This is a genomic window from Enterobacter ludwigii (assembly GCF_001750725.1).
Taxonomy (GTDB): Bacteria; Pseudomonadota; Gammaproteobacteria; order Enterobacterales; family Enterobacteriaceae; genus Enterobacter; species Enterobacter ludwigii.
The window spans coordinates 4,759,211-4,816,881 of record NZ_CP017279.1 but is presented as its reverse complement, the minus strand read 5'-3'; the positions used below and the strand labels follow the sequence as shown (position 1 = coordinate 4,816,881).

The following is a 57,671-nucleotide window of genomic DNA, read 5'->3' as shown; positions in this document are numbered from 1 at the left end:
CGGTCAGCGTATCACTCTCTTTCTGAAGCGCCTTCAGATCGGCTTCCATTTGTGCGATACGACGGGAGACTTTTTCGGAACGACTGCCGAAGTTCATCCGGCGGAGCTTATCCAGCTGAGCCTGCAGATGGTCTATTTCACGCTCCCGGTCCTCCAGCTTTTCCTGAAGGGCGTGGATCAGCGCTTCCTGTTCGGCAAGCCGCTGTTTCAGCAGAAGGATGTCGTCAGAAGAGGTGTCGTTCATAAGCCCTCATTTTACCAGGCTTATTCTGCAACAACCAGGATAAAGAGATTTACAACATGGTCAGGGATGTCAGCAACCGTTTAGGTTGTCGCCAGTCGATACCTTCCATCAGCATCGCCAGCTGTGCCGGGGTCAGGAACACTTTGCCATCACGGGCAGAGGGCCAGGCGAAGCGACCTCGCTCCAGCCGTTTGGTCAGCAGGCACAACCCGTCGCCGGTGGACCACAGTAGTTTTACCTGACTGCCGCTGCGCCCCCGGAAGATGAAGACATGGCCGGACATAGGGTCATCTTTCAGCGTCGTCTGCACCTTTGCGGCGAGACCATTGAAGCCGTTGCGCATGTCGGTGATACCAGCAACCAGCCATATTTTGGTGCCTGTTGGTAACGGGATCACCGTTTGAGCTCCTGTATCAGCAGGGTCAGGAGCTTTTCGCTGACAGTGCCATTGAGGCGGAGCGTTCCGTGCCGGAACGTTACCTCACAGCTGATACTGAGGGTTTCCGGGTTCTCTGCGAGTGGCACTGACTGTACGGCAGCGGCATCGAGAGTCACAGGAAGTAGCTGAGGGCTCTCTGAAGAAGGTAACAGCAGCTTTCCCTCGCGCCATTGTTGGCGCCATTTGAACAACAGATTAGCGTTAATGCCATTTTCAAGGGCAAGTTTTGAGATGGATATTCCGGGTTCGCAAGAGGCAGCAACGAGTTGCTGTTTAAACTCAGGAGAATAATTAGGGCAGCCTTTACGTCTGCCGGGAGTCATATTTTTCTGCATATCTGACACTTTGGTTCCCACTACTTATTTGGTGGACACCACTTTGTCGGATGCTTCAGATTATGACCAGACGGTTCACGCTGTACGCTTACTTTCATATTAGCGCTCCCTCAGATTGCCTACTCAAAGCGGACACTTTATTTGTAGGAGAGCAGAGTTACCTCTGGCAAGCTTGCTGTATGTATTGCGGGCATCTGTTTAAACTGGACGATGTCCGCTCATCGCTCAAAGCAGACCTTATGACCTCGATTTCTGGCAGATCCGAGCCAAGAGCAAAAATTGATATCCTCAATCGGCCTCATGCTTAAGGGGAACATCTCCCCCCTTTTTATGTAACCAGTTTACTGAAGATGTTCTTTCAGCCAGGTACACGCGCCTTCAATGTCATACGCTTTTTCCCCAAATCCTTTCGCAAGCAGAAACTCTGGTAAATATTCATCATATTTATCTAAGTACTTTTCTGGAACATTTACAGCAAGATCAAACGCTGAGGGCAAGCCTGACAGCAGCAGGCCTTTAAGGGCCTGTTGAACAGAAGTGATACTTGAGCCGTCAATTTCTATAACTCCAGCCAATGAATTAGCTTTAAAGCCACAACGTATGAGCAAGGCTGTAATCGTATTGACAACCTTATCTCCCATCCATGGGAGGATGTAACAGTATTGGCCGCTCGTAAGAAAATACTCATTTTGCAGGTTATAACTCTGGAAGTTACGACTGCCTTCCGCAAATAGGCTTCTGGCGGCAGAATCGGCATAATCTACTCTCTTGCTACCTATTGCTATGCGGTAATCACCTTCCCTATAGATAGCGAGCATTTCCTGACGAACGGCATCATGAACAGACATTCCCCCCCCACTAAATTGTGGTGGCTGACCGCCTTTGGTCGCCTCTACATAGATAACTTTTTTCTCTGTCTCGATCTCTGTCACTCTCCAGCGCCGCCCACCGAAGATGATGTGTTGATCTGGTAGCAGTGGGGAGTCCACAGGCACTGTTCCAAGGGTTCTGTTTCCGGTGACAATGCGGAACTCTTCTGGTGTGTTGAACACGGCATAAAACGTGTAATGGTTAGTCAGTTTCTCCCCCTCTGCCCCAACAACCATTTCTCCACTAGCGAGTTGAGTGAGCAGGCCACATGCCCCCATATGTTTAAGCAGGCTTTTGAAATCGCCTATATCCACATTACGGAACGGGCCTGTTTGACATAGCTGTGACCAGAGTTGATCGGCACGAACTCCGCCCCATTGCGCGGTAATTGCAAGAATCTGGTGTAGCAGCGTGGAGTAATGCATCTGCTGGGAATCGGCAGGCTCAAACCATTGTTTAGAGATCATCAATCTGATCATTGCCATCGACTGGACCAAATGCAGCCGTAGGTGGTCAACGATACTGCTAGTCACAGTGAGCTCATTTTCTGTAATTAGCATTCTTAGAACTGATGGGGAGTCGCGTCGCCCAGAACGTCCCATACGCTGACGCAGACTGGAAACAGTATGCGGAGGCGTAACTTGGATAACCGACTTAACCTTACCGATATCAATTCCCAACTCAAGCGTCATTGTACAAACAGCTGTTGTGGGCAAATTTCCTTTCTGAAGACGAGTTTCAAGCGCTTCCCGCAATTCCTTGGCAAGGGAACCATGGTGGGGAAAGAATTCATTGGGAACAATATGTTCCTCACACATGTCGCTCAGCGTTGCCGCAATGCTTTCAGTGCGCTTTCGGCTGTTTGCAAAGACCAAATGAGAATCGCCACGGCAAAGTCTAAAAATGTCAGCGCAAACGTCATGTTCAGCAGAACTCTGAAGTTCTTCCTCATTTTGGATCACTCGCTCCAGGTATCCTTTGACCTGTACCTGAAGAGTGGCCGTGCTATTACTATCTGTAACAGTTACGCAGGGGAGTCGTTTGTCCGGGCGCAACATTTCGGGCACTTTCTCCAGTTCCCCCAGCGTGGCACTCAATGCAACGCGGGGAATTGGATTTACCTGGCGACCTAGCACATGGTCAATTCTATTGAGCAGAGAAAGCAGCTGTACACCACGCTCTGAGCCAATAAAAGCATGAAACTCATCAATAACGATGTATGCGATTGAAGAAAACGCCTGTTTGAGCCAGCCCATTGAATTTATGAGCAAAGACTCAAGTGACTCAGGTGTAATCAGTAAAATGCCCACAGGGTTAGTCCGAGCCTTCTTCTTTATGCTTTGTGGTACATCCCCGTGCCAGGGAGTCACTGGCATTTCCAATGCATCTCCAAGGCTCTCAAGACGACGGTACTGATCGTTAATCAATGCCTTCAACGGGCTGATATAGACGATGCTAAATCCATTAGTGAGATCTGCAACTGCCGAACAGGCAGGAAGAAAAAAAGCCTCTGTTTTACCCGCTGCTGTGCCTGCACTGATTAGCACGTCTCGATCACGGGCTAAAATTGCCGGGATAGAACTCTCCTGCAAGGGCCTTAATGTTGACCACCCCTGCTTGTAAATCCACTTACGGACGCGGGGATCGAGACTATCATAGGCACTGCTCATAATTTGAAGTTCGCCAGTCCGTCATCGTCATCGCTTTCCTCTATAATGGCGTCATCCATTTCGCTGGGCCTGTCCTCTTCAATCGCCACACCCTCGATTAATGTTTGCCAGTTCATCGTTCTGTTTTGATCCAGCACGGCCAGCATGTCCAGGAAACCTTTTATGGTATTACGGGGGGTACGGAAGTAAGCGTCTCCAATGGTTTTACTACAGTGATGCAGAAATCCAGTCAGTGCCTCATCTGGAACCAGATAATTCTCTGGATCTCCGCCTGCATAAACATGACGAAGATTTCTCAGTAAAATATACAGTTCCTCAGGGGTGAGGCTGGCAAGATGCAAAGTGGGAGACGAGTAGTCAATCACTCCTGCTTTTTGCGCGAACCGATTTTCCGCCAGACGTGATTGGAGCGCCTCATAGCTGTAAAGACCTTTGCGTGGATCGAAAAGGAGCTCTGGCGTCCCCCCGAGGATAAAACCAATATTCTCGGCTGAACCTTGCAGGCAGTCATTCAGGATCCGCAAAATCTGTTCGTAGTTCGCTGTTCTTGCTTGCGTATTATTCAGTTTAAAGAGGTTCACCATTTCGTCGAGGCTGACCAAAAGACCGGCATAGCCTGCCTGGCGGACAAAAAGGCTCATCAGTTTCAAAGAGTCATAGAATGAAGCGTCTGAGATAATAGTCCGAACGTCGAGATCGTTACGGGCATCAGTTTTAGTGGTGTACTCTCCCCGCAACCAGCGAATAGCATTGGATTTTAGTGTTTCGTTATCCTGCTCATGCCCGCGCCAGAATGAATCAATGACCTTAGCAAAGTCATATCCGCCGACCATATCTGATAGTGCTGCCAAGCGTTTATGAATAACTGATGAAACCTCGGAGCCGTCCTTGTCAGCTTCCTTCCTTGCCTCCGTAACGAATCTTTCAACAACGCTAAGTAACGCATTACCATCCGGCTTGTTTCTGGTGGACATGTTTTTCATAAGCTCTGAGTAGAGATTACGAGCCTGACCTCCCGATGAGTGAATGCGTCTGTCAGGAGAAAGGTCTGCACTGACTGACACCAGCTTCTTCTCTAGCGCAATAGAGCGCACAACACTCAGAAAGAACGTTTTACCAGAACCATATTCACCGATGATAAGTCTGAAGCTTGCACCACCGTCAGCAATCCTCTCAATATCCTGGTGGAGAGCAGTGATTTCATTCACGCGGCCAACCTGGATATGCTGAATGCCTATCCTTGGCGTTACGCCTGACTTAAGTGACTGAATAATAGCGTCACGTTCTTTCACTCTTATACGTGTTACAGACATTCACTATCCCTCTAATTCTTTGGCAATTTCCAGGTCAACCCAGATATCATCATCGGCATCGTCCAGCACCGGAGCATCAACCACCGCATAGGACCAGTCATTGATCACCTCAAGCGCACCGCCGAGCATCAAATTCAAATTTCCGCACAATTCTGTCGCCTCTTTTCGGGACCACTGTTCTTTCTCCAGCAAACTGCGATAAAGCTGGCTATGTGCGGAGTCAAGCCCCCCCGCCTCCGTTGATGAGGCTGGAGCGCTTTCTGGCTCTTCCGGTTCTTCTTCGGTGAAAATTGTGTTCAGCAATTTACGAACATCATCCGTGGCAGATTCGTGGCGGGCAAGTACATTAGCATCCAGTGTGAACCCTGCTGCTGTCTGATCAGTTGGTACATACGAGACGAGATCATGTTCAGTTGCGGAATGCTGATGGATATTGCTCGAGACAGATGAGGGATCCAGCCCCAAACTTGAATAAATCTTCTCAAGCTGTTTGATTTCGGCAGGCGCTATCGTCCCATCCGAACAGGCAACACTAACGATAACCTTACCCACAGCAGCTTTTTCCGCGGCCCCCATCAACTCAATCCTGCTTTTCATTCCTGTCATATTGGCTGGGGTATGAAGTTGCCACGTTAAATACGCATGTAGAGAGCGTTTTTCATCATCGGTGAAGCCAGGATTGTTGTTGATGGCATTCTCAAGCACTTTCTGTTCAGCTTGATCAAGAGAATCGTCAATCAAGGCGACCATCGCCCCTAATCTAAGCGTCATTACAGCTGAGATAAATTCAGGAGAAGGTGAGAAGCGTCCACCTTCGGCGGCAGGGAATAGAACAAGTGTCCCATCAACATCCGCCTTCACATGGTGATAATACGGGTCAGGTGCCAGACCGTAACCCATCTTCAGAGCAAAGGCCTGCATCAAATCGGCCTCTTTTTTATTGATCTTATTGGGGCAACTGGCATTCATATGTGCCCAAAAGTCAGCAACTGAGACTAACCCCTCCTTGACGAGGATCGCCTCATCAGCCCAGCGTTTGAATGAGCTTAATATTTTTTCTGCGCTTTCATTAACGATCTCTGAAGGGAGCAACATAATTGCAGCCGTATCATTGACTGACGTACCTTTCCTACCAAGGTAGCGACTATAAGCATCAAGTTCATCCGTACATATGTCGGCAAGAGCCATAATTTTCTGGACAGGGCTCTTCAACGCACTTGGATCAGGCAGGTCGGGAACAGGGAGTCGAACACCTCGCAAACTAGGACTTGCTGGTGTGTAATCTAACCTTAGGCGCGTTTTATTCGCCTTAACGACCATCCCTTCACCATATTTGAGGGTGTAACGCCGTTTGAAAAGCGCAGCAAACTCTTTAGCACAGCGGCGAGCCGGGGTACGCAGCGAATACTCGGTGTGGTTTATTACCCAGTTCAACGCCAGTTCAGCTGATACAGGAACTCCTTCATGTACAGTTTTTGCCAGAGCCAGCTTAAATTGCATGCTGTTGCTGAAACCTGAATTGCTATCGAGCTCAGTGGCTAAGCCCATGTTCGGGCGCAGAATAGACATGGCTTCGAGTAACTGGGCCGAATATCCACGGAATGAGCGGTTCTCAATGAATACGGATCTTAACCGAGCGACTTCTTTGAACAGATTACGGAACTCAGCATCAGGGAATTTTGGGTCAGTGGAATCTATGAGCGCTTTTCTTTCCAGGCCGTAGAGGTAGATAAAAACATAGCCGATAGGACACGATGGATCAGACCTATCGCTGGCGAGCCAACTGACATACGCACCGCGTGCTTCTGGGGAAAGAGAGGAAAAACTGGGCCAGTATCCTAATGAACTGTCCTCGTAAAGATAAGAAGTAGGTTTTATCTTACATGTGTCATCAATTAATGATGCCTCATTTCCATCGTCATAATAGCCGCCTGATTCCTGACCGGAGGGCTTCATACGTTGCCCCACGTAAATGTGGCCACCGCTAATTGCTACACCAGCTACAGTTATCATCTCACCCGGAAGTACCCATCGAGCTAGTGCACCTGCCGACTTTGAGGTGTTCCGGTAATGATTGGTTGTCACCCGAAGTTCAACACCTCGGCCACCGCTCAATGTAAAAGTTGCAAGGTTATCGTCATCACTATCATCGTTTCGCACAACCGCCTCTTTTTTCTTGATGTCAGCGAGCCATTCTTTTGGTGGTGCTTTCACAGGGCTTGAAGCATAAGACTTTGGAGATTTACGTTTTTTCTTTCTAAAAAACAACAAGTAAATGACAAAAATTGCCGCCAAAAACTTCAATAACTCCATGATATATAACCTTAAAATCATTCTCCATTCACATTTGAAATGTGGTAGGGAATGCATGGCAAGTGGATTAATCTTAAAATAATACGTCTAAATCGCTAGGGTTAAAAGCAAATCGCAATTAAAATTAACCAATTGATTTAAATAACAAAAATCATTGAATAATTTACTTAACCAGAAGTGAATTTTTAAGGAGTAAAAAGCCTGCTGGGCCATTCGCCTAAGAATGATGTTGTACTAATGCTAGGTTAACATACGAGCAAATATACTGCGGATGCAGAACTGACCGCTGTATGATGACATTTACCTAGTCGTTGAGAATTTCGGTAACTATTGGAAAGCCGTTAGAGACTGTACATTCTCGGATTTTAAGAGTAGCTGGTTTAGTTTTGTGTAATAGCTGCGTCAGGTCAAACCTGATCTATGAGCAGATATAGCGAGGGGCCCCACGCTGATTTTTATCAACTAATTAAGCTATGAGCTGAGTTGTGCCGAAGTTAAGATATACTCATCACCTACGTTGATGAGCTGAAGAGCATCTCTGACGCCATTAATGCAGTTTATCCGGAGAGCGGATAAGTTCTGTATCATTCACATGGTGCGTAATAGCCTGCGGCTCGTATCTTAGAAGGACTACAAAGCATTAACCCATGACCTGGGCTACCAGCGGCAGAGGCTGTTTTACACGACGAATACCATTGCCAGATTGGACAGTGTGATCCGGCATACCATTAAAAAGTGCAAGGTACTCCCGACAGATTACTCATTAAAAAGTTGTATCGCTATCAACCCTGTCAGTATCGCTAAAAAGACGATGATGTTCAGGGGAGCTCGTATCGTCTTTTTATCAGCTCTATGCTCTTCTGCACAGCCACATCTGAGAAAAGGCAGTCACATTGAATCACGTACGCACTCTCAAGGTACCGGACTATCGATTTTGCGATACCCCGATACGTTTTTGTACTGCCTTCGCGAACGCCGCCTTCACTCTTTTGTCTTTGACTGACCATTCAGCCAACAACTTGCTCTGGCTTGCCTCCACCATTGCCGCGTCCCGTGAGTCGTTTTTATCCTGTGCGGAAGGCCATCCATGCTCCTCAATATAGGGCCTTAACGCTTTAATAATTGCATTGATGGCATCGGTTTTAGTTTCCCAGCCCTCAGGTTGCGCTTCCAGGTGTTTTATCACTTCGTCTTTAACGCCATCAAAACGTGTCGCTTTGACCTTTCCGCCATAAGCAGAATTGAGTTTATGCCGTTCCTTGATTCTTTTACCTGCTGCGGATTCACTGCGTTTCAGACCGCGATCCAACAACGCGATAGCCTTCAGCATTAATTGCACCGCATGATCTGGATCAGATTCGAGAGCCGATGTTCCCTGCTCCCAGTATTGTTCAGCCTCAGACATATCGTTCCTGATCCCCTTTATCATCCATTCTGAAAGACTGAAAATTTTCAGATAACGCCGCCATTTTTTCTCTCCGTGCTCATCAGCAAGTCGCCGCGCTAAATCTTCATCCTTCGTTTGTCTCCCTGTTTGTAGCACGATAACAATTTCAGTATCTTTATTCAGCCATTGCCTGGCGATATGTTTCTGTCTGACCCCGAGATGAAAACGTAACGCTTTCCTCTTTTTACGAAATACGATGAGTAACTCATCAGGGGTAAAATCCCTGTCTAAATCAGCCATGAAGTCCCTCTTTTCGAATGACAATTTCTATACTCCAGTAAATATCCTTGCCTGACACCTGGAACGACTCATTCTTGCCCTTAGCCAGACGCTTCCGGCACCATTCTCGAAAAAAAATATTCTGTCACCAACAAAAAACGGAAAAAAACCTAAAAAAAACCTCCTATCTCATTGTTATAAAATGCCTTTTTTGCTACAGCCACCAGGCGGGTGCCATTACCTGTTCCGGCACCATACAATTGCGTCCATATCGAAAGAACAGGGGGAATTAACAGATATGTCTGTACAAGGTATCAGGATACTGCGCATACGCGCCGTTGTTAACAAAACGGGCATCGCCCGCTCAACCATCTATGACTGGATCAACCCGAAGTCGCCGCGCCACGACCCGACCTTTCCGAAACAGCGCAGGCTGGGTATGCAGTCCGTCGGCTGGCTTGAGTCAGAGCTGGATGCATGGCTGCTGGAACGCCAGCAGGCATCATAAGCGATGAGATAGTATTGGTAAAAATTAAAGAAGGATACGCAGGTTATATAACAACATCTCTGATTTAAATATGTGCTCGCTGTGACATATTTTTGCCAGTTGCAAGAAAACTGAATGCGATTATTTATTGGGTAAGATTATTACTTTAAATAAATTTTGACGCTTGGCTATTTTATTATATTCACAACTAACCCGTTACTGAAAACAGTAACCAAGGAGAATATTACATGCAGAATATACTGCCACACACTGTCATTACGAAAATGCCGGAGCCTTATATTCCCGTACAAAACAGAACCCCGGAGGGTTACCCTGTCTGCGCGTTCCCGCCGGTGATGCGGGATGTCATTGATGCTCTTTATAACGAGACGGGTATCCCGGCGGAACTGATAGCGGGGGCCGTACTGGCAGCCTCTTCCCTCGCCTGTCAGGCTCATATTGAGGTGGTACCACCACACTCATCGGATCCGATGCACTGTGCACTGTATTTACTGACGTTGGCGGTCTCCGGTGAAGGTAAGACCAGTATCAGCAAAAAAGTGATGAAGCCTTTTTACCGGTTCGCTGAGCAAATGAAGCAGCAGCACGACGGTCTGATGAAGGCACACCTGCGTGCTGACAATATCTGGAAAATACACCAGAAAGCATTGACCAGTAATCTGTACACTGCCATCAAAAGCGGTTCTGAGGGGACGGAGGAAGAACGGCTGTTAGATGAACATGCAGAAACGCGGCAGCAGCCTCCGACCCGCCTGGCGATGCTTTATGACGACACCACCGCAAAGGCGCTCCTGGAAGGTTTGAGCCGGTATTCTGAAGCCGGGGTGCTCTCAGATGAGGCAATTACCTTTTTTAAAGGGTATCTGAAAAACAACCTCGGTTTACTGAATAAAGCCTGGGACGGGGAGACCTATGAATACCACCGCCCGGGCGGTGAGGAGTACGATATCAACGCCTGCCTGACCCTGGCATTAATGGTTCAGCCCCCGGTCTTTGAAAATTACCGCCGTAACCACGGTGAACTCAGCAAGGGAAGTGGTTTTCTGTCGCGGTTTCTTTATATCAATACCATCAGCACGCTGGGACGTCGCCGCACAAATACGGACCACGCTCATTCTGATGAAGCATTAAATGTGTTCCACAGTAAAATTAACCAGTTACTTGATAAGCAAAAGGCGCGTTTTTATAGTCACGATAAGCAGAAACAAACGCTCAGATTATCTGATGATGCGACCACTTACTGGGCAGATAAACAGTCAGAGCTCAGCCGTAAAACAGCCCCCGGACAGCAGATGGAGCATATCAGTGAAATTGCAGCCAAAGCGGGGGCGAATGCCCTCAGGGTTGCGGCCATTCTGACATATATGTATTCACCTGAGAGTTTATGTATTTCGCGGGGGGTCATCCAGGCCGCCTTCAAAATTGTGGAATGGCATCTTGAAGAAGCGGAAAGGCTGTTTTTCCCTTCTTCTGAACGGAATGCATTTATGGAGGACGTTTACGAGATGTTCAGGTGGCTTAAGGAGAAATTTCTCGATAATGAGGGATATCCACTCAGGAAAAATGAGGTAAACCGGAACGGCCCGAACCGGCTGCGTGACGCCAGTAAATCACAATCTGTTCTTGAGCAGTTAATCGCACTGGGTCTGATTTGTTTTATTCGTCCCGGCCGTCATTCTGCGGTGTATATTGCCATGCCCTCCCTGGAATGTCGCCACTCATGGTGTATTCCACCGGCATTCCTGGAGAACGGACATAATCCGATTATTGCATCGCCAGAGAATGTCACTGGCAGGTATGGTTTTGAATACTTTGACTTTAACAGGCTGGAATATTAATCGGGACACCTCACTACAGAGACCCGAATGGCCAGAGCGTAAACCGGTTAAATGTCTTCGAAAAACAGCCACAGAGGCAAAAACCCCGCGCCAGTCGCGACTGGTCGCAATCCGCGCGGGGTTTTCTCAGAATACAGTGCTAAAAAACAGATAATGACGACTGGTGGAAAGCTCTGTGGATATGAACCATTAACAGCCATCAAAACATGTAATTTAACACAATGTGTTTTGCTAGTGTATTTCTTACTCATTTGAGACAAATACATTAACATTTAATTAGTGTTGATTAATAAATATATTTAATGACATATAAAAATAGCATCATTGTTATTAACAACAAAAGCAAAGACATTATCACATTAAATAAGAGTTTAATTATGGCCGTATGTAAAAGAAATAACTGCATGGCACAGATCGGCCATTCACCCGCCGAACGGATATTACGGCTATGCCCGGTACATTATCAGGGCAGACAGTTAAATGCAGCCAGACGAACGGAAAGAGCAGCATTAATATGCCAGTATCCCGCCTGTGGTATCAGTATATCTGAAACCCGCAATCATTTTTATTGTTGTAAGGAACATCGGGATAAAGCCCGGAGGTTAATCGATGACGATGCTATTATAAGACTGGTTAAGCACTCTTACTGGCTCAATGTGGAAGCTATGCTAAAAAATAATTCCCTTGGACTGGGGAGTATCACCGGTCCGACGGATATTGCAGACCTCATTCGGTTATATCAGCGCAAAGCTGTCCACCAAAAAACATATAATATGCTGAACGGGCAAAGAGTTGCTGATACGACAAAACGGTTAATCCCCTGGCTGGATCTTGAGCTATGCCACATTTACCCTAACTCTAAGGGCGGTGCAAATATCGCCAGAAACATTATCATCGCACCTGCTGCTATAAACCGGATGATGAAGGATTTTATCCCCTGCTGTCAGTCAGGAGTGCTGAGTGGCATAAAAGCAATGGAAACACCTCAACCGGTTAAATCGACCTTACTGAAAGCGTTAACGGATAAATACGGTTCAGATGCTGTACAGGAAGCATTGTACGGAGTTAAGCATCTTGCCTTTGCTGATTTAAGTCTGTCACGCAGGCTATTTGACACTGATATTTACGCATTCCCTCCACTAACCCGTCTGTTAAAAGAGGAAGCCTTACGCCTGAATTTGATGTCACTATGGGAAACGCTGGTTTGTACCGAAGTCAGCGTCTGGCTTAATGCCGGGCCTGCGAATGAATTATTTGCCGTTGCCGCGTTTCATGCGTTGCTGAACGGCGACGCCGACCACCTGCTGGAGCAATGTTATCGTTTAGTCGATGAAATCAGGGTGAAGCACAAGCGGGGGTCTCAACAAATCTACGACGAATTTCAGCATATACTCAGCCAGTACATGGCAAAATATTTTCACATTGACACCAGCGACCACAGAGCCTGTAATCTCTTCTATAACCGCTTTTTTAGTGTTCCTCCTGTCACAGAGGACGGTGTCTGCGCCATACCGCCTCAGTGATGCATTTCCTCAGCCTGTGTTCAATAAAATCTCAGATATATATCACCCTTCCGAAGTGAAACCGGACCATCGATAAACTCGGGCGAGGTTTACGGTAAATATATTTACTGAACCACGATCAATTTTGTCGATCGGTTCGATCGAATTTCATCGTTATCCCCTTCTTTTTTGCAGCTATAAAATCCCAACGGGATGCTTATGACTGTCTGTATTCTACTAAAAAACATGCAGATACCCTTTCCGGGTAGCGTTTTACGAAAACCAGAGGTGCACAAAAATGAACAGAAAAATGATTCACCCTTTACTACTGACCTGTGCGCTGGTACCGGCAGTGGCAATGGCCTTCGGTAATCAAACCACCTGGACCCGGGGCTGGGGCCAGGGAGTATCAGAGTTTGTTATCAATGGGGAAAGTCAATCGCAACTGTCTCTGACCTGTGAGGATTACGGCTCGCAACCGGCCACGGTCATATTCACTGACGCCAGCGGGCATCAGGTCAGTATGGATGAAGATAAAAGCCTTCAGGTCAGTATCGACGGTGGAGCCCCCATCGACATCAGCGAATCTGGCAGTCGAGTGGGCGGTAATAACCTTGCGCTGGCCTGGGCTCAGCTACGTAATGGCAAACAGGTCTCAGTAACCGGAGACGGTGTTAAGGATGCCACATTCACGCTGGCTGGGGCAGCAAAGGTATTGCCGGTATTCGGGACTCACGGCTGCGTGGGTAAAGACGCACTCTAGCCTGCATCTGAATTTAATACCTGTTGATTACGTTATTTTTAAAAGGAACAGTTTATGAAATTTAAACACATGCTGGTGCCCGCACTGTTTGCACTGTCAGCCCTGGCGCTGGCAGAGCCAACGCCATCCATCAAAGTGGAGACCAGTAATCAGATTCACCCTGCCGGAACACGCTACGTCACTGTCGTGGTCACTGCACTGGATAACACCGTGAAAGTCGAAAATATTGACGTGAACCGGGGAAACTGTCGCATTGCCAACCAGAAATATCTGTACTCCAGCAATAAAGAAACTATTTTGCCTGCCACCCTGCGTTACGGGCAGTCCGTCAGCGTGAGTTTTTATAATAACTGCGTGGCTTCAGAAGTCGTCGTCACTACTGATAAGGGGGGATGGCGTTACACTTACCACTGAGTCCCCCGCCCCTGATTAACGTTTCCCAACCTAAAAAATGCCACATGACCAACGGGCTGCCGCTGCGCAGTCCAGAGTAAATCCTATGACTTTTCTGAAAATACTGGTGACCGCCCTGAGCCAGGCGCTGACCTGGTGCGGCGGACATCATGCCCGGCAGTATATTGAAATCCGCTTTCGTCAGGCAGGCTACGATGACAGCAGCATTGATACAGCCCGGGAAGCGGTCACGTTGCTGGTCACTGCACTTATCACCGCCCTGATGGCGCAGATATTGAAGATTCTGGATACGCTGTAGTCCCGCCCGACCTATCCGTTCATTGAGAACAACACATCCAGCCCCAGCCTCCTCACGGAGCAGGGGCTTTTGCTTTTATGCCATCAGAGTAATCAGATGAGGAATCAAGCATGCGATTAGCCAGCCGTTTTGGTCGGGTGAACCAGGTTCGCCGTGACCGTCCATTAACCCGCGAAGAACTGATGCAGCATGTCCCCAGCGTCTTCGGGGAAGACAAGCACGACTCCAGAAGCGAAAAGTACACCTATATACCCACAATCACCCTGCTGGAGAACCTTAAACGCGAAGGGTTCCAGCCATTCTTTGCCTGTCAGTCACGAGTGCGCGACCAGAGCCGACGGGAACATACAAAGCATATGCTGCGCCTGCGTCGTGCCGGTCAGATAAACGGCCAGCAGGTGCCGGAAATCATCATTCTGAATTCTCACGATGGCGCATCGAGTTTTCAGTTGCTGCCGGGGATATTCCGAAGTGTCTGCACCAATTCACTCGTCTGCGGGCAGTCGTTTGGCGAGATTCGTGTGCCACACAGGGGGGATGTTGTCGGGAAGGTGATTGAGGGGGCCTATGAGGTTCTCAGCGTCTTTGAGCGGGTGGAAGAGAAACGTGACGCCATGCAGTCCGTGCAACTCCCGTCACCCGCACAACATGTACTGGCTAAAGCGGCGCTCACATATCGTTTTGGGGAGGAGTACCAGCCAGTGACTGAATCGCAAATTCTTGCCCCCCGCCGCTGGCAGGACGAGAGCGATGACCTGTGGACCACTTACCAGCGCATTCAGGAAAACTTGCTGAAAGGCGGGCTAAGTGGCCGTACCGCGAAGGGGAAACGTACCCACACCCGCACAGTAAACGGCATTGATGGCGACGTTAAGTTAAACCGTGCGCTCTGGGTGATGGCGGAGAACATGCTGGATTTGTTGGGCCGGTAATCACCCGCGCCCCGCCACTGAAATCAATCCCCGGCCCGAGACCTCCATTCGACATCTCCATGCATAAGGAAAAATTAACATGACCGACATTATTAATATTAACGACAACCATCAGCGACCTCTGCAGGCTGGCGATAACGGTTCTGCACCTACTCTGACAGCCACGCCCGTACCGGACGAACAGCGTGTAGAATTCTGGCCGCAGCACTTTGGTAACATCCCGCAGTGGATAACCCTTGAACCGCAGGTCTTTGCGTGGATGGACCGGTTCTGCGCTGACTACAGCGGCGGTATCTGGAGTTTTTATTCTCTCAGCAACGGCGGGGCCTTCATGGTTCCGGAAACGGACAACGATGCCTTCTGGTCGCTGTTCAACACCATGAATGGCAACGCCGCAGACATGAGCGCCGAAGCCGCCGGGATTGCAGTCTGTCTTGTCGCTTACAGTCATCACGCTTGCCGCACGGAATGCGACGCCATGACGGAACATTACTGGCGTCTGCGTGACTATGCGCTGAACCACGCAGAATGCAGCGCCATCATGCGCATTATCGACTGAGCGTCCCGCCATGCCGTATGAACTGTCTCACCTGAATGCCCTGTGGGATGCGCAGGGGAAAACAACGGTCAGGGATGAGGACGGTGACGTTGTGACCGACGAGCCCTTCCTGCATTTCCCGACGGGTACCCCTCTCTTCCATATCTGGTCATGGTTTGAGTCCCTGCACGACGGGTTCGTCGTTGCCGTGAAACTGTACAACACATCCCCTCCCGACACGTCAACAGACAGGAAAAGCAAATGAATATCACCACTTGTCCTCCCGGCAGCGGGGAAATATCTCCCACTACACAGCGCACTATCAGACGTGCACTGACCCTGCTGGAACGCCAGTTACGCGAGCCCGGCGTTGCATTTACCTCCAGCCAGGCGGTCCGCGACTGGCTTCGTCTGCAGCTCGCCACGCTGGAGCGCGAAGTATTCATGGTGATCTTCCTCGATAACCAGCATCGTCTTATTGCTCATGAAACGCTCTTCACCGGCACCATCAACCATACACAGGTACATCCCCGTGAAGTGATAAAGGCAGCACTGAAATACAACGCGGCTGCCATTGTGCTTTCACACAATCATCCGTCAGGTTATGCGGAACCCGGCCATGCTGACCGACTTATCACTGACCATCTGAAACAGGCACTTAAACTCGTGGATATCTGCCTGCTGGACCACCTGGTCGTGGGAGGCATGGATATTGTCTCGTTTGCTGAGCGTGGCTGGCTTTAGGGAGAGAGTAACGATGAAAATCATCAGCAAACGTCAGGCAATGGCGATATACCGCCAGCATTCTGAATCCCGGCTGTTTCGCTTCTGTACCGGGAAATATAAGTGGTCCGGCAGTATCTGCCATTACCACGGCAGGGAAGTGCAGGATATCCGCGGTGTGCTGGCCGTGTTTGCTGAACGCCGACAGGACCGCAACGGTCCGTATGTGATCCTGCGCAGCGTTACCCTGAACTGACTCACCGTTAAGGAGTACTTACATGAAGAAAGCAACCCGTATAATCAACCATAACATCGCGGAACCCTGGTGGGGCCTCAGACGCAACATCACGCCGTGTTTGGGTGCCCGGCTGGTACAGGAGGGTAACCGCCTGCATTACCTTGCTGACCGCGCCAGCATTGCCGGGACATTTAATGACACAGATTTACGCCATCTGGACCAGGCATTTCCGGTACTGATGAAGCAGATGGAGCTTATGCTGGCCAGCAGCGAACTCACGCCCCACATTCAGCGCTGCATCACGCTCCACGCAAAAGGGCTGATATGTGAGGCTGATACGCTCGGCTCCTGTGGCTATTTGTATATCGTAATTTATCCGACATCTGCAATAACCGCATAAATCCCAAACGCTTTTCCTTAATCAAACCAGCCAACAAAGAGCGCAAACCATGCAAATACAATCCCTGCCCCCTCAAAGGGCGGCATCGTCACGTCTGTCATCAGTCGAAATCTGGCAAAAATTACTGGAGTATCTGCTGGAGCAACACTACGGCCTTACCCTCAACGACACGCCGTTTGGCAACGACAGTGTGATCCAGAAACACATTGATGCGGGAATCTCACTGTGTGACGCTGTAAATTTTATCGTGGAAAAGTACGACCTGGTGCGTACTGACCGTCACGGCTTCAGCGTGAAAGAGCAGTCTCCGTTTATCGGCAGCCTTGATATGCTCCGAGCCCGGAAGGCTACCGGGCTGATGACCCGCAAGGGATATAAAACCGTTACTGACATCACAGGTGGCAGATTCAGCGGAGGGAAATAATGACGTTAGCCCTGATCGTTGACGCCAACACCGTCAGCGATCAGCCCCTCAGGTACCAGTACAAAGACTGGCGCTTTTATCAGATCTCCATTAGTTGAAACAGATGTTCGCTCAGACAGCGCGTATGGCGGTAACACCTTAACGGAGATATCCGTCTGAGATAGAATAGGGTGTGGCAGGACGCCGCCAGAACATCAGGGGCCGTATCGTCTGTCAGGATGGGGCTTAATTCCGGGGCGTTCAGTAAAATGAACCATTTCTCCGGTAGCATGCCTTCCGCATTTCCTTTCGGAAAATAACCGCCCAGATACAGTAACACGGCCAGCAGGCGAAACTGTCGGGTGAGTACCGTTTCAGTGTCCCGGTAATGTGCGGCTATCCACAGGCATTCCCGCCGCATAAACCGTCGGGTCCGTCGGGTGAGGTCACCGCCTTTATCATACCAGTGTTCGACGATATCCCTTGCGGAGCGAATGGAGTCATCACCCGTTGTCGCAGTTTGCCACGACCGCGCCAGAAGCGTTGCGATATCCATGGATTAACGCCGCACCTGCGAAACGGCTGCGGGAGTATTGCGGACACCAGGCAGATAAATATTGCGGACCAGCTTCAGGAGGAAAAAGACATCGCTCAGGTTGCTCACGCCGGATACCAGATGGCGAAAGGCTATCCGCGCACGAAAACGCGCCCGGATCGCCAGCCGGTCATTCACCCTGCGCCGGTACAGGCCCAGAAAATGGCGGCTTTCCACCAGCGCATGCCCGACTAGCGCTCGTCTGACAGACCGGTACTGCGTCTGTGTACTGAGTGCCAGAATATCTGCAATCACGTCGCAATAGCTGAACGCGCGGATATCGTAATAATCCGGGCTGTGGGTAATTGACGCCGGGTTATTCACCCACAGGTAATCCTGTCTGTCAGAGAAATAAAATCGGCCATCTGCGGCGGCAAGCTGTATCGTCCAGAGAATGTCCTTGTGGCTTTTCCCTTCCTGGAATCGCAGGTCATGCTCACGAATATACGCTGAACGGATTATCTGCAGCCACAGATAATGCGGCCATTCCCTCTGGCTGACGCAATGGCGTATCCACTGCTGACCCGTCAGCGTCTGGCCGTAAGGCTGTCTGCGGTGAACGGGATGCCGCAGATGTCCGACGCTGTCTGTATGCCGGGCATTGAAAAAGACGACATCGGCCTGTGCTTCGCGTGCTGTGCGCAGCCGCTCCTGCAGAAAATCTGCCGCAACCCGGTCATCCGCATCCAGGAACACCACCCATTCGCCACGGTGAATCGCCAGTGCAGCATTACGGGCAGCATACACCCCCTGATTTTCCTGACGAATGAGAATAAGCCGTTCATCTGTAATGGCGCTGAGTACCGTCCATGTTTCGTCGGTAGAGCCATCATCCACAGCAATGATTTCAGTACTGAGCGTTGTTTCGCCAAGCAGTGTCTGGACCAGAACCCCGATGCTGTCAGCCGCATTGAAGGCAGGAATGATGACGCTGATATCGATGTTGATTTTCATTGAACAAATGGAATGTAAGCAGAGGGAAACTTCAGAGCTGTCACCCCATCAGGGGCAATAACCTGCCGGGTAAGAAACATTATCAGGCAGAGCGTTCAGGTGATTTTCGTGCTGGTGTGGACACCACCCGTTTTTCTCTGATTTCCTGGTTAACCACCATCAGACAGTCATCGCAGAATTCTTTATCAAGCCCGAAAAGCCGGTCCAGAACGCCTCTTTTCTTGTTACATCTGGCACATTTTTTCATTCCATCACCTGCTATCGCATTCCGGTGCCGTGCCCGCAGGACAAAAGAAGGCCGCCCGCCAGAAGACAGAAAATAAATTAATAAACAATACGTTAAATGAGTTTTTGGAAATTTATCACAGGCACTACCGGGCCGGATAATTCATTTTGCAGATCAATTTTTATAAATCGATCGGTTTAATCGATCATCTTTTTCACTCTGCGTTACACGCCATCCGTATTTCAGCTAACCGGCACGCCGGCAAGCTCCACCGAATCGCCAGGGAATGCGCTTCGAGCCTGACGGCTGGGGCTAATGGTGTCGTAACGTAAGATGGCATTGCAGGTTTTTGTCACGTAGATGCTTTGCGTATGCGTTAACGGTAAATCCGGAATATCACGAAACTTTTTTACGAAGCCATCTTGTTAAGCCACTGTCCAGAATGAGCCCGGCTAACTTATCGGGGCCGATTAACGTAATGCAGTCGGCTTTGATACTTTCGGATAAAGGCCCGCTGTGCCAGATAAAAAACATTCTTTTATAAGCAGTAGTTTCCCTGAAACGTTTTTCATACTCACTTAGGGCACCTGCATTCGCATGCGATTTTATCTGTACAAACGCTTTCTCACCGGTGGTAGGCAATTCAAGCTCAAGATCCAGCGTTTTTTGTGTTTTCCCGACAATGCTGGTGCGTCGCCACCCACTGGTTGAAAAAATAAGGTCAATCAGTAGTTCAAAATCCTGCCAAGTCAGCAATTGGCACAGATTTTTTATCGCGGTCAGATATGCCTCCTCAGCCTTTTTCGCCGCTGAAACGGCAGATAGATCTACGTCATTTATTTTACGAACAACATAATCATGTGCGCTTACGTTACATATCGTTCCCCGGTACCCCTGAACCTTTAAGAGGTCACCGCTCAGGTGATCCGTCGTTAGCTGCGCACCACCAATACTGGTGTTTTTCCACCCTTCAACCGTCTTTCGGAGTCGACTTCCATCCTCCAGGACCTCTACCTGGCCTGTGGGGCGACACCAGTAAAGAAACCCGCCCCAAAAGGTGATGAATACTGTCTCTGCTCCTGCCGTGTAGAAAGTTCTAATCTGCCTTACGTCACTGGTCGCGACGGCTTGCCGCCTATCACGGATGTTAAGCCAAATATCATGAACATCTTCCCATCGTTCCTCAACACAGAGACTGTTCGGGGTTTGATGATAACCAAACCGAAGTGTGCCATCCGACAGGCACTGCCGCTCCCATTCACCAGCCTCACCAAGCTTGATAAACTGAACTACTGTCGGGATGATTTTTTCCATAATGTTCCGGTGTGGTTAGGGTATCTACTGATATAAAACAGGAGATGTTCAGTTATTTCAACGCACAATGCGTCGTGAGAGGGTCTATGCAGACTACAACACTCTATGTTATCGGAAATGGCTTCGATCTCAGGCATTGCATCCCCTCAAGCCTGTGGCATTTTAAGGAATTCCTCCGGGCCACGGATTCGGATATCTACCGGGACGTTGAAGAATATCTACCCGTGGATGGTGACTGGTGTGATCTTGAAACTGCATTAGCAGGTCTTGATGCCGACGTGCTTATCAACAATCTTGGCCATTTCATGAGCTCTTACGGCAATGAGGTCTGGAGTGATGCTGGTCATCATGATTTTCAGTATGAGGTGGAGCAGGTAATAAAACGCCTTTCTAAGGGTCTGCGTTACCAATTCGGACTGTGGATCCGTCAGTTGCCGATACCCTCGTGTAAAAATGCACCTAACCGCTTGACTAAGCTGGATCCACAGGCAATTTTCCTGAGCTTTAATTACACCAATACACTTAGTCGTGTCTATGGAGTCGAACCGGAGCGTGTTCTTCACATCCACGGTTCTGCGGAGACGAGGGACGATGATTTGATTCTGGGGCATGCCTGGGAGCCGGGATCCCGCCCTTCTCTCAACGAAAGAGCCGATATTGCAGAGATTGATACCCGGCTCATGGAAGCGAACAGCATCATTGATGACTATTTCTTCGCGACTTTTAAGCCTTCACAGAAGCTTATTGCTAAACACCAGTTTATTTTTGAGGAGTTGAGCGAGGTTAAGCAGGTGGTGATTTTAGGCCATTCTCTGTCTGAAGTTGATGCGGCTTATTTCCAGGCTCTTTTTCTGCAGAAATCCGTTGCAGCGGCACAATGGGTGATAGCGTGTCGCAGTGAAGAGGAGTGGGATGAGAAATCCCGTAATCTTGAACTAATGGAGATCAGACCAGCTTCTGTCAGAAAAGCGCTATGGGATAAGCTGTAATTGTGTCCAGTATCAGATAGGTTCGATGGTATACCCATCTGCAGCCCGGGTCAGAGAGTGGCGGTCTCCTTTCAGAGACAACTGAACGGCAGCTTAGAGCGAAAAGCGGACGCTGGTGTTATTTAAATAAATTCGACTTCTGTGCTTGTGCACTAATCCAGGGAAGAGAAATATTGCGTCGGTGATTTACCCAGCGCTTTTCTGAACATCGTAATAAACGCACTTACCGAATCATACCCTAGAGTTCCGGCTACGCGCTGCACGGGCTGACCTTCAGACAGATGGCTTAGTGCAATCATCAAATGCAGCTGCTGACGCCAGCGGCCAAAGCTCATTCCTGTCGCCTCTTTTATCAGCCTGGCCAGAGATCGCTCGCTGATGGTCAGATGAGCAGCCCATTGCTTTAACGTTCGCCGGTCATCTGGCTCATTAAAGAGTGCCTCAGCCATAATCCGGATTTTAGGATGATCTGATACAGGAAGATGGAGTGCTTCGACCGGCACATCCGGAATATGCTCCAGCAGCACCGCTGCAAGCCTGGCGGTTTTACTGTCAGGAGAATAAGTATGTTCCTGCTCTGCAAGATACAGAACAAGCTCGCGGACCAGAGGTGTAACCGCTATGGTACAGCAAATTTCCGGCATCGCTGCTGCGCCGGGCTCGATGAATAAAAAGCACGTATCTGCATTCTTCGTGATCCGGCAACGGTGCGGGATCTCTCCCGGAACCCAGACGGCATGCCCCGGTGGAACAAGCCACAGCGCATCGTCAACCTCACAGCGCACTGCACCGCGCATAGAGAGAATAAGTTGCCCCTTGCGATGAGCGTGCGGACGCTGCCCGGCATACTCGCCTGACGATGATACATGCAGGGCGATAGCGGCCTGACTGAAATCATCGGCATTAAACTCTTCCGGTGAGGTCACCGGTTTTTTATTAACTGGCATGATTTAGCTATATGTTGTCAGATTATCTATATTCTGTAACTCATGCGTCCTTTAAAGTCTTTCTTTTTTTCAGAGAAAGCAAAACTTATGTCCCACACGACGAACAAGTGGTCTTCAATCATACTTGTGATCGGCATTCTTTTTATTGCCATTAACCTGCGTGTTCCTTTTACCGCTATCGCACCCGTTTTAGAGTCCATTCGCCATGATTTTGGGCTGAGTATCACAGCCGTTGGGTTGCTTAACTCGCTGCCTTTACTGGCCTTTGCCGCCTTTTCTCCACTGAGCGCATCGATTTCCCGCAAGTATGGCCTGGAACGCACCCTTTTTGGTGCCCTGGTCGTGATTTCAGCGGGGATTGTGCTTCGCTCAACAGACAGCGTCTGGGCGCTTTATGGCGGAACAGTATTAATTGGTATCGGGATTGCCCTGGGCAATGTCCTGCTGCCTGGCCTGATTAAACGTGACTTTTCCGGAAACGTGGCTTCCGTGACGGGAGCATATTCCATCACCATGGGCACCGCTGGCGCCATCGGCTCTACCATTGTCATTCCTCTGACGCAGAGCTGGGGCTGGAACATCGCGTTAGCCATGTTGGTTATTGCACCGCTCTTTGCGATGCTTTTATGGTTGCCGCAGTTGAAGAAAAAGCATCAATTGCCAGTAGCAGGTGAGAAAAAAGCAGCGACCGTTGCGGTCTGGCGCTCGTCTCTGGCGTGGCAGGTCACCATGTTTATGGGCTTGAATGCGATGCCCTTTTATGTTGCGGTCGGCTGGCTGCCAGTCATTCTGACAGGCAGTGGGCTATCCTCAGCTCAGGCTGGTGAGGTACATGGCATCCTTCAGCTCACCACCGCTATTCCCGGCTTAATTCTGGCAGCCACGCTGCGTCGTCTTAACGATCAGAAATTAGCCGCTGCTGGTGTCAGCCTTTTAACCGCAGTATCCTTTATTGGCATCCTTTATTTGCCAAATCTGGCGATGCTGTGGGCTGCACTCCTCGGCTTCGGCTCGGGTGCCAGCATGATGCTGGGTCTGACCTTCATCGGGTTGCGCACTACAAACGCGGGTGATGCTGCCGCGCTGTCAGGCATGGCGCAGAGTATCGGTTATCTGATGGCGGCGATGGGACCGCTATTGCTGGGTAAAGTACAGGAGTTGTCCGGAGGCTGGACCGTACCATTACTGATGACCACAGCAATCTCAGTTGCAGGAGCCTGCACCGGAATGGCTGCCGGACGAGATGTACACCTGGAACCTGTACAGCAGCCGGGCTGAATGGGCTTACACTGGAGGGTACCAGCTGAACTTCTAAAGCGGATGCTTTCCATTGAGGTTCTGAAGCGTCTTAATAGTACCGGAGCCATCTGTACTATCCCGATGAGCGGACTTTTCGGTGAAAAGGCCGTTCAGGGCGAGCGTAACATTCAGCGGCCGCCCTGAAACTCAGGGCGGCCGCGGTCAGTAATAATATAATAAGAAAGCCTCAGGATTGTTTGGCAACGATGAATCGCTTTTCATCACCCATAAAGGCTTTTTCACTGGCGGGTGAAAGGATAGCACCGAAATTCATGTGCGCGGAGTTTCAATGATGGAGGAACATTCCACTCAGTGCGAATATCTTCATCGATCAGAGGATTATAATGCTGCAGGTTGGCACCAATTCCTTTTTCAACCAGCGCCAGCCAGACCGCATACTGAGCGATAGCTGTGCTGTGCCGGGAAATTGTCCGCATAGGCCGCAAACTGCTCCTGTTGTGACTTGACAACATACTGATCCTCGAAAAAAGTATTGAGCCGGCAGCCGCTGCAAACCCGTCTATTTTATCTGAGGTGCCGGAGAAACGTTCTAAAGGAACTTGAAAGCAGGAATCTTGTTACGCGCACTGTCTTTCGAGAAGTACCGCCCAAAGTCGAAAATGCACTCGCGGAACTGGGAACGTCCCTCATGCAGCGAATGAACTCAACCGGTGGGTAGAACAAAACTGTCACTTTCTGATTAAAGACACTGATCCTTCCCTGTGACATGCCATTGTTCATTGATGAGTGCTACGGGCTAACAGGAGCATATAAGAATGCAGGGTGCGGGCGCCGAAAAGCGGCGTCCCCTGCTGGCTCAGAGGCGACATCGCCTGCTGGCCATGAGGGAACAGAAAGGCATGTTAACAACCAGCCCCTGCATTTTACTGTATCAGTACAAGCAGTACTCGCGTATTAGTCTTTGCCCGGACCATGGTCAAACCGGGTTCCTTTGCCAATGGCATAAAACTGTCCCCCGGCGACATAATGTATGGTTCGTAATTCGTCAGGTGCTTCATCAAATATCCAGTGCCCATTGCGAAAAACCCGATCGTCACTCCACGCGCCGGCAATTTCTCCCATAAACAGATTATGTTCCAGCTCATATGCCGCGTTAGGTATCACATTACATACAAGCCAGCCAGCACAGCCCTCTACCAGCGGAACATCGAATTCTTTCAGGTAGAACATCGGTATTTTATGATTCTTGTCAGGCCTGTCACGGTAGCTGTGTTCACCTGCGTACAAAACGGTTTCCATCTGGCTGACTACAGGTATCTGTACGGCAAACAGACCACTTTCTTCCACCAATCGACGGGTGTAAGCCTGCGGACTGATATACGCCATGACTTTATTGATTCCTACCAGACTCACCCATGCGGCGGCCATCACATTGGCATTACCATTATGCTTAGCGGAAATCATTGTAGTAGGGCCGACCTGCAATAATCGGTATGCTTTATTCAGTTCAACTGGCTGTAAAGACACAGGATTTCTCCTTCCCATTGATAAAAAATGTGCCGTTAACGGCAACGGCACATTTGAGGGCGTGTTAAAACACTGATGGTCGCCCGAAGGTAATCAGGCTAATACCGTTTTATATTGTTCGACCTGAGCTGCGATTTCTTCGTCAGTTATCGTCGCGCTTCCGCCTGTAATAAACGGCTTGATGTAGTTCATACCCAGATACCCGGAGATGGTTTCAAAAGACAGCAGGTACTCGCCTACCGTATGTCCGGCAGCGCCATCAGGCTGATAGGCAGACTCTGCACCACCAAGCGAAACGGCCAGCATGAGTTGCTTGTCGCGCAGCGCCTGTGTTTCTCCACCATGTGACCAGCCGTACGTCAGTACATCGTCAAGCCACTGTTTAAGAAGTGGCGGCGTGCTGTACCACTGCATAGGAAACTGCAGCACGATACGATCCGTCTTTTCCAGTGCAGCCTGTTCAGCGGCCACGTCGATTTTGCCATCCGGATACTGGTCATACAGATAACGCACTTCAACGTCGGTCAGTGATGCTGCACCTTTTGCCAGGGCTGAGTTTACCCGTGACTGATTAATGTTGGGGTGGGTAACAAATACAGTTGTTTTCATGTCGATCTCTTATTTTTCAGAAGAATGTTTCGTCAATTTCAAGCCGGGATAAAGCTTCATTGATATCATTTAATTCAGCGTCACTGAGCTGAACGTTTGCGGCGTGAAAATTCTCTTCGAGCCGGTGTAATTTCGTTGTTCCCGGGATCGGTACGATGTAAGGCTTCTGAGCCAGCTCCCAGGCAAGAACAATCTGTGCTGAAGTTGCGTTGTTTCTTTCCGCGATTTGAGCAATCAAATCCAGTAGCGCCTGGTTATTTACCATTACTTCAGGTTTGAAGCGCCCCATCATGCCCCGGTAATCGCCTTCCCCGTAAGTTGTATCAGCGGTAACCTGACCACTCAGGAATCCATTACCCAGCGGGCTGTAGGCCATAAAGCCAATATCAAGTTCATCGCAGACTTTGAACAAATCCTGCTCAGGTTTACGCCACATCATTGAATACTGGTCTTCGACTGCGGTGACCGGGCAGATCGCATGAGCCCGGCGAATATAAGATACGGGCGCATTGGATAAGCCCCAGTACTTAATTTTCCCCTCCCCGATCAGCTCTTTCATTAATCCCGCCACCACTTCCGGCTCAACTTTTGGGTCGACACGATGCTGATAAAACAGGTCGATATGGTCGGTTTGCAGGCGACTGAGTGAACCTTCCAGTTGCTCTCTGACAGACGCCGGACGGCTGTCTAATACCGGCACCAGCTGTCCATCAATGTTTTCCATTCCGGTCACGCCGAATTTGGTCGCGATGATAACGTTGTCCCTGTGTTTGCTGAGCGCAACACCCAGCAGTTCTTCGTTTTCAAATCCGTAAATGGGGGCAGTGTCGAAAAGGTTGCAGCCCAGTTCTACAGCCTTGTCTATCAGCTCTGTTCGCTCACGGATTTCAACTGAATAGCCATAGCCATGGTCCATGCCCATGCACCCCAGTCCCATTTCCGAGACATGAAGCCCCTGGCTACCTAACCTTCTCATTTTCATGATTATTTAACCCTTTTTTAAAGCATTTCTGATTCTGAGACGTACAGTATACGGCTGGATTTGTTGCTGAAAAATTGTTAATTTAGAAAGTCAGAATTGCTAAAACCACAATAATGATGAATAAACTTGATGCGCTGAAATTTTTTGTTGCCGCTGCAGAAACGATGAACTTTCGTGAAGCAGCAGTCAGACTGGCCATTTCCCCTTCAGTGGTGACGCGGACTATTGCCGAGCTGGAAAATCAGCTCGGCGAGCCACTTTTTAAGCGGAATACCCGATCAATTGTGCTGACCAGCTTTGGTGAGCTTTTTCTGCCGAAGGCTATGCGGCTGCTTGAAGACTCAGAGGCCCTTTTTCAGACGGCCCGAGATGACAATGACATGAAGGGAGTTGTGAGGATCACGTTATTCCGGTTTCCCGGTCACGAGCAGGTGTTATATGAGCTTCTTACCTCCCTCGATCCTTATCCTGAGCTGTTTATAGACTGGCGGTTAGACATGATGAAGCTGGATACTGTTCAGAACCGCATTGACATGGGGATCCGTATAGAGCGGGAGCCAAACCCGAATTTTATCGTCAGGCCCATTACGCTGGTTCATCACGCACTGATGACATCACCCGGGCTCATTGAGAAGCTGGGCGCGCCGGAAAATTTCGAAGATCTGCGCCAGCGCTATCCTTTCAGTGGCCTGCTAAATCCTGAAACCGGAAAAGTATTCGAATATATGCTCGATGGCGTTGATACTTTTGTACCGCGCCACCTGGAGTTTTTTACCACCGACTCCCAGTCGGAGATCCAGGCTGCGTTAGCCGGTAAAGCTGTCATTCAGTCGAGTAATCTGGCCTGCAGGAAATACCTTGAAGACGGCAGGCTGGTCAATGTCCTGCCCGAACTGAAACTGGAAACCTGGCAGCTTTATCTTTACCGGCCCTACCAGACCCTGGTACCGCAGCGCATCAGGACCGTTTTTCACATCCTTGAAAGTATTTTACTCAGACACTTCAGTTGAAAGCGGGCCCGGATTTGGCTGGCGCTCTTAGCCGGCGTCCTCCATAAAACGGAGATGTGAATTTTTGAGTACAATCTTTCTGCGGGAAGTCGCTGCTCCGGGATGCTCTTACCCGCAGAAACAAAGTCTGCCGTTCTTTCAGGGGGCCTGAATACTGGCGACTTTTAATGTGCAACGGGGAGCTGTGACAGGCGTATCAACTGAATATTTCACCTATCCAGTCTGCAAATGCACGTACAGCAGGGGAAAGAAAACGTTGATGAGGGTAAAGTAGCGTGACAGGAACAGACGGCGGCTGCCAGTCGGCCAGAACTTCAACCAGCGTTCCTTTCTCCATGTGTTCTGCTACAACATTTTCAGCAAGCTGCGCCAGTCCGAACCCTTCAAGGCACATTTTTATATAGAGTCCCGTCTCGTTGACGGCTGCCTGCCCCCTAACGGATACGGACAGCATTTCTGTTCCCTTTACAAAACGCAATTCGTCTGTACGCCGGTTTTGTCCGGAAAAATAATGAATAGCCCGGTGATGAGATAAATCTTCAGGTGACTGCGGAATACCGTACTCCCTGAGATAGTCGGGAGAGGCGCAGGTTATCCAGCGAAATTCCCCGAGCGGACGGGCTACAAGCGTGGAGTTAATTAACTCTCCGGTTCTGATCACGCAGTCTACACCCTCCTGAACCAGGTCAACCTGCCGGTCGCTGACGCCGATCATCAGGTAAATGTCAGGATAACGGCTGTAGAACTCTTTCAGGTTTGGCATGACGATGAAGTGCGCTATACCGCCGGGCATATCAACGCGTAAACGGCCACGGGGGCGCCTGTTCAAATCGGCCAGACTCGCTTCCGTATGTTCAACTAAGGCCAGGATTTCCCGGCACTGCGCCAGATACTGCAGACCTTCCGGAGTAAGGCTGACACGTCTTGTGGTCCGGTTCAGCAGACGCACCTGCAGATATTTCTCCAGGTTTTTGATGGTGCTGGTAACAGTAGAAGAAGGCAGGGAAAGTGTTTCCGCGGCCCGGACAAAGCTTCCGGCCTCAGCCACCCTTATAAAAACCTGCATAGCCTGAATACGATCCACCTGACTGCACTCCTGAATAGCATGTAACGGTGATAATACTCATTATTCGTAAATTGTGAATGATGAAAACAAGTTAGTCATCTTTTTCAGTTTAAACAGGAGGCGTATTGTTTCCCTTCTGAACCTGAAAGAGACGCTTCAAATGACCGATTACATCAGAAATATTGTTAATAATCATACGGATAATGCGCCGGTAACGCTGATCCGCGGTGCAACCATACTGAGTATGGATGAGAATGTTGGTAACCATGAACGTGGCGATATTCTTGTCACAGGTTCAACCATCACCGCAATCGGCAAGGACCTGAACGCCGAGGGTGCTCACGTCATTGATGCAACAAATATGATTGCCATGCCGGGAATGGTCGATTCTCATCGTCATGCCTGGGAAGGTCAGCTACGCCGTATTAACCCCAATGCCACCTGTCTGGACGATTACAGCAACGCCACGCACTTCTCGTTTGCGAAATACTACCGGCCAGCAGATATCTATGTCGGTAATCTCCTGACGGCGCTGGGCGCGATTGATGCGGGTATCACTACCATGATTGATAACTCGCACAACAGCCGTACCGCAGCGCATTCAGACGCCGCCGTTGAAGCCCTGCTTGATGCCGGTATTCGCGCTATTCATGCGTCCGGTGCGCCGGTAGCAGGCGAATGGGATAAAGCGCACTGGCCTGGCAACTGGCAGCGTCTGCAGGAAAAATATTTCAGGGATAATCCTGATAGTCTTGTGACGCTCGGCGTCATGGCCCAGCTGGAGCCGGAATTGTGGGCCGAGGCCCGCAGGCTGGGACTGCCGATCGTGACCGAATTCTTTGGTGCTGAGATGGCCTCCGAGCTTGAATCGCTGCATCAGCAGGGCCTGTTGGGTCCGGACAATATCTTTAACCATTGTACCGCGCTGCCTGATGAGGGCTGGGAAATCCTGCGTGAAGCCGGCGTGCGGGTAAACGTCTGCCCGCGCTCAGATTCGCACTACGGTATTGAAAGCGGGATGTTTGCCATCGAGGCTGCGCTGCGTCATGGCATCAATCCTGGCCTGAGCGTGGATAACGAAACGTCTTACAGCACCGACATGTTTATGGAAATGCGCGTGGCGTTTTATCTGCAGCGCGTAATGGGCATGCATAAGCAGCACTGCTGTGAATCAGATCATTCATTGACAACGATCCCGGCAGCGCAGCTGCTTAAATCGGCAACGGTCGATGGTGCGTTTTGTGCTGGTCTGCAGGATAAAATAGGCAGCCTGACGCCGGGCAAACAGGCTGATCTGATCCTGATTAACGCGGCTGACCTCAACCTTTACCCGAACGGAAATGCATTCGGAACGGTGGTACATGCAGCTGAACGCAGCAATATCGATACCGTGATGATCGGCGGGCGCATCGTCAAGCAGAACGGCAAAGTGCTGGGTGTGGACAGTGAGCGCCTTCGCGCCGCCATTGATGAATCACGCGAGCACCTATTTGCGGCAGCCGGGTATGAGCCGGACATCTTTGCGGAGAAATTCCTGCCGCTGGTACAGGCAAACTGACAGGAAATAACAGCATGAGCGCGATTTATTACGTAATAGCTTTTGCAGCGGGTCTTGGTATTACCCTGCAGACGACCCTGAACAGTCAGCTCGCAAAAGGACTCGGAGGGGATCCGGTCACCGCCGCGTTCTTTTCCTTTACGGCCGGGGCGTTGAGCCTCGGGATTTACTCGCTGCTACGTGGAGGGTTATTTAGCTCTCTCGCTGCTATTCCTTCGCAGCCTGCGTGGAGTATGGCGGGCGGCCTGATCGGTGCCTGTGCGTTGTTCAGCTACGTGGTGCTGGCACCGAAAATCGGTTTTTCAGCTCTGCTAGGGCTGGCAATCGTTGGGCAATTACTCTCGTCGCAAATGATTGACCATTTCGGTCTGCTGGGTGCTGTTAGGCGACCGGTTTCGCTGCTCAAACTGGGGGGCATGCTGGTCATGCTGGCAGGTCTCGCCATCATGCTTTTTGGTGACAAACTTTCAGCGCGTTTTTTGCCCTGACAGGGTGGGAATTACTCCTTACGGCGCTCTGCCATAGTGCAGATGGCCGTAAGTTTTTGGTCAGGCGATGCGAAACTTTTATATGCGGGAGAAATAACATGTTTTCAGTGGCTGCTGATGCCAGAAATTTGCTGGGAGAGTGCCCAATCTGGTGCGAGAGGACACGCAGGATTTACTGGACTGACATTGAAGGCAGCGAACTGCTTGCCCTTGAAGAAGACACCAGTGTTGTGATGCGCTGGTCCCTGCCGGAGCGCCTCGGTTCGTTTGCACTTACTGAAAATCCTGACGTTTTACTGATGGGGCTGGCATCCAGATTCGCCTTCTGCGATCTGAATACAGGTACCTTTATGCCGATAGTGGCGTCACCAGGAGGACCGGGAACACGGACAGGGGATGGTCGGTGCGACCGTGAGGGTAATTTCGTCTTCGGGACCATGGATGACGGGTACCCCGCGAAAGTCATAGGAAGATTTCACAGGCTAAATGCAGCGACACTCAGCATTGAGACTCTACCCCTGCCTGAGGTGGCCATCCCGAACAGCATCTGCTTCAGTTCGGACGGCAGCACGATGTATTACTGTGACTCGATGCAGGGCCGTATAATGTGCTGTGATTACCCCTCTATGAATAACCAGCGCGTGTTCACTGTAACAGAAGGAAAGGGGGCGCCTGACGGCTCCTGCGTGGACGCAATGGGCTATATCTGGAATGCCGAATGGGGAGGAAGCCGTGTTGTACGTTATCGTCCGGACGGAACGACGGACCGTATACTGCCCTCTCCAGGAATTCAGAGCACTTGTCCGACACTCGCGGGAGAAGCATTCACAACGCTGTATTGTACCAGTGCCAGCGTGGGTCTTTCTGTGCCGTCAAGGCATGATGGAGCGCTGCTGAGAGCGAAATCAGCCGTATTCCCCGGTTTACCGGAGAGCCGGTTTTCAGCGCACACAGCATAACCGCTTTGCTATCAGTGCCAACAGGGGGAACAGAGTCTTTCTCATCACCGTATTCGGATAGGCAGGAGAAAGACTCTGGTATTTATTACAGCAGCTTAAATACGTTTATAGCGAGCTGCCCGGGGTCAGGTTTGCATTAATCCAGGCTGCCACATCGGTGACCCGAATGTTATGGCGTTCATTGAATGTCTGCTTTTTATCCCATGCAACTCCCCGCCCCTGCGCAAAAACGGCACGATACTTAGACATCATGTCTTGTGGGTTGAGCGCCAGTTTATCCATCAGATATTGTTCGCTCCATACCGTGCAGTCGAAAGGGCGGCCAAGCGTTGATTGCAGCTTATCTGCAACCTCTGCGTAGGTCAGTGTATCACCGGCGATATACACAATTTCATTACGGATGCGAGGAGTTGTAAATACGATCGCTGCCGTCAGCATCCCGATATCATCAGGTGTTGTCAGCGTCATGGTGTTGTCAATGCTGCCGAGTGCGTGAACAGTATCGTTCTGCAGATCGACCACACCGAAGTCTGGTTCGAACAAATAGCTCATGAAGATGCCGGTCGAAATGATGACCCACTCAGTTTCATGCTGGCTGCGTAGTAAATCACGCACGTCAATCTGCGCGTCGAAGATGTCTTGTGGGCTGCCGCGTCCGATGGCATCAAAATCGGCACCAAACTGCCATGGAAAATAGCGTGGAATCCGCGCCTGCAGGGCCGCCTGCGCCAGTTTCATTGGTGTATTTATTCCGGCCGCGTACCCCGTGCAGCCAACGACTGTGTCAAATTGCGCAAAGAGGCTGGCCAAATCGTCGACAGAACTCATGACGAGATCGCCCGTGACTATATTAATACCGAGGTTTCTGATTTCCGTGATAACTATTTTTTTTACAGGTTCATCTGACGTTACGGTACTTTCGCGCAGCAGTACGCTGATTTTCGTTCCCTTCACATCTTTTGCCCGAAGGGCAAGATTTCGCAGAACGGGGAGGCCCAGCTCACCGGCACCGAGCACGAGGATTTTCTCAGACGTAGCGTTAAGATCAGTTTTGTTCATAATCTGGCCTTACATGAATTGTTGCGCCACTCTAGCAATTCATAACAGGCTAAAAAAGAAGGTACACGTATGATACCGGGAATCTGTGAAATGGATCGGGACGAAATTCTTCAGTATTCGCAGGCTGTTTGTAAGGGTCTGAAAGACGATGATGATGGCTTGCGGCGGGAGGTACTGGCTCATGCAGGCAGTCGATGGTCACTGGGTATCGTCAACACGCTTGGCGTTTATGGCAGACTACGTCACGCCGAAATTGGCAGGCGTATGCACGGAGTGACTCAGCGCATGCTGACACGTACATTACGACAGCTTGAGCGCGACGGACTGGTTATTCGCCATGATTTCAGTGAAATCCCGCCACGAGTCGAATACGAGCTGTCCGATACAGGTATGGAGTTACTTGTGCGAATGATCCCGCTGTGGACCTGGATTGTCGATAATGCTGATCGCTTTCGTGAAGACCGGTTGAGATATGAAAAAAATAACAATAACCCAAGGGCGTAACTGGCTATGAATATAAATATCAATTTTTGTGATTTGTAGATAATACAAGTGTTTGAATTGATGAGCCTTCCGATATGTATGTATACAGTAGTCATCCGGAGACAGAACCGATTTCACCAAGCTTGGTCGGGATGGTGTAATTACAGAGGATTATATTTTACGTATGCCTGACATCAATGTTAGTCTGTACATATTTCAAATGGGTGTTAAAGCGAATTTTATTTTTTGCTACCATTAATTCGGCCTTGAGAATTATCTGACAGGATGGCCTACCCTTTCAGAATTATAGGTGGGCTGGTGAAACAATATTTAAAAACTGGTGTTTTTTTATGATTTCTAAAGAAAATAATGAAATATCTTCTAATTATCATGATCTTCCTGGTTATGTTCATGGGGCAAAAATTATCCAAGTCGCCTTGACTAAAACCCCTATAGATAATATTAGTGATGTGGTTTATGAGACAGTAAAAAAAACTCGTTCTGTCAGACAATTGCATATGTCTTTTCTTGTTCCTCGTACCAACATTTTGAAACCAGGTATCATTTATTTTCCTGGGGGAGGGTTTATGACCGCTGAACACAACAAATTTGTGGAAATGCGCATGGCTTTAGCGGAGGCTGGCTTTGTTGTTGCAGCGGCAGAATACAGGACAATTCCTGATACTTTCCCTGCGCCAGTGATAGATGCTAAAGCAGCAGTAAGATACCTTCGTCAACATGCCCATGATTATGGAATTGACCCCTCACGAATTGGTGTAATTGGCGATTCTGCTGGAGGCTGGCTGGCGCAGATGCTTGGTACCACTAATGGCGATAAGTCATTCGATCACGGCGATTTTCTCAGCCAGTCCGCTGATGTGCAGGCTGTCGCTACGCTTTACGGAATATCAGATCTGCGTAACATAGGTGACGGTTTTCCGGATCTCCGACAAAAAGTGCATCAGTCTCCTGCAGTCACGGAGTCACTGCTAATTAATGGTGTGGCTTTCAAGAATTTTGCAGGTGCCTCAATCAGTTCTGTACCTGAAAAAGCGATAAATGCAAGCCCCATAGGGCGTCTCAAGGGATGTAAACCTCCGTTCCTAATAATGCATGGAAGTAAGGATACATTAGTATCACCTAAACAGAGCGCAACGCTTTACAAAGCCCTTTTGGAATCGGGAAACAAAGCGGACTACGTCCTTATCGAAGGCGCAGAACACGGTGATGATCACTGGTATCAACCCGTTGTCATAAATAGGGTTGTTGACTGGTTCCGCGTGCATCTTTGTCCTGAAAATATATGACGACTGACGCTTTGCTGAATCACTCAGACTGTTTGGTAGCAACGTCCGCTTTTGGCACATAGCGGCCAGCGTTGGGGTGGGCTGGTCCAGTCCACTCTAAGCGAGGAGAGGAAATCACAGCCGTTGTCACAACAGTTGAGGGTCAACTTAAGTTGTGGTCTGTTACTCAACGGTGAGCAGGTCAAGACTGTTTTTCAGCGTGACGACTCAACTAGAAATCACCACGCACAGTACCTATCTCGTCTCATTTTTCTCATCAAAGGGAGAAAAAAATTTTTAGGCACCTAAATAGGCACCAGCGAAAAGTCAAACTACTAGTTACCAAAGTGAATTCAATGGATTACACAAGCAATTCAGACTCCGCCAGCCCACCAAAATTCTCCATCGGTGATTACCAGAGTCATCCGATGAAGTCCTGAGAGCCCGCACGGCGCAAGCCTTGCGGGCTTTTTTGTGTCTGTCGTTTTCCGAGGGCAACCAGCTTAATCCAGAAAAATTGATGTAGCTCTCGCGTTTAGGAAAAGAGCTCGTCGTACCCTCGATTGCAATTTCTGTTTACGAAATTTATACCGCTGAGAATAAGGTCTCAGAATCGGTGCGGCAAATAGCGATAAACGCCGCAGGCTGCGTAATGGCGGGATTGATGTGTGGGCCAGATGCACCTGTTTGTGTACTTATTGGTGGTTTTGTCAGCGGTGCTCTTGCAGTATGGGAGATGGGGAGTGTGTGGAATTGATTATGCAGCAGGTTAATTTAATATCTCTGGTAAAGGGTCAGGAAGCGACAGGTTTATCCCAGGCGCAGCCTAACGTAGTGATCAATGGCAATAGCACAGACATTATTGTACCAGGGCAAATACTGGAAGCAGCTGTTCAGGTTAATGATCATCGCTATATCTTTTTTTAACGGATGATATTATTTTCGAGGAGTCACTGACAATTGCTCTTATCGATGTTAAGGATGGCGTTAAAGAAATCGTCCGTTTGGGTAATGAGTATTCTACGGGAAGTTTTGAGGTATTATCCGTTACAGTAGCTAGTATCAATTTCAGATTCATTGGTAATTTTCTCTGGACAGTCAACACCGTCGACTCCCCGCGCTTAAGGCTTCCTTTTGGTTCAGACCCCAAGGTGTAAAACGAGAGGCTGGCCTGAAAAAATACATGACGATTTCAGCCACTCCTGCGCCAGAGAAAGTTCGTTGATGCGACTTTCTGCAAAGCGCAACGTCAGTACGTTAACATTGTAAAGGCACCGACAAGACCTCTTATTATGTAGCTCGTAAAGCTACATTCTGCACGCATCCATTCACACACTTTATTTATCCAGGCCTAAGTCTGGAAAAACTCAGTAAATCAAGATCCTTAACAGAATCTACAGTTCCGAAATTACACCACCCGCGTATACTGCATCCACGCCACCGAAAAACACCTCAACGCAAAAGGATTCGCACCCATGACAGCGTCCTCAAACCGCATCGCAAGCCAGGCTATCGTGGCTCTCACGTTTTTGCTCAGCGGCTGCGTTTACCATGATTATCCCTCCCCTCGTATTGAGGGCACATTGAATAACGCAGGAAAACCGCTGCCCCGGGTAACCGTTTCGTTAGTGGAATTCGACCGACAAATAGCCACGACACAAACGGATAATAACGGGTATTTTTCTTTCGTACCGCAGGGAGACTGGCATGTTTTTATACCCATCGGACCGCAAGATCGCCTGAGTAGCTGGACACTGACAACAATCGACCCTCAGGGACAAAAACGCGATATTTACACCTCCCAACGCTTTGGCGGGCCTTTTTCAGGCTACTCCAGGAACGACAGCGTGAAACTGTTCTGCGAACTCTCCCCAACAAGCGGCGAGAGTCAAAATATATTTTGCGAAGCTCAGTGAGTTAATTAACTTTACTCATGGCCAAAAGCCATCAGTAATATGGATATGCACGCCCCTGGTACACGGCATTGAACCTGAAAATAATTAATTCCTCTGCGTAACTAAATACGCTTCACGGCATAACGCCGAAATAACATTACAGTTTTTTCCTAAAGCCACGCCGCTTCGTCTGTGCCATGCTGAATCACGCTCATAACCGATAACGTTAAATGAGGATATTATGAAAAAAACAATTATCGCATTATCTGCCGTTCTGCTGGCTTCCCCAGTATTTGCTGCGACCACACATGCAACTGACGATACCGTCGCTGCGGCGAAGGCAAACGCCAACGACGCGAAGCAAAAACTGCACGAAGAGCAGAATAAAGGCGAAGAGCTGAAGCTGAAACAGAAGCATGCTGCAGAGGGTAAAACCGAAAACTTAGGCAGCAAGGTCAGCGAAGATTCCCAGAAAGCCTGGCATAAAACCAAAGAAGGTACCGAGAAAGGGTGGGATGCCACCAAAGAAGGTGCTGAGAAAGGCTGGAATAAAACCAAAGAAGGTGCCAGCGAGCTGGAAAAAAAAGTCACTGAGTAATCCCTTCGAGAGGCCGCAGACGCGGCCTTTTTTATTCCCTCCTGCCCTGTTCCCTGCAGACTAAACTTGACTCAGGGGGACCCCATCATGAACAGCGAACACACCGCACCTGAAACCCAGGGCGTTACCGTTGAATTACTCTCCGTCGTCGATCTGGGTCCGGAAATAGCGGGCATGGCCGGTCGTCAGCTTCGCATGCGCAGAGTCACTCTCGCTCCCGGCGCGGTCTTTGGTCCGGTGCATAATCATATCGACAGACCGGGCACCGTGTTTATCCTTGAAGGTACCATCACCGATCATCGTCACGGTATTGCGACTGATTACGGTCCCGGTGTCGGCTGGCCGGAAGATCACAACACGGTCCACTGGCTCGAAAACCGGAGTCCGGTAACCGCCGTCGAGATCTCGGTGGATATTATTAAGACGTCCTGACGCCTAAAAGCCGAATAGATCCCCGGGGTTGCGCGTTAACGCCTTGCCACCCCTAAAGAGATCCTGAGATGTTGCGACGCCTGGTTATTCTGTTCGTGTTGCTCTGTCCGCTGGCGCAGGCCGCCCCGCAGAGCTATACCATTGATACTGAAAACACCGCCATACGGTTATCCTGGCACGCCTTCGGGGGGATCCTCTCCTGGGCCAGATTCAGTGGCGTCACGGGTTCCGTAACGCTTAACCCGGATAAGGATATCGATGACCATATCCATGTCACCCTTCCCGTGGCTACCCTGGTTGCCTCAAACAGCCTGCTCACCTGGCAACTGAAAAGCGACATGTTTTTTGAATCTGAACGTTATCCTGTTATCGAATTTATCAGCTCACGCGTGGTCGCTCAGGGTTCAGGAACGTTCAGGGTGTTCGGAACATTGACCGTACGCGACATTGCCCGCCCGGTCATTCTGGACGCCGTCGTGAAAGATCCGCACGCGCCGGTCCTTACGCTGGATGCGACAACGACCATTTCGCGCGCGGCCTACGGCATGGATAAATTTGCGCTGGTCGTTGATGACAGGATTGCCATTGCCATTGCGATTCAGGCTAACGGTATCCCGTCATCCTGAAATCAGGCTTTGCAGCTGCTCTGCACTGCCCCGCAACTGTGGGAGCGGGTTGCGGCCGATCAGCACAAACTGATATCCCGCTTTCTGCCACCACACCAGGTTCATGTCGTGCCGCTGTTCCTGTTGAGCGGCTGTCGTTGTCTGCTCTGCCGGGGAGATACACAGCGCCATTGGGCCGTAGTCGGCATTTATCCAGGCTATTTGCGCGATAGAGGTGGTTTCATAGCGCAGCATGCGGACCATTTTAAGCTCTGCTCCATGCAGGATAAGCTGTGACGCCTGAAGTTGCAGGCCGATATCCTGCGCTGCCCGTTCCAGCCCACGCTGCAGAACATGCGGCGCGCTGTCCATATCCAGCAATGTCTCTACGCTGTAAAGCGACATGTATTGCGCTTCGAGGTCACGAATATGGGCGTTTTCATCAGAAGGTGCGAAAACGGGTCGCAACCCATATCCCACGCCGGAACCGACCACCAGGAAACTGACCGACGCGGCAATGAGTGCGCGCCGGCTTACGCCAGCCGGGGTAGCGGGCTTCGGATCGGGCAGTTCCGCCAGCCGGGCCTGCATCTTCTCCAGAGGAGCATCATCCAGCATAGCGGCAAACGCGCTGGGGTAATCCGCATTGCTTTTCATTAACTCGGCGGTCCGCCCGGAGAGATGCTCGTCACGTCTCAACTCTTCTTCAAATTTTTGCGCGTCGGCATGACACATCTCGCCATCTATCCATGCCACGATAGCCTCATCGTTATAGGGCGCTGTAAAACGGTGCGCGTTCAAAAGCGTTTCTCCTTAACCGGGGGCAAGGCATCGGCAGACGCTGCCAGCGTTGCCCGTGCCGTCGCCAGTCGGCTCATTACAGTACCGATCGGCACCGCCAGGGTGTTCGCGGCTTCCTGATAGGTGAAGCCTTCGACATACACCAAAAAAACCGTGTTGCGCTGGGCTTCCGGGAGCGCGTTGACGCGCTGCATCACCTTCAGGTAATGCAGGTGCGTCTCATCCTGTTCACGGGTATCCGGTGCCAGAAGCTCGTCGCTGGCGACAAACCCCTGCCCCTGACGAACATGGCGTGCCCGAAGCTCAGAGATCCAGATGGAGTGCAATATCGCAAACAGCCACCTGTCGATACGCGTACCGGGCATGTACTGACTGCTTTTTTCAAGCGCGCGCACGCAGGTGGACTGAACCAGCTCTTCGGCGACATCCCTGTTTCGCGACAACACCAGCCCATAACGCCAGAGACGTGAGAGGTGTGCGGCTAACTGTTGGCGAACCTCACGGGTAGCGATGTGTTTTCCCTCCACGAGAAAATCAGGACTCCGGATGTCCGTTAATGGCAGCCTGCAGGTCACGGTACTCTTCACAGGACTGGCCGCAAATACCGGCAATCACTTTCAGTTGCTCTTTGGCCAGATCCGGACGTCCCTTGACCATCCACGCCTCGCCCAGGTATTCACGGGCTTTGGCATAATCCGGGGCGATAGCCAGCGCACGCTGGTAGTAACCGATACCTTCATCCGTACGACCCAGTTTGCGGGTGGCATACCCGCGATAGTTCCATGCTTCAGCCGTGTTGTTATTTTTTAGCGAATCAAGAAGGTTCAGCGCCGCCTGGTACTCGCCTTTTTTAGCAAGGTGATAGGCATAGTTGGTTTTGTCCTGATCGCTAAGGCTGCTGCTCTTATCGGGCACACATTTCTGAGTTGCACTGTCATACACCTTTCCGGACGGACAGTCGGGAGTTTTACTCTCGGTACTATTATCGCCCATCGCCAGCGCGAGAGGAGACAACAGGGAAAAAATCAGCACCGGGATCAAACGCACAGAGGTGGTGTTCATAAAAGGCTCCAGGGTGAATGGGAATGACGTCAGTAAACGCGTGAGCGATGCATTTTATTCATTCCCGGGCCCCTCTTTTTTTCTCAGAATCATGTTGACGTCGTATCCCCATTAAATGTTGACCGGGATATTTTATCTTTACTCCCTGTTAGTTATTATTTTTCTCTCAGTAGCAGAATCCCGGCACCGCACAAGAATATATTTTTAGTTAATTACCAACATAATATATGTTATATCAAAAACGTTACCCTAACTTAAACGCACATTAAGCCGGCATAAACAATAGCGTTTAACGCCATCCTAAAAAAAGTCCCATGATAAATATTTATTCATGGCGAAATGATAAAAACCGCATTTTAAAAATAAATAAAAACACAATAAATACAACTGGTTATATTTTTTAAATTATAATAGCAAGCTATGAATTAATGCCCCCTTCAACGCTTCACACAGTGTTTACAGATGCTTAATTTGCACATTCAGACTTTTCTGGCTATATCATTTTTATATCGTCAAAACCAATACCTCTATTAATTACAGGGTTTTATACAACACAAAAATACAAATAAACGACATTCTCTCTCATGAGTAATTAGATTCGCTCTGATGTTGCCACTCTGGATTATGGCGGGCATCGTTCGCTCTAAAAAAAATAACGGTGAGTGCTGCGTAAATAACAGCAACTCCGCCGGGGGCGTGCTTTACCTTCCGCAGAGATGGCGCATCTTGCACGCCGTTCACGACAACTCTGCTGGAGTAATACCTAAATGAGCCAAATCTCTGTTATATCGAAACTCACTGGCGTGGAAACTACCACGGAAGGCACACAGGTTACGCTGAGCCATTCCTCTATCGTTGAGCTTCATGTAGAGCGAGCCGATGTCTCCCACTTCGCCCGCAGTGGTAACGATCTGGTGGTCACGCTGCACTCTGGCGAGGTCATTACCCTGAAGAATTTCTACGTCACCGACGCGGAGGGGGTGAGTCAGCTGGTCCTGGAAGAGAGTGACGGTGCGCTGTGGTGGATTGAAGATCCTACCGGGGCTGCTACCTACGAATCTATCGCCTCCACGGACGTATTACTGGCGGCCTCAGGCGGTGATACCGGTGGCGCAGCCATCTGGCCATGGGTACTCGGTGGTCTTGCTGTCGCAGGCGGGATCGCTGTCGCGGCAAGCAGCGGCGGCGGAGGGGGTGGCGACGATGATGATGACAATACGAACCCCGGCACGCCGGGCAATCCTTCCGATCCGGATACCACACCGCCAAATGCGCCTTCCAGTCTTCAGTTTTCTTCGGATGGTAAAACTGTCACAGGTACTGCCGAACCCGGCAGTACGATTACGCTGAAAGACATGAACGGGAATGTGATCGGTACAGGTCAAACCGGTAGCGACGGCACATTTATCGTATCCCTCGGGACGCCACTGACCAATGGTGAGCAAATTACCGCCACAGCAACGGATGCCGCCGGGAATACCAGCCAGGGCACGAATGTAATCGCACCGGACACCACCGCGCCTGATGCAGCGGCCATCACCAGCATAACAGATGATATTGACCCGCAGACGGGGGCAATCAGTAACGGCGGTAGCACCAACGATCAGCGTCCACAGCTTACCGGCACTGCCGAAGCGGGCTCCACCGTGACGATTTATGACGGTGGTATCGCGATTGGGAGTGCGGTCGTGGCCAGCAATGGCACCTGGACCTTCACACCGTCAGTAAACCTCAGTGAAAGCACCCACCAGATTACCGTGCAGGCAACCGACGCCGCCGGTAACTCCGGTCCAGTCTCACCGGTATTCACCCTCACGGTCGACATTACCCCGCCGGATGCACCAAGTACGATTGTGCTAACCGACGACACGGGCCAAATTAGAGGAACCATTACCTCGGGCGTGCCCACCGATGCTTCCCTGCCGGTCCTGGCAGGGACTGGCGAGCCTGGTGGAACTATCACCATCTACGACAATGGCGTGGCGATTGGGACCACGACGGTGCAGCCCAACGGCACCTGGAGTGTCACACCAGACAATCCGCTCCCGGAAGGGACACACTCGATAACCGTCAGTGAAACCGATGCTGCCGGAAACCAGAGCACAACATCGCAACCTATCACCTTCACTGTGGACACTACGCCGCCGCTTACTCCTGAAAACGTGGTTGTCTCGGCTGATGGCACCACCATCAGCGGCAACGCAGAGCCCGGGAGCACAGTAACCATCCGTGAAGGTGGCGTCTTCATTGGTGATACTGTGGCTGATGGCCAGGGCAATTTTACCCTGCCGCTGAACCCGCCGAAGATCAATGGCGAAAACCTAACCGCAGAAGCCACCGACACGGCAGGCAACACGGGTCCGACAGCACCCGTTGTTGCACCGGATATTACCCCACCGCAGGCCCCGGTCATTATTTCAGTGGTTGATGACGTCCTTGCCACCACCGGACCAGTCGAGCAGAGTGGACTGACTAACGACCGGTCCCCAACGTTAAACGGAACGGGCGAACCCGGCTCGACCATCACCATTTCCAGCGACAGCGATATTATCGGGACGGTGGTCGTTCCGTCCTCCGGCCAGTGGAGTTTTACACCGCCTTCTCCGCTGTTAGATGGAACCCATGTGCTAACGGCAATTGCGGCGGACGCCGCGGGTAATCAGAGCGGGCCATCAAACACCTGGACAATCAACGTTGACGGCACGGCACCAACAGCTCCGGTGATATTACAAGTCGTGGACGATGTTTCCGGAAGCACTGGTACGATCGGTAACAATGAGACCACCAATGACGCATCCCCGACGCTCAGCGGGACTGCCGAAGCAAATGCGACGATCACCCTCCGCATGGACGGCGTTGATATTGGTACCACTGTTGCCGATAGCGGCGGTGCGTGGATCTTTACCCCTTCCACACCGCTTAGCGAGGGGCAGCATGCCCTGACCGCAGTCGCAACCGACGCGGCAGGCAACATCAGTGGGATTTCCAACACCTGGGGCATTACGATTGACAGCGTGGCACCTGCCGCCCCGCTCATTACCCAGGTGGTGGATGATGTCCCGGAGGGACTCGGTACACTCTCCCCTAACGGCAGCACTAACGACACTACCCCGACGCTCAACGGTACGGCTGAGCCGGGCTCGACGGTCACCATCCGCCTGGATGGCGCCGATCTTGTCACGATCCCGGTCGACGGCAGCGGCACGTGGTCCTATACCCCCACCGTGCCGCTTGGCGAGGGTCCTCATACCTTTACCGTCGTCGCGACCGACGCGGCGGGTAACACCAGCCTGCCGTCAAACGACTTCACCTTTATCGTCGATACCACCGCGCCAGTGGCTGCAACTATCGCCACCGTCATCGATGACGTTGGCGGCGTTCAGGGACCGCTCAGTAGCGGTGATACCACGGATGACACCCTGCCGCTGCTGCAGGGCTCCGCGCCTGCTGATACGATTATCACCGTCTATGACGGTACGACCCTGCTCGGCACAGCCACCCTCGACGGCAGTGGCGGTTGGCAATTTACGCCAACGACTCCACTCACCGACGGCACGCATTCGCTGACGGTTCACGCCACAGATGCCGCCGGAAATACCACCATCTCCAGCCCGTTTGAATTGACGATAGATACCATTGCGCCAGCCACACCGGATATTCCGGACATCACCGTGAATCCTGACGGCGGTGCAACGCAAACGCCATTGAATCCAGGTGAAACCACGCGTGACACCACGCCAACCCTGAGCGGTACCGGCACGGTCGGCGATACCGTGACGATCTACAACGGCGGTATCAAAATAGGTGACGCCGTAGTGGACGGCTCCGGCAACTGGTCCTGGACACCGACAACACCACTGCCCAACGGTACCTATGACATCACCCTGACCGTCACCAACGTGGACGGCACGGGGAACGAAAGCGCCCCGTCCCAGCCGGTGACCATCACCATTGATACCGACCCACCAGCTACGCCAGCAGCACCGGTGATTACGGACAGCGTCAGCCAGATAACCGGACCGGTTGCCGACGGGGAAACCACGAACGATCCGCGTCCGGTCCTGAGTGGCACCGGCACAGCGAACGATGTGGTTATTATTTATGACAGCATTAATGGTCAGCCTGCCACCGAAGTGGGTCGCGTCACCGTAGACAGCAACGGCAACTGGAGCTGGCGCCCTGACGCCAGCATTGATGAGGGAAGCCACGAATTTACCGCCACCGCCACCGACGAAGCCGGTAACGTTTCGGCGGCGTCACCGGGGATCACTATCACCGTTGATACCGTAGCACCGGATACGCCGGTCATTAGCGCCGTGGGCGGTGAGCCCGACGGTGGTGTTACCACGGATACTACCCCCGGTGTGGGCGGTACCGGCCCTGCGGGCGAAACGGTCATCGTCTATAACAATGGCGTTGAGGTAGGACGCGTCGAAGTGGGCAGCAATGGCGAGTGGTCTCTCGATCTTCCGACCCAGACTGATGGCCCACTCAACATCACCGTTGCGGCAGTCGATGCTGCGGGTAACGTCAGCGGCCTCAGCCCGGTCTTCACCGTCACCGTTGATACCACTGCGCCAGAAATCCCGCTGATTAACGCGGTGTCTGACAGCCAGCTCACAAGCAATGTGCTTTATACCCGTGACGGCACGCCGACCCTCACGGGCACCGGCGAACCGGGTACCACCGTTATCGTCTCCGTAGACGGTACAGCATCCACGGTGCCGGTAACGGTACAGCCGGATGGCAACTGGAGCTGGACCGCCGACAGCACGCTCGCGGAAGGCACGCATACCTTCACCGTCTCGTCAGTCGACCCGGCCGGTAACGCTTCAGGAAGCTCTGCGCCGCTGAGCGTGACGGTGGATACCGCCGCGCCGGCCGACCCGATCAACATGGCTCTTGCTCAGGAGGGAACGCCTCTGACGGGTACTGCCGAGGCAGGAAGTACCATTACCGTGAAAAATAGCGGTGGTACCGTCATTGGTACCGGCACTGCCGCCGGCGACGGCAGCTTCTCCATTGCGCTGAGTCCGGCACAGCTGGATCCGACCACCCTGACCGTAAGCGCTACTGATGCCGCAGGGAATGCCAGCCCAGGCGCGACGTTTAACGTCGTTGATTCGCCGCTCGACCTGCCGCAGGTGCCCGTTATCACAGCGATCGTCGATGACGTCGATCCGGTCACCGGCGATGTGAAAGACAAAACCACCAACGACACTACCCCTACTCTCACCGGCACGGCCGAAGCGGGCAGCCTGATTACCATCTATCAGGACGGTGACGTTACAGCCGTGTCGACGGTCACCGCCGACGGCAGCGGCAACTGGAGCTATACCCCGACCGTGCTTGGCGAAGGGCTGCATACCTTTGAGGTCACAGCGACCCTCAATGGCGCGACCAGCGGCCGCTCTCCGGCCGCCAGCGTCACCGTCGATCTGACTGCACCGGGCACACCGACTATCGGCGCGGTAATTGATGACGTCAACCCAGGCACCGGTCCGCTCACCAACGGGCAGACCACCAACGATAACCAGCCTACCCTTACCGGCTCCGGCACGGTGGGCGATACCATCTCCGTTTACAGCAACGGAACCCTGCTGGGCACCGCACTGGTCGGCAATACGGGGACCTGGGTCTTCACACCGCCCGCGCTGGCGGAGGGCAATAACGTTCTGACCATCCGCGAGACCGACCCCGCGGGCAATGAAAGTGGTCTGTCGATAGGCTTCACCATCGTCGTTGATACGGTTTCCACCACACCGGTGATCACCAACATAACGGATAATGTCGGTAACGCCGCCACCACGGTAGTCAGCGGTAACCCTACCAACGACGCGACGCCAACCCTTTCGGGGACGGCGGAAGCGAACAGCGTGGTGAAAATTTTCGACGGCGGTACCCAGATTGCCGTGGTCACGGCTGACGGCACCGGTGCCTGGACATTCACCCCTGACACCGCGCTCAGCGAAGGGCCTCACGCCTTCACCGTTACCGCCACCGACCCACAGGGCAACGTCAGCCAGGTGTCTAACGGCTGGAACGTCGTGGTTGACCTGACGGCGCCAACGGTTCCAACGCTGGATACGGTTAACGACAATGCCCCTGGCGGCGTGACCGGCAACCTCACCAGCGGGCAAGTCACCAACGACATCACCCCGACGATCGGCGGCACCGGACAACCGGGCAGTACAATCCATATCATGAATAATGGTACGGAGATTGGTCTTGCGACCGTCGACGGAAGTGGTAACTGGACCTTTACCCCGAGCACGCCACTGGGCGATGGCAGCTACGCTCTTCGCGTCTATGCAACGGACGCGGCAGGGAATGCGTCAGCAAACTCGTCGGTCTTTGCCTTTACCGTGGATGCAACAGGTCCTGCTGCGCCACTGGTCAGCAGTGTGATTGACGACGTCGGCCCGGTCACCGGTACGCTCACCACCGGCAACAGCACCAACGACGCGCGTCCGACCTTCAACGGTACGGGTGAAGTAGGTGCCACAGTGCATATCATTGTGGATGGCAACGAGATTGGCACCGCGGTGGTTAATGCCCAGGGGAACTGGACCTACACGCCTGACACCGCCCTGAGCGACGGGCCTCATGCTATCACCTTCAATGCCACCGATGCGGCTGGTAACACCGGCAGCACAACGGCACCGTTTAACCTGACGGTGGATACGGCACCACCGGCGGCACCGGCCATCACGACCGCGGGAGACAACGCAGGCAGCGTACAGACGCCGCTGACTTCCGGGCAAAGTACCGACGACACCACGCCAACGTTGACGGGCACCGCGGCAGCCAACGCCACGGTGACCATCTATGAGAACGGACAGCCGGTCGGCACCGCGCTGGCGGATGGCGCCGGAGCATGGAGCTTTACGCCGTCATCAGCGCTGAGCAATGGCAGCCATACCTGGACCGCGACCGCGACCGACGCGGCGGGGAACGTCAGCCCGGCTTCGCCTGGCTTTACGCTGGTTGTTGATACCAGCGCCCCCAATGCGCCGGTTATCAGCCAGGCCGTTGACGATGCGGGCAGCATCACCGGCCCGCTCAGTTCAGGACAGACGACCGACGACACCGTGCCACGGCTTGTCGGGACCAGTGAGCCGTTTGCGACTGTGAATATCTACGAAGGTACAACGCTTGTCGGAACGGGCACCGCGGATACCAGCGGCAACTGGAGTATCTTGCTCACGACCACCTTAGCCACGGGCGCGCACAGCTTCACGGCGCAGGCCACGGATGCAGCGGGTAATACCAGCGTTTCGTCAGCGGCCTTTAGCCTGACTATCGACACGACGCCGCCAGCCCTGCCGGTGCTGAGCAGCATTGTGGATGATGTGGGTAACGTGGCTACACCAGTCACCGACGGAGGGTTGACCAACGACGCGCAGCCAACCCTCACCGGTACAGCGGAAGCCGGGGCCACAGTGAACATTTTCGATAACGGCGTCCAGATTGGTAGCGCGATCGCGACCGGCGGGGCATGGAGCTTTACCCCTTCTCCGGCGCTGAGCAACGGGTCGCACAGCCTGACGTTTACCGCCACCGATGCGGTGGGCAATACCAGCGCACCCACCACCCCCTATGTGATCAACGTGGATGCCATAGCGCCAATCGCCCCGGTTATCGGCTCGGTTGTCGATGATGTCGGTAGCGTCACTGGGCCAGTTATCGGCACCACCCCGACCAACGACACACGTCCAACGCTGAACGGAACCGCCGAAGCCAATGCGACAGTGCGTATCTATGACGGGGCAACGGTTGTCGGCACGGTAACCGCCGATGCCAGCGGCAACTGGACCCTGCCACAAACCAGCACCATACTGACGGAAGGCACGCATAACTTCACCGCTACGGCCACCGATGCGGCGGGCAACATCAGCGCGGCTTCAACCGTGACGACGATTATTGTTGATACTGCCGCCCCCACGGCACCAACCGGTACCTTTAACGCTGACGGTAGCGTATTGACTGGTAACGCGGAAGCAGGCAGCACCGTTGCTATTCGCCTTGCAGATGGCTCCACGGTGACTGCCACGGCGGACAGCAACGGCACGTACAGTTACACCTTTACGAACAAACAGACCGAAGGCCAGACGCTGCAGATCACCGCCAGTGACGTCGCGGGCAATACCTCACAGCCTGGCTCCGTACTTGCGCCGGTCGTTCCGCTCTCCGCCAGCAATAACGTCGAAGAGCTGAACCTCAGCACCACGGCCACCGTCACCAACAGCCAGTACAGTGATTACGGTTTCCTGCTGGTGGGTGCCGTAGGCAACGTTCTCACGTTGTTGGGTAATGATACTGCCCAGGTGAACTTCACGGTGGGCAGCGGTGGCAGCGCGGATATTGTGGTGAACGCCAACGCCACGGGCGCGGTACTCTCTCTGCTCAACACCCTTGAACTTGTGGTTCAACATAACGTCAACGGTGTCTGGACCACCGTTGTGGATACCGGACAACCGCAGTTTGCCGATCTGCTGACCCTCGGAGCCACCGGCGTATCGCTGAACCTGACCGGGCTGGCTGATGGCGATTACCGGGTGCTGAGCTACAACACCAACCTGCTGGCGACCGGCTCCTACACCAGCCTCGATGTGGCGGTGAAAGAAACCAGCGCCGGTACCGTGACGGGCGACACCAGCCTGAACGGTAACGTAATTCTCGACGCCGACCCGACCGCGGGCAGCGACAACGCCCCGGCAGGCACCACGGTCTCTGCTGTCACCAACGCGCTGGGTGTCACCACCAGCGTGAACGCCGACGGCACGGTTGTTCAGGGCCAGTACGGTACGCTGACCATTAACCGCGATGGCAGCTACACCTACAACCTGACCGACACCAGCGCAGCGGTCATTGGTCGCACAGAGAGTTTCACCTACACCATCACCCATAACGGCGTCAGCGCGTCGGCGAACCTTGTGCTGTCGCTGGGTGAAGGCACTCTCGTCAACGGTATTGTGGCGGTAGATGACACGGCCTCGCTGACCTTTGACACGACCGTGAGTGAAATTAATAACGGCACCTCGTCGCAGGGCGGCTTTACCCTGGTGGGTATTAATCTCGGCAACACGCTGGGGCTGAACCTGCTGGACGACATGACCAACCCCATTATCTATAACGTGGAGGAAGGCACTACCCGCACCATGACCATTCAGGCTTCCGTGGGCGGTGTGGCGCTGGCGTCGGTATTCGACCTGTATGTCTACAAGTTCAATAACGCGACGCAGACCTTCGAGCAGATGCGCGTCGAACCGGGCTGGCTGCGTGCGCCGTTGCTGGGCGGTACCTCGTCTCAGCTGACGTTGAACCTGCCTGCCGGGGAGTACCTCTTCCTGCTGAATACGGCTGCAGGGATCACCGCCCTGACCGCCTACACGCTGAACGTGCTGGAAGATCATGTCTACAGCGTATCGAGCATTGGCGAGACCACCACCGGCGATGTGCTGGACAACGATGTCGCAACCGGCGCGGTGGTATCAGAAGTGAACGGCGTGGCGGTGAACAGCAGCGGCCTGACCGACATCCAGGGGGAATACGGCACGCTGAGCATCAATGCGTCCGGACAGTACACCTACACCCTGAAAACCGGTGTGGGTGCGGACCATATCAGCACGCCGGATACGTTTGTCTATACCATCACCGCGCCAGACGGGACAAAGGATACAGCATCGCTCAACATCACCCCAACCGCGCAAGCGATGGATGCGGTCAACGATGTCAGTACCGTGATGGACGTCACCTCGGTGCATCACACGACAACCTACTCGGATACCACCGTCGGGACGGCCAGCTGGACAACCGCGCTGCTGTCATCAACCCAGGGCAGCGGGAGCGGAACCTTCGTGGTGGATCCGAACACCGCGCTGCATAACGCGTCGCTGCACTTTAACGTGGCATCGCTGCTGGCTCTGGGCGGCCTGACGGTGAACTGGTCAATTAGTGATGGCACAGGCGTTATCCGTAGTGGTTCCTTCAGTGGTGGCTCTTTGCTGGGCGGTAATATCGACGTTCCGCTGACCGGGCTGGATCTGAATGCCGGAACTTATACGCTGAGCTATACCGGTAGCGTACCGGGGCTGAGTGTGGGGAATATTACGATCACCCCAAGCGTGAACGGCACCACCTACTCGCTGAGTGATTTCGACGTCACCGGCAGCCACAGCGTGAACGGCAATATCTTTGACGGCACCGACTCTGGCGGCGTGTTGGATCAGTTGCACTCGGTGGATACCCGCCTCAGCGTGACCGGCTACGACGGCGTGACCACCACGCTGGATCCGTACACCGGCAGCGCAACGGTCAACGTCGTCGGCCATTACGGCACGCTGGCAATTGGCGCGGACGGCCACTACACCTACACCCTCAACACCGGGGTGTCGCTCTCAACCATCACCTCGAAGGAGACCTTCAACTACACCCTGACCGATGCCGACGGGAAAACAGACAGTGCCACGCTGACCATCAATATGGCGCCGCAGTTCATCAGTTCGGAACATAACGACGTCATTACCGGCACCGCCTACGGCGACACCCTGATTTACCAGGTGCTGAACGCCACCGCAGGCAACGCCACCGCGGGCAACGTCAGCAGCACTGCTGGCGATCACTGGACCAATTTCTCGCTCACGCAGGGGGACAAAATCGATATCGGCGATCTGCTGGTGGGCTGGAACGGGAGCAGCTCAACGCTCGGTAATTATCTGCATGTTACTAATAGTAATGGCAATACCGTGATCTCCATCGACCGTGATGGTTCAGGGAGCACCTACACTAATACGACGCTCGTGACGCTGGATAACGTCCAGACCACCTACGACGAGTTAGTGAACCAGCAACACATCGTTACCTGATAGCACCTGCACAAATGACCCGGGCGCACAGCGCCCGGGCATAAACAATAAAGCAGTACATTTTTATTAGGGATAAGACATGGGAATGAAGATGCCTTACTGGTGGCTCTCGTGCTGCCTGATATCTGTGCCCGCCCTCTCCGCGACGCCGGCGGCGATGATCAATACCGGACAACTCCGTGAAACGCAGGAACTCCCCTCTCTGAATGGCCGCGTGGCACCTGTCGTCGGCAAGGCTGCCCCCGGCACGCTGCAGCTTGGCGAAGCCGTCAACCGCGCCGTCACCTGGCACCCGGCCATCAGTGAAGCCGTGGGGAAACTCTACCAACAAAGCGAAGAGGTGGACGTCGCCAAATCGAAATACTATCCGCAAATTAATGCCGGCATGGATAACGGTTATACCCACGACGGCGACGATAATGGCTTTACTCCGTCGCTGGTGCTCTCCCTCTCACAAATGCTGTACGACTTTGGCAAGGTGGCAAGCCAAGTGCGTGCGGAAAGTGCCGGCGTCGCCCAGCAGCAGGCCAACGTGCTGGTCAGCATCGACACCATCGCTCACGATACCGCCATCGCGATGGTGCAGGTGCAAACCTGGCAGCAAATGGTCGACACCGCCAAAGAGCAGCTTGAGGCGCTCTCTTCGATTGGTACCCTCACCCGCCAGCGTAATGACGAAGGGGCCACCTCACTCTCTGACGTAGTGCAGACCGATGCACGTATCGAAGGCGCGCGCGCCCAGCTGATGCAGTACCAGGCCAGCCTCGACAGCGCCCGTGCCACGTTGATGAGCTTCCTTGGCTGGAACACCCTCAACACGATCAGCAACGATTTTCCACAAAAGCTGGCCCGCAGCTGCGACATTGCCGAGCCGGACGATCGTCTGGTCCCGGCAGTATTAGCCGCCTGGGCGCAGGCTAACGTCGCCCAGGCCAATCTCGACTACGCCGACGCCCAGATGACACCGACCGTCTCGCTGGAGCCGGAGGTGCGCCACTACCTGAACGAACGCTATGCGGGTAACGAAACGCGGGATCGCACCCAATACTCTGCATGGGTGAAAGTGCAGATGCCGCTCTATCAGGGCGGCGGCCTCACCGCCCGGCGTAACGCCGCAGGCCACGCGGTAGAAGCCGCACAGTCCACCATTCAGCGTACCCGCCTCGAGGTACGCCAGAAACTGCTGGAGTCGCGCAGCCAGGTATTAAGCCTGCTGAGCACGCTGCAGATTCAGGGCCGTCAGGAGGCGCTCAGCGCCCGCACCCGTGAACTCTATCAGCAGCAATATCTCGATCTGGGTTCGCGCCCGCTGCTCGATGTGCTTAACGCCGAGCAGGAGGTCTATCAGGCGCGTTTTACCCAGCAGCAGACCCTCGGACAGTTGCACCAGCTGCAGCTCAACTGCCTCTATAACACCGGGCAATTGCGTCACGCGTTCGATCTTGATAACCGCACCATCCAGACCGTGGAGATCCAGCCATGAAGCAACGCGATATCCCGCAAGGTGAGACCATGACGGATGAGGCCCTGGCGCAGTGGGCGCAGGCCTTTGGTTTTGTCGCCACGCGCTACCGCGTCGCCTGCTCCCCCGGTGCGCTGCTCGCGGGCGCGCCGTGGCTAAAAGGCAAACCGATGGTGCCTGCACTGACTCAGCTGGCCCGTGAAGCAGGGCTGTCGTTTCAGCTGCTGACGGCGGATCAGCAGGCGATCAACAGCTGGCGTCTGCCGGTCGTGGCGGCAATGAACGACGGCAGGATCGGCGTGATCGAACATTTCGATGGCGACGATACGCTGGAGGTCAGCTTTTTCGACGATCAGACCTACACCAACCGGCTTTCGATGACCGCCATGCTGCCCGCCATCCGCCACGTCATTGCCCTGCGCCCACTGGCCGCGCTGAAAGACAGCCGCGTGGATGCCTATATTTCGAAATACCGTCCGGACTGGCTTTACCGGCTGGTAATGCGCGACTTGCGCCCCTACAGCTGGGTGATGCTCGCCGCGCTGTTCATTAACGTCCTGTCCCTGTCGGGGATTGTCTTTTCCATGCAGGTGTATGACCGGGTGATCCCCGCGCAGTCCTACCCGACGCTGTATGTCCTGACTATCGGCGTGCTGATCGCCACCCTGTTTGGCTTTGTGCTGCGCGTGGCACGCGGGCACATTATGGATCTGCTGGGTAAACGCTCCGATCTGCGCGTATCGGATCGGGTCTTCGGTCACGCCCTGCGGCTGCGCAACAGCGCCATCCCTCGCTCGACCGGCAGCTTTATCTCCCAGCTACGCGAGCTGGAGCAGATCCGCGAGATGGTCACCTCCTCCACCATCTCCACAATTGTCGATCTGCCCTTCTTTTTCCTGTTCGTGGTGGTGCTGGCAATCATCGCTCCCCAACTGGCGTGGATCGCACCGGTCGCCGCGGTGATCATGGTCCTGCCCGGTCTGCTGCTGCAGAAAAAGCTGGCAGAGCTCGCGAAGCAGTCGGCGCACGAATCCACCCTGCGCAATGCCGTGCTGGTGGAGAGCGTGCAGGGGCTGGAGGACATAAAGCTGATGCAGGCGGAAAACCGCTTTTTGCAGCAGTGGAACAGCTACATCCAGATCACCGCTGAATCTGGCCTGCGCACCCGTGAACTGACCCAGAACCTGATCAGCTGGGGAATGACGATTCAGAGCCTGGTCTATGCCGGGGTGATCGTGGTCGGTGCGCCGATGGTGATCGACGGCACGCTGACGACCGGTTCGGTGGTCGCCGCCTCAATGCTGGCCTCGCGCATGATCGCTCCGATGGCCACCCTGTGCGGCGTGCTGGCGCGCTGGCAGCAGGTCAAAGCGGCGAAAGAGGGACTGGACAGCATCATGCAGCTCCCCACAGAAAACCAGCGTGAGGAGACGCCGATCCGCCAGGATGTACTGCGCGGTCACTATCTTTTCGAGCAGGCACAGTTCCGCTATCACCCGGAAGATCCGCGCATGGCCCTGCGCATTAACCGTCTGGAGATTAAGCCAGGTGAAAAAGTGGCGATCCTCGGGCGTAACGGCGCCGGAAAATCGACCCTGCTGCAGGCGATGGCGGGCGGAATGGATCTCGCCGGCGGTGAATTGCGGCTCGATAACTTCAGCCTCCCGCACCTCGATGTCGCCGATGTCCGGCGCAACGTCGGCTTTATGACCCAGAACGCCCGGCTCTTTTACGGCACCCTGCGCGAAAACATCACCCTCGGCATGCCGCGCGCCACCGATGAGGAGATTTTCGAGGTGCTGGAGTTAACCGGCGCTGCGGGCTTTGTGCAGAAACTGCCGAAGGGTCTGGACTACCCAATTATGGAGAACGGCGTGGGGTTATCCGGCGGCCAGCGGCAATCCATTCTGCTGGCGCGCATGCTGCTTCGCGACCCCAATATTGTGCTGATGGATGAACCGACTGCGTCGCTCGATGAGCACACCGAGCGGGAATTTATCCAGCGTCTGAGCGCCTGGCTTGGCAACCGCACCCTGATTGTCGCCACGCATCGCGTGCCGGTGCTGGAACTGGTGGAGCGGGTCGTGGTGCTCAAAGAGGGAATGCTGGTGATGGACGCGCCGAAAGCGCAGGCGCTGAACAACAGCCGCATGCAGCAACAGCAGCAGCAGCAGGCAGCAACAGGACGGGAGTGGAAAAATGAAAATCAGTCAGCGTGACGTCGCCGCAATGGACGACCTGGACAATGCGCTCGACTCCGAAAGCGGCTACACCGGTGCGCGGCGGATTGTTATCTTCTCTTTACTGATGTTCGTGGTACTCGGCGTCTGGGCGTGGTTTGGCGTGCTGGATGAAGTCTCAACCGGCACGGGCAAAGTGATCCCCAGTTCGCGCGAGCAGGTTTTACAGTCGCTCGACGGGGGGATCCTCACCGAGCTGAACGTCCATGAGGGTGACCAGGTGCAGGCCGGACAAGTGCTGGCGCGGCTCGATCCCACGCGTTCAGAATCTAACGTTGGTGAAAGCGCGGCGCGCTACCGTGCCTCGCTGGCCTCCAGCGTGCGACTGTACGCCGAGGTAAACGATCTGCCGCTGAAATTTCCCCCTTCGCTGGCGAAGTGGACCGATCTGACCGCTGCCGAAACCCGGCTCTATAATTCACGCCGTGCGCAGCTGGAAGATACCCAGCGGGAGCTGCGTGCGGCATTGGATCTTGCGAATAAGGAGCTGGCGATCACTCAGCGTCTGGTGAAAACCGGCGCCGCCAGCCACGTGGAGGTACTGCGCCTGCAGCGGCAGAAAAGCGATCTGGAGCTGAAACTCACCGACGTGCGATCCCAGTACTATGTTCAGGCCCGCGAGGCGTTATCCAAGGCCAACGCTGAAGTGGATATGGTCTCGGCGATCCTCAAAGGCCGCGAGGATTCAGTGACCCGCTTAACGGTGAAATCTCCGGTGCGCGGGATCGTGAAAAACATCAAAGTCACCACCATCGGTGGCGTCATCCCGCCTAACGGCGAGCTGATGGAGATTGTACCGGTGGACGATCACCTGCTGATCGAAACCCGCCTCTCCCCGCGCGATATCGCCTTTATCCATCCGAATCAGGAAGCGCTGGTAAAAATCACCGCCTACGATTACGCCATTTATGGCGGGCTGCACGGCGTGGTTGAAACCATTTCGCCGGACACCATTCAGGACGAAGCCAAGCCGGAGGTGTTCTATTACCGGGTATTTATCCGCACCAGCCAGGATTACCTGGTGAATAAAGCAGGCAGGCACTTCTCAATCGTGCCGGGGATGATTGCGACGGTGGACATTAAAACCGGTGAGAAAACGGTGCTGGATTACATGATCAAGCCGTTCAACCGGGCGAAAGAGGCGCTGCGAGAGCGCTAATCACTGGCGGTTTGTTTCTCCGGCCCTCTGCCCGTGGAAGAGGGCCGGAGTCATGGCATCCGTAACCCGCAACAATACCGCTTAACCCAGCGGCGAAAGTCTGACCTCGTTTACCTTTTCCCTTTCCGCCTTCTGTTAAAATAGCCCAAACTCATTTTTCAGGAAGAAACCATGCGTCAACGAACTATTGTCTGCCCCATCATTGAGAACGACGGGGCGTATCTGCTGTGCAAAATGGCCGATGACCGCGGCGTATTTCCCGGCCAGTGGGCGTTATCGGGCGGCGGGATGGAGCCGGGAGAAACCATGGAGCAGGCGCTGCGCCGTGAAATTCGCGAAGAGCTGGGCGACGCGCTGGAGATCACGGAGGTCAAACCCTGGGCGTTTCGCGACGACATTCGGGTGAAAACCTATGCCGATGGCACCACGGAAGAGATTTATATGATTTACCTGATTTTCGACTGCATCAGTGCAAATCGGCAGGTGACGTTTAACGACGAGTTTCAGGAGGTTGCCTGGGTCCGCCCGGAAGCGATCAAAGCACTGGATCTGAACGAAGCCACGCGCATTACCTTCGCACAGAAGGGGCTTCTTTAAGCGCCCACTGCCCGGGCGTTTTGCCGGTAAAGGCCCTGAAAACCTCAATAAACGCGCTGATACTGTTGTAGCCGCACGACAGCGCGATCCAGCCAACCGGTTTACCTGCTGCCAGCCACTCCATTGCCCGCATGACGCGGGCAAGTTGCCGCCAGTTAACAACGTTCATGCCCGTTTCCGCGCTAAACCGACGGTGGAATGTTCGCACGCTCATTCCCGCAAGGGAGGCATAGTGCTCAACCGTCTGGTTGTCGTCCACACGTTGCATCAGATGGCTGGCTACCTTCTTTAATCGGGGATCGGCTGGCATGGGCAGCAGATAGCGCACCTGACGGCCCCGCGCCAGTTCATCCAGCAGCAGGGCGAGCTTTCGCGGATCGTACCCGCTGCCTTCAGCATTTAAGCGTGAAAACAGCGCGCTGGTGAGCTCGTCGGGTTCGAAAAGCGTCGTTTCACCGGGCAGCGCTTCACACCCTGCGGGATCCAGATAGATCGCATGACCGTCAATCGCACTCCCGGAAAAGGCAGCATGCTCCTGACCGGGCGGGATCCAGCCGATATGTTGCGCCGGTACAACCGAACGCCCAGACGCTGTTTCGACAACCAGCAGACCCGTCGTAATCCGCCAGAGCTGACCGGCCTGATGGCTGTGCCACGGCGTATGGTATCCACCTGGATGCAAAAGTGTCTCGAAGCTGACCACGTTATTTGGCCGAAAATCGTTATTCATTGGCTTATTACAGAAACTACGTCTCTGTCTGTCAAGGATAATGGCGGCTCAACGCAACGAGGAGTCACCATGAACATCATCACCCGCCTGATTACCCAGTCTGACAATGCTAGTTTGCGTGAGGAAATGTCCCGTTTACTGACCGGCCTGTTTAAAGGCGAAATTGATCCGAAAGACGTTTTTTCGCCAGCGTATCAGCAGATCACGGACGGTCATTCTCTTGATTATTCTGGATTTATTCAGCACCTGGAGCACGTGCGTTCGCAGATCCGCGATATCGCCTTCCGCGTGGAACAGATAGGGTGTCATGACACACTGCTGGCTGACCGGCATATCGTGACCGTCACGTATCCCGAAGGCCATCAGGCTGAAATAGAGGTTTATATGTTTGCCACGCTATGTGCAGGAAAAATCTGCCGGATCCACGAAGTCACGCGAGTAGCCAACGGTGAAGCTTCTGCTCGCACGCTGGCCCATGCAACGCGCTAACGTTACTCAGCCGG

The 57,671-nt window shown here is 52.7% G+C and carries 54 protein-coding genes and 2 pseudogenes (2 of these 56 running past the window's edge); 34 read left to right on the top strand and 22 right to left on the bottom strand.

Annotated elements, in window-relative coordinates:
- The 6 genes from tnpC to BH714_RS22675 form a co-directional block, all read right to left on the bottom strand.
- A protein-coding gene (gene tnpC, locus BH714_RS22700; RefSeq protein WP_040018978.1) for an IS66 family transposase crosses the window boundary here: on the bottom strand, nucleotides 1-244 show its 5' end (the start). The gene continues 1,295 nt to the left of window position 1, outside the view; only the first 244 of its 1,539 coding nucleotides appear in the window; it begins with the start codon at nucleotides 242-244; its stop codon lies off the left edge, out of view.
- A gap of 49 nt (nucleotides 245-293) precedes the next feature.
- Nucleotides 294-641, bottom strand: a complete 348-nt coding sequence (tnpB, locus tag BH714_RS22695; RefSeq protein ID WP_040018977.1) for an IS66 family insertion sequence element accessory protein TnpB — start codon at nucleotides 639-641, stop codon at nucleotides 294-296.
- Nucleotides 638-1,018: an IS66-like element accessory protein TnpA gene (gene tnpA, locus BH714_RS22690; RefSeq protein ID WP_080765221.1), complete on the bottom strand. Its 381-nt coding sequence runs from the start codon at nucleotides 1,016-1,018 to the stop codon at nucleotides 638-640. Before tnpA ends, tnpB begins: the two co-directional genes overlap by 4 nt.
- Before the next feature lie 341 nt (nucleotides 1,019-1,359).
- Nucleotides 1,360-3,558, bottom strand: a complete 2,199-nt coding sequence (locus BH714_RS22685) for a DEAD/DEAH box helicase (protein ID WP_040018975.1) — start codon at nucleotides 3,556-3,558, stop codon at nucleotides 1,360-1,362.
- Nucleotides 3,555-4,871 carry an ATP-binding protein gene (locus BH714_RS22680; protein ID WP_040018974.1) on the bottom strand — a complete coding sequence of 439 codons (1,317 nt, stop codon included), beginning with the start codon at nucleotides 4,869-4,871 and terminating at the stop codon, nucleotides 3,555-3,557. The genes BH714_RS22685 and BH714_RS22680 overlap by 4 nt, the downstream gene beginning before the upstream one ends.
- Nucleotides 4,872-4,874: 3 nt before the next feature.
- On the bottom strand, nucleotides 4,875-7,184 hold the full coding sequence (locus BH714_RS22675; protein ID WP_040019081.1) for a tellurite resistance TerB family protein: 2,310 nt from the start codon (nucleotides 7,182-7,184) through the stop codon (nucleotides 4,875-4,877).
- Nucleotides 7,185-7,682: 498 nt separating this feature from the next.
- On the opposite strand from BH714_RS22675, the pseudogene BH714_RS24550 reads away from it, so the two are divergent.
- Nucleotides 7,683-7,806: pseudogene (locus BH714_RS24550) on the top strand (transposase); the annotation flags it as partial.
- A gap of 303 nt (nucleotides 7,807-8,109) precedes the next feature.
- On the opposite strand, the gene BH714_RS22670 reads toward BH714_RS24550, so the two are convergent.
- Nucleotides 8,110-8,871: a hypothetical protein gene (locus tag BH714_RS22670; protein ID WP_004114617.1), complete on the bottom strand. Its 762-nt coding sequence runs from the start codon at nucleotides 8,869-8,871 to the stop codon at nucleotides 8,110-8,112.
- Between the two features lie 277 nt (nucleotides 8,872-9,148).
- Between BH714_RS22670 and BH714_RS22665 the strand changes: the two genes are divergently transcribed.
- From BH714_RS22665 to BH714_RS22605, 13 genes are all read left to right on the top strand, one after another.
- A complete protein-coding gene (locus tag BH714_RS22665) occupies nucleotides 9,149-9,358 on the top strand; it encodes a helix-turn-helix transcriptional regulator (protein ID WP_004114618.1) in 210 nt (69 codons plus the stop codon).
- Between the two features lie 227 nt (nucleotides 9,359-9,585).
- Nucleotides 9,586-11,196, top strand: coding sequence for a YfjI family protein (locus BH714_RS22660; RefSeq protein ID WP_004114619.1), 1,611 nt, complete (start codon nucleotides 9,586-9,588; stop codon nucleotides 11,194-11,196).
- A 404-nt stretch (nucleotides 11,197-11,600) separates the two neighbouring features.
- Nucleotides 11,601-12,719, top strand: coding sequence for a hypothetical protein (locus BH714_RS22655; protein WP_228333643.1), 1,119 nt, complete (start codon nucleotides 11,601-11,603; stop codon nucleotides 12,717-12,719).
- Between the two features lie 277 nt (nucleotides 12,720-12,996).
- Nucleotides 12,997-13,461, top strand: a complete 465-nt coding sequence (locus BH714_RS22650; RefSeq protein ID WP_004114621.1) for a hypothetical protein — start codon at nucleotides 12,997-12,999, stop codon at nucleotides 13,459-13,461.
- Nucleotides 13,462-13,515: 54 nt separating this feature from the next.
- Nucleotides 13,516-13,875 (top strand): hypothetical protein, encoded by a 360-nt coding sequence (locus BH714_RS22645; RefSeq protein WP_004114622.1) that lies wholly within the window; start codon nucleotides 13,516-13,518, stop codon nucleotides 13,873-13,875.
- Nucleotides 13,876-13,960: 85 nt separating this feature from the next.
- Nucleotides 13,961-14,173, top strand: a complete 213-nt coding sequence (locus BH714_RS22640; protein WP_040018973.1) for a hypothetical protein — start codon at nucleotides 13,961-13,963, stop codon at nucleotides 14,171-14,173.
- 110 nt (nucleotides 14,174-14,283) lie between these two features.
- A complete protein-coding gene (locus tag BH714_RS22635; protein WP_040018972.1) occupies nucleotides 14,284-15,105 on the top strand; it encodes a DUF932 domain-containing protein in 822 nt (273 codons plus the stop codon).
- 79 nt (nucleotides 15,106-15,184) lie between these two features.
- A complete protein-coding gene (locus tag BH714_RS22630) occupies nucleotides 15,185-15,664 on the top strand; it encodes an antirestriction protein (RefSeq protein WP_040018971.1) in 480 nt (159 codons plus the stop codon).
- 10 nt (nucleotides 15,665-15,674) lie between these two features.
- Nucleotides 15,675-15,908, top strand: coding sequence for a hypothetical protein (locus BH714_RS22625; RefSeq protein ID WP_040018970.1), 234 nt, complete (start codon nucleotides 15,675-15,677; stop codon nucleotides 15,906-15,908).
- Entirely contained in the window at nucleotides 15,905-16,387 is a 483-nt protein-coding gene (gene radC, locus BH714_RS22620) for a RadC family protein (protein ID WP_004114630.1), read from the top strand. Before BH714_RS22625 ends, radC begins: the two co-directional genes overlap by 4 nt.
- A gap of 13 nt (nucleotides 16,388-16,400) precedes the next feature.
- A complete protein-coding gene (locus BH714_RS22615; protein WP_004114632.1) occupies nucleotides 16,401-16,622 on the top strand; it encodes a DUF987 domain-containing protein in 222 nt (73 codons plus the stop codon).
- Nucleotides 16,623-16,644: 22 nt separating this feature from the next.
- Nucleotides 16,645-17,004 carry a type IV toxin-antitoxin system YeeU family antitoxin gene (locus BH714_RS22610; RefSeq protein WP_040018969.1) on the top strand — a complete coding sequence of 120 codons (360 nt, stop codon included), beginning with the start codon at nucleotides 16,645-16,647 and terminating at the stop codon, nucleotides 17,002-17,004.
- 49 nt (nucleotides 17,005-17,053) lie between these two features.
- Nucleotides 17,054-17,428, top strand: a complete 375-nt coding sequence (locus tag BH714_RS22605) for a TA system toxin CbtA family protein (RefSeq protein ID WP_040018968.1) — start codon at nucleotides 17,054-17,056, stop codon at nucleotides 17,426-17,428.
- A gap of 79 nt (nucleotides 17,429-17,507) precedes the next feature.
- Here the strand turns inward: BH714_RS22605 and BH714_RS22600 are convergent, their stop codons facing one another.
- The 3 genes from BH714_RS22600 to BH714_RS22590 all read right to left on the bottom strand — a co-directional run bounded on the left by BH714_RS22600 (nucleotide 17,508) and on the right by BH714_RS22590 (nucleotide 20,496).
- Nucleotides 17,508-17,963, bottom strand: a complete 456-nt coding sequence (locus BH714_RS22600; RefSeq protein WP_225373941.1) for a hypothetical protein — start codon at nucleotides 17,961-17,963, stop codon at nucleotides 17,508-17,510.
- Between the two features lie 3 nt (nucleotides 17,964-17,966).
- A complete protein-coding gene (locus tag BH714_RS22595; RefSeq protein WP_004114642.1) occupies nucleotides 17,967-18,956 on the bottom strand; it encodes a glycosyltransferase in 990 nt (329 codons plus the stop codon).
- Between the two features lie 622 nt (nucleotides 18,957-19,578).
- Complete coding sequence (locus BH714_RS22590) at nucleotides 19,579-20,496, bottom strand: hypothetical protein (RefSeq protein WP_040018967.1); 918 nt, start codon at nucleotides 20,494-20,496, stop codon at nucleotides 19,579-19,581.
- An 86-nt stretch (nucleotides 20,497-20,582) separates the two neighbouring features.
- On the opposite strand from BH714_RS22590, the gene BH714_RS22585 reads away from it, so the two are divergent.
- Complete coding sequence (locus tag BH714_RS22585) at nucleotides 20,583-21,485, top strand: bacteriophage abortive infection AbiH family protein (RefSeq protein ID WP_004114645.1); 903 nt, start codon at nucleotides 20,583-20,585, stop codon at nucleotides 21,483-21,485.
- Between the two features lie 152 nt (nucleotides 21,486-21,637).
- Here BH714_RS22585 and BH714_RS22580 read toward each other — a convergent pair whose 3' ends face one another.
- Nucleotides 21,638-22,432, bottom strand: a complete 795-nt coding sequence (locus BH714_RS22580; RefSeq protein ID WP_040018966.1) for an AraC family transcriptional regulator — start codon at nucleotides 22,430-22,432, stop codon at nucleotides 21,638-21,640.
- 87 nt (nucleotides 22,433-22,519) lie between these two features.
- On the opposite strand from BH714_RS22580, the gene BH714_RS22575 reads away from it, so the two are divergent.
- Entirely contained in the window at nucleotides 22,520-23,710 is a 1,191-nt protein-coding gene (locus BH714_RS22575) for a CynX/NimT family MFS transporter (protein WP_040018965.1), read from the top strand.
- Nucleotides 23,711-23,918: 208 nt separating this feature from the next.
- Here BH714_RS22575 and BH714_RS24545 read toward each other — a convergent pair.
- Nucleotides 23,919-24,291, bottom strand: a pseudogene (locus BH714_RS24545) (nitroreductase family protein); the annotation flags it as partial.
- Between BH714_RS24545 and BH714_RS23930 the strand changes: the two are divergent.
- The gene (locus tag BH714_RS23930; RefSeq protein WP_072040330.1) at nucleotides 24,225-24,410 is read left to right on the top strand and encodes a winged helix-turn-helix transcriptional regulator; all 186 of its coding nucleotides are present in this window, start codon (nucleotides 24,225-24,227) and stop codon (nucleotides 24,408-24,410) included. The pseudogene BH714_RS24545 and the gene BH714_RS23930 overlap by 67 nt on opposite strands.
- A gap of 236 nt (nucleotides 24,411-24,646) precedes the next feature.
- Here BH714_RS23930 and BH714_RS22565 read toward each other — a convergent pair whose 3' ends face one another.
- The 3 genes from BH714_RS22565 to BH714_RS22555 all read right to left on the bottom strand — a co-directional run bounded on the left by BH714_RS22565 (nucleotide 24,647) and on the right by BH714_RS22555 (nucleotide 26,810).
- Complete coding sequence (locus BH714_RS22565) at nucleotides 24,647-25,219, bottom strand: flavin reductase family protein (protein ID WP_040018964.1); 573 nt, start codon at nucleotides 25,217-25,219, stop codon at nucleotides 24,647-24,649.
- 93 nt (nucleotides 25,220-25,312) lie between these two features.
- Entirely contained in the window at nucleotides 25,313-25,828 is a 516-nt protein-coding gene (locus tag BH714_RS22560) for an NAD(P)H-dependent oxidoreductase (protein WP_012540014.1), read from the bottom strand.
- A gap of 16 nt (nucleotides 25,829-25,844) precedes the next feature.
- Nucleotides 25,845-26,810, bottom strand: a complete 966-nt coding sequence (locus BH714_RS22555) for an aldo/keto reductase (RefSeq protein WP_040018963.1) — start codon at nucleotides 26,808-26,810, stop codon at nucleotides 25,845-25,847.
- 116 nt (nucleotides 26,811-26,926) lie between these two features.
- Here BH714_RS22555 and BH714_RS22550 point away from each other — a divergent pair, with 116 nt between their 5' ends.
- Nucleotides 26,927-27,820 carry a LysR family transcriptional regulator gene (locus BH714_RS22550; protein WP_040019080.1) on the top strand — a complete coding sequence of 298 codons (894 nt, stop codon included), beginning with the start codon at nucleotides 26,927-26,929 and terminating at the stop codon, nucleotides 27,818-27,820.
- 196 nt (nucleotides 27,821-28,016) lie between these two features.
- Here the strand turns inward: BH714_RS22550 and BH714_RS22545 are convergent, their stop codons facing one another.
- Entirely contained in the window at nucleotides 28,017-28,904 is an 888-nt protein-coding gene (locus tag BH714_RS22545; RefSeq protein WP_040018962.1) for a LysR family transcriptional regulator, read from the bottom strand.
- A gap of 142 nt (nucleotides 28,905-29,046) precedes the next feature.
- On the opposite strand from BH714_RS22545, the gene BH714_RS22540 reads away from it, so the two are divergent.
- The 3 genes from BH714_RS22540 (at nucleotide 29,047) to BH714_RS22530 (ending at nucleotide 31,891) form a co-directional block, all read left to right on the top strand.
- On the top strand, nucleotides 29,047-30,444 hold the full coding sequence (locus tag BH714_RS22540) for an amidohydrolase family protein (RefSeq protein ID WP_040018961.1): 1,398 nt from the start codon (nucleotides 29,047-29,049) through the stop codon (nucleotides 30,442-30,444).
- A 14-nt stretch (nucleotides 30,445-30,458) separates the two neighbouring features.
- Entirely contained in the window at nucleotides 30,459-30,932 is a 474-nt protein-coding gene (locus BH714_RS22535; protein WP_040018960.1) for a DMT family transporter, read from the top strand.
- Nucleotides 30,933-31,030: 98 nt separating this feature from the next.
- The gene (locus tag BH714_RS22530; protein WP_040018959.1) at nucleotides 31,031-31,891 is read left to right on the top strand and encodes an SMP-30/gluconolactonase/LRE family protein; all 861 of its coding nucleotides are present in this window, start codon (nucleotides 31,031-31,033) and stop codon (nucleotides 31,889-31,891) included.
- Nucleotides 31,892-31,996: 105 nt separating this feature from the next.
- On the opposite strand, the gene BH714_RS22525 is transcribed toward BH714_RS22530, so the two are convergent.
- The gene (locus BH714_RS22525) at nucleotides 31,997-32,950 is read right to left on the bottom strand and encodes an aromatic alcohol reductase (RefSeq protein WP_040018958.1); all 954 of its coding nucleotides are present in this window, start codon (nucleotides 32,948-32,950) and stop codon (nucleotides 31,997-31,999) included.
- Between the two features lie 69 nt (nucleotides 32,951-33,019).
- On the opposite strand from BH714_RS22525, the gene BH714_RS22520 reads away from it, so the two are divergent.
- The 7 genes from BH714_RS22520 (at nucleotide 33,020) to BH714_RS22490 (ending at nucleotide 38,270) form a co-directional block, all read left to right on the top strand.
- The gene (locus BH714_RS22520) at nucleotides 33,020-33,454 is read left to right on the top strand and encodes a winged helix-turn-helix transcriptional regulator (RefSeq protein WP_197719739.1); all 435 of its coding nucleotides are present in this window, start codon (nucleotides 33,020-33,022) and stop codon (nucleotides 33,452-33,454) included.
- A gap of 329 nt (nucleotides 33,455-33,783) precedes the next feature.
- Nucleotides 33,784-34,740 (top strand): alpha/beta hydrolase, encoded by a 957-nt coding sequence (locus BH714_RS22515; RefSeq protein ID WP_012539955.1) that lies wholly within the window; start codon nucleotides 33,784-33,786, stop codon nucleotides 34,738-34,740.
- Between the two features lie 738 nt (nucleotides 34,741-35,478).
- The gene (locus BH714_RS24385) at nucleotides 35,479-35,646 is read left to right on the top strand and encodes a hypothetical protein (RefSeq protein ID WP_230075041.1); all 168 of its coding nucleotides are present in this window, start codon (nucleotides 35,479-35,481) and stop codon (nucleotides 35,644-35,646) included.
- Between the two features lie 548 nt (nucleotides 35,647-36,194).
- Nucleotides 36,195-36,635, top strand: coding sequence for a carboxypeptidase-like regulatory domain-containing protein (locus BH714_RS22505; RefSeq protein WP_040018957.1), 441 nt, complete (start codon nucleotides 36,195-36,197; stop codon nucleotides 36,633-36,635).
- Between the two features lie 220 nt (nucleotides 36,636-36,855).
- Complete coding sequence (locus tag BH714_RS22500; RefSeq protein ID WP_014171277.1) at nucleotides 36,856-37,212, top strand: hypothetical protein; 357 nt, start codon at nucleotides 36,856-36,858, stop codon at nucleotides 37,210-37,212.
- Nucleotides 37,213-37,299: 87 nt separating this feature from the next.
- A complete protein-coding gene (locus BH714_RS22495) occupies nucleotides 37,300-37,644 on the top strand; it encodes a cupin domain-containing protein (protein ID WP_040018956.1) in 345 nt (114 codons plus the stop codon).
- 68 nt (nucleotides 37,645-37,712) lie between these two features.
- On the top strand, nucleotides 37,713-38,270 hold the full coding sequence (locus BH714_RS22490) for a YceI family protein (RefSeq protein ID WP_040018955.1): 558 nt from the start codon (nucleotides 37,713-37,715) through the stop codon (nucleotides 38,268-38,270).
- On the opposite strand, the gene BH714_RS22485 is transcribed toward BH714_RS22490, so the two are convergent.
- Genes BH714_RS22485 through BH714_RS22475 form a run of 3 tightly spaced genes read right to left on the bottom strand, consistent with a single transcriptional unit; the run spans nucleotide 38,262 to nucleotide 40,112 of the window.
- On the bottom strand, nucleotides 38,262-39,050 hold the full coding sequence (locus BH714_RS22485) for an anti-sigma factor family protein (protein WP_040018954.1): 789 nt from the start codon (nucleotides 39,048-39,050) through the stop codon (nucleotides 38,262-38,264). The two genes, BH714_RS22490 and BH714_RS22485, sit on opposite strands and share 9 nt — an antisense overlap.
- Nucleotides 39,047-39,577 (bottom strand): sigma-70 family RNA polymerase sigma factor, encoded by a 531-nt coding sequence (locus BH714_RS22480; RefSeq protein WP_080765219.1) that lies wholly within the window; start codon nucleotides 39,575-39,577, stop codon nucleotides 39,047-39,049. Before BH714_RS22480 ends, BH714_RS22485 begins: the two co-directional genes overlap by 4 nt.
- 7 nt (nucleotides 39,578-39,584) lie before the next feature.
- A complete protein-coding gene (locus BH714_RS22475; RefSeq protein WP_040018952.1) occupies nucleotides 39,585-40,112 on the bottom strand; it encodes a tetratricopeptide repeat protein in 528 nt (175 codons plus the stop codon).
- Nucleotides 40,113-40,879: 767 nt separating this feature from the next.
- Here BH714_RS22475 and BH714_RS22470 point away from each other — a divergent pair.
- The 5 genes from BH714_RS22470 to nudI all read left to right on the top strand — a co-directional run bounded on the left by BH714_RS22470 (nucleotide 40,880) and on the right by nudI (nucleotide 56,438).
- Entirely contained in the window at nucleotides 40,880-50,980 is a 10,101-nt protein-coding gene (locus tag BH714_RS22470) for a BapA/Bap/LapF family large adhesin (RefSeq protein WP_040018951.1), read from the top strand.
- Between the two features lie 79 nt (nucleotides 50,981-51,059).
- The gene (locus BH714_RS22465) at nucleotides 51,060-52,463 is read left to right on the top strand and encodes a TolC family outer membrane protein (protein ID WP_014171284.1); all 1,404 of its coding nucleotides are present in this window, start codon (nucleotides 51,060-51,062) and stop codon (nucleotides 52,461-52,463) included.
- Complete coding sequence (locus BH714_RS22460; RefSeq protein ID WP_040018950.1) at nucleotides 52,460-54,661, top strand: type I secretion system permease/ATPase; 2,202 nt, start codon at nucleotides 52,460-52,462, stop codon at nucleotides 54,659-54,661. Before BH714_RS22465 ends, BH714_RS22460 begins: the two co-directional genes overlap by 4 nt.
- Nucleotides 54,662-54,671: 10 nt before the next feature.
- Entirely contained in the window at nucleotides 54,672-55,841 is a 1,170-nt protein-coding gene (locus BH714_RS22455; protein ID WP_086462978.1) for a beta-barrel domain-containing protein, read from the top strand.
- Between the two features lie 171 nt (nucleotides 55,842-56,012).
- Nucleotides 56,013-56,438 (top strand): nucleoside triphosphatase NudI, encoded by a 426-nt coding sequence (gene nudI, locus BH714_RS22450; RefSeq protein WP_040018949.1) that lies wholly within the window; start codon nucleotides 56,013-56,015, stop codon nucleotides 56,436-56,438.
- Here the strand turns inward: nudI and BH714_RS22445 are convergent.
- Complete coding sequence (locus BH714_RS22445; protein ID WP_236918381.1) at nucleotides 56,410-57,168, bottom strand: AraC family transcriptional regulator; 759 nt, start codon at nucleotides 57,166-57,168, stop codon at nucleotides 56,410-56,412. The two genes, nudI and BH714_RS22445, sit on opposite strands and share 29 nt — an antisense overlap.
- 69 nt (nucleotides 57,169-57,237) lie before the next feature.
- Here BH714_RS22445 and BH714_RS22440 point away from each other — a divergent pair, with 69 nt between their 5' ends.
- Nucleotides 57,238-57,657, top strand: coding sequence for a hypothetical protein (locus BH714_RS22440; RefSeq protein WP_040018948.1), 420 nt, complete (start codon nucleotides 57,238-57,240; stop codon nucleotides 57,655-57,657).
- 2 nt (nucleotides 57,658-57,659) lie between these two features.
- Here BH714_RS22440 and BH714_RS22435 read toward each other — a convergent pair whose 3' ends face one another.
- Nucleotides 57,660-57,671 carry the 3' end of a DUF6622 family protein gene (locus tag BH714_RS22435; protein WP_040018947.1) on the bottom strand. The gene runs 507 nt beyond the window's last position, so only the last 12 of its 519 coding nucleotides appear in the window; its start codon lies off the right edge, out of view; it ends in the stop codon at nucleotides 57,660-57,662.

Excerpts from the sequence above, each read along its gene's own strand:
- BH714_RS22660 (WP_004114619.1), top strand. The coding sequence starts at position 9,586 with ATGCAGAATATACTGCCACACACTGTCATTACGAAAATGCCGGAGCCT.
- BH714_RS22680 (WP_040018974.1), bottom strand. The coding sequence starts at position 4,871 with ATGTCTGTAACACGTATAAGAGTGAAAGAACGTGACGCTATTATTCAG.
- tnpA (WP_080765221.1), bottom strand. The coding sequence starts at position 1,018 with ATGCAGAAAAATATGACTCCCGGCAGACGTAAAGGCTGCCCTAATTAT.
- BH714_RS22610 (WP_040018969.1), top strand. The coding sequence starts at position 16,645 with ATGAAGAAAGCAACCCGTATAATCAACCATAACATCGCGGAACCCTGG.
- BH714_RS22615 (WP_004114632.1), top strand. The coding sequence starts at position 16,401 with ATGAAAATCATCAGCAAACGTCAGGCAATGGCGATATACCGCCAGCAT.
- BH714_RS22675 (WP_040019081.1), bottom strand. The coding sequence starts at position 7,184 with ATGGAGTTATTGAAGTTTTTGGCGGCAATTTTTGTCATTTACTTGTTG.
- BH714_RS22685 (WP_040018975.1), bottom strand. The coding sequence starts at position 3,558 with ATGAGCAGTGCCTATGATAGTCTCGATCCCCGCGTCCGTAAGTGGATT.
- BH714_RS22560 (WP_012540014.1), bottom strand. The coding sequence starts at position 25,828 with ATGAAAACAACTGTATTTGTTACCCACCCCAACATTAATCAGTCACGG.
- BH714_RS22500 (WP_014171277.1), top strand. The coding sequence starts at position 36,856 with ATGAAAAAAACAATTATCGCATTATCTGCCGTTCTGCTGGCTTCCCCA.
- BH714_RS22550 (WP_040019080.1), top strand. The coding sequence starts at position 26,927 with ATGAATAAACTTGATGCGCTGAAATTTTTTGTTGCCGCTGCAGAAACG.
- BH714_RS22585 (WP_004114645.1), top strand. The coding sequence starts at position 20,583 with ATGCAGACTACAACACTCTATGTTATCGGAAATGGCTTCGATCTCAGG.
- BH714_RS22580 (WP_040018966.1), bottom strand. The coding sequence starts at position 22,432 with ATGCCAGTTAATAAAAAACCGGTGACCTCACCGGAAGAGTTTAATGCC.
- BH714_RS22520 (WP_197719739.1), top strand. The coding sequence starts at position 33,020 with ATGATACCGGGAATCTGTGAAATGGATCGGGACGAAATTCTTCAGTAT.
- BH714_RS22475 (WP_040018952.1), bottom strand. The coding sequence starts at position 40,112 with ATGAACACCACCTCTGTGCGTTTGATCCCGGTGCTGATTTTTTCCCTG.
- radC (WP_004114630.1), top strand. The coding sequence starts at position 15,905 with ATGAATATCACCACTTGTCCTCCCGGCAGCGGGGAAATATCTCCCACT.
- BH714_RS22575 (WP_040018965.1), top strand. The coding sequence starts at position 22,520 with ATGTCCCACACGACGAACAAGTGGTCTTCAATCATACTTGTGATCGGC.
- BH714_RS22640 (WP_040018973.1), top strand. The coding sequence starts at position 13,961 with ATGACTTTTCTGAAAATACTGGTGACCGCCCTGAGCCAGGCGCTGACC.
- BH714_RS22495 (WP_040018956.1), top strand. The coding sequence starts at position 37,300 with ATGAACAGCGAACACACCGCACCTGAAACCCAGGGCGTTACCGTTGAA.
- BH714_RS22645 (WP_004114622.1), top strand. The coding sequence starts at position 13,516 with ATGAAATTTAAACACATGCTGGTGCCCGCACTGTTTGCACTGTCAGCC.
- BH714_RS22460 (WP_040018950.1), top strand. The coding sequence starts at position 52,460 with ATGAAGCAACGCGATATCCCGCAAGGTGAGACCATGACGGATGAGGCC.
- BH714_RS24385 (WP_230075041.1), top strand. The coding sequence starts at position 35,479 with ATGCAGCAGGTTAATTTAATATCTCTGGTAAAGGGTCAGGAAGCGACA.
- BH714_RS22535 (WP_040018960.1), top strand. The coding sequence starts at position 30,459 with ATGAGCGCGATTTATTACGTAATAGCTTTTGCAGCGGGTCTTGGTATT.
- BH714_RS22665 (WP_004114618.1), top strand. The coding sequence starts at position 9,149 with ATGTCTGTACAAGGTATCAGGATACTGCGCATACGCGCCGTTGTTAAC.
- BH714_RS22490 (WP_040018955.1), top strand. The coding sequence starts at position 37,713 with ATGTTGCGACGCCTGGTTATTCTGTTCGTGTTGCTCTGTCCGCTGGCG.
- BH714_RS22530 (WP_040018959.1), top strand. The coding sequence starts at position 31,031 with ATGTTTTCAGTGGCTGCTGATGCCAGAAATTTGCTGGGAGAGTGCCCA.
- BH714_RS22605 (WP_040018968.1), top strand. The coding sequence starts at position 17,054 with ATGCAAATACAATCCCTGCCCCCTCAAAGGGCGGCATCGTCACGTCTG.
- BH714_RS22650 (WP_004114621.1), top strand. The coding sequence starts at position 12,997 with ATGAACAGAAAAATGATTCACCCTTTACTACTGACCTGTGCGCTGGTA.
- BH714_RS22505 (WP_040018957.1), top strand. The coding sequence starts at position 36,195 with ATGACAGCGTCCTCAAACCGCATCGCAAGCCAGGCTATCGTGGCTCTC.
- BH714_RS22590 (WP_040018967.1), bottom strand. The coding sequence starts at position 20,496 with ATGGAAAAAATCATCCCGACAGTAGTTCAGTTTATCAAGCTTGGTGAG.
- BH714_RS22600 (WP_225373941.1), bottom strand. The coding sequence starts at position 17,963 with ATGGATATCGCAACGCTTCTGGCGCGGTCGTGGCAAACTGCGACAACG.
- BH714_RS22555 (WP_040018963.1), bottom strand. The coding sequence starts at position 26,810 with ATGAAAATGAGAAGGTTAGGTAGCCAGGGGCTTCATGTCTCGGAAATG.
- BH714_RS22630 (WP_040018971.1), top strand. The coding sequence starts at position 15,185 with ATGACCGACATTATTAATATTAACGACAACCATCAGCGACCTCTGCAG.
- nudI (WP_040018949.1), top strand. The coding sequence starts at position 56,013 with ATGCGTCAACGAACTATTGTCTGCCCCATCATTGAGAACGACGGGGCG.
- BH714_RS22515 (WP_012539955.1), top strand. The coding sequence starts at position 33,784 with ATGATTTCTAAAGAAAATAATGAAATATCTTCTAATTATCATGATCTT.
- BH714_RS22525 (WP_040018958.1), bottom strand. The coding sequence starts at position 32,950 with ATGAACAAAACTGATCTTAACGCTACGTCTGAGAAAATCCTCGTGCTC.
- BH714_RS22595 (WP_004114642.1), bottom strand. The coding sequence starts at position 18,956 with ATGAAAATCAACATCGATATCAGCGTCATCATTCCTGCCTTCAATGCG.
- BH714_RS22670 (WP_004114617.1), bottom strand. The coding sequence starts at position 8,871 with ATGGCTGATTTAGACAGGGATTTTACCCCTGATGAGTTACTCATCGTA.
- BH714_RS22440 (WP_040018948.1), top strand. The coding sequence starts at position 57,238 with ATGAACATCATCACCCGCCTGATTACCCAGTCTGACAATGCTAGTTTG.
- BH714_RS22465 (WP_014171284.1), top strand. The coding sequence starts at position 51,060 with ATGGGAATGAAGATGCCTTACTGGTGGCTCTCGTGCTGCCTGATATCT.
- BH714_RS22470 (WP_040018951.1), top strand. The coding sequence starts at position 40,880 with ATGAGCCAAATCTCTGTTATATCGAAACTCACTGGCGTGGAAACTACC.
- BH714_RS22625 (WP_040018970.1), top strand. The coding sequence starts at position 15,675 with ATGCCGTATGAACTGTCTCACCTGAATGCCCTGTGGGATGCGCAGGGG.
- BH714_RS22455 (WP_086462978.1), top strand. The coding sequence starts at position 54,672 with ATGGACGACCTGGACAATGCGCTCGACTCCGAAAGCGGCTACACCGGT.
- BH714_RS22540 (WP_040018961.1), top strand. The coding sequence starts at position 29,047 with ATGACCGATTACATCAGAAATATTGTTAATAATCATACGGATAATGCG.
- BH714_RS22445 (WP_236918381.1), bottom strand. The coding sequence starts at position 57,168 with ATGAATAACGATTTTCGGCCAAATAACGTGGTCAGCTTCGAGACACTT.
- BH714_RS22655 (WP_228333643.1), top strand. The coding sequence starts at position 11,601 with ATGGCACAGATCGGCCATTCACCCGCCGAACGGATATTACGGCTATGC.
- BH714_RS22635 (WP_040018972.1), top strand. The coding sequence starts at position 14,284 with ATGCGATTAGCCAGCCGTTTTGGTCGGGTGAACCAGGTTCGCCGTGAC.